General features: G+C 51.9%; 39 protein-coding genes, 3 tRNA genes, 1 pseudogene and 1 other annotated feature. Of the genes and pseudogenes, 39 read left to right on the forward strand and 4 right to left on the reverse strand.

Annotation, left to right across the window (positions count from 1 at the left end):
- A pseudogene (locus ACTRC3_RS05740) lies at positions 1-412 on the forward strand (hypothetical protein); the annotation flags it as partial.
- Here ACTRC3_RS05740 and ACTRC3_RS05745 read toward each other — a convergent pair.
- The gene (locus tag ACTRC3_RS05745) at positions 385-1,224 is read right to left on the reverse strand and encodes a PRD domain-containing protein (protein WP_440322187.1); all 840 of its coding nucleotides are present in this window, start codon (positions 1,222-1,224) and stop codon (positions 385-387) included. The pseudogene ACTRC3_RS05740 and the gene ACTRC3_RS05745 sit on opposite strands and share 28 nt — an antisense overlap.
- Positions 1,225-1,538: 314 nt before the next feature.
- On the opposite strand from ACTRC3_RS05745, the gene ACTRC3_RS05750 reads away from it, so the two are divergent.
- The 16 genes from ACTRC3_RS05750 (at position 1,539) to ACTRC3_RS05825 (ending at position 21,345) form a co-directional block, all read left to right on the forward strand.
- On the forward strand, positions 1,539-3,725 hold the full coding sequence (locus ACTRC3_RS05750; RefSeq protein WP_440322189.1) for a glucose PTS transporter subunit IIA: 2,187 nt from the start codon (positions 1,539-1,541) through the stop codon (positions 3,723-3,725).
- Between the two features lie 331 nt (positions 3,726-4,056).
- Positions 4,057-5,139, forward strand: a complete 1,083-nt coding sequence (leuB, locus tag ACTRC3_RS05755; protein ID WP_440322191.1) for a 3-isopropylmalate dehydrogenase — start codon at positions 4,057-4,059, stop codon at positions 5,137-5,139.
- Positions 5,140-5,171: 32 nt separating this feature from the next.
- Positions 5,172-6,833, forward strand: coding sequence for a dihydroxy-acid dehydratase (ilvD, locus tag ACTRC3_RS05760; RefSeq protein WP_440322193.1), 1,662 nt, complete (start codon positions 5,172-5,174; stop codon positions 6,831-6,833).
- Positions 6,834-6,895: 62 nt separating this feature from the next.
- Positions 6,896-8,575 (forward strand): biosynthetic-type acetolactate synthase large subunit, encoded by a 1,680-nt coding sequence (gene ilvB, locus ACTRC3_RS05765; RefSeq protein ID WP_440322196.1) that lies wholly within the window; start codon positions 6,896-6,898, stop codon positions 8,573-8,575.
- Between the two features lie 36 nt (positions 8,576-8,611).
- Positions 8,612-9,979: a L,D-transpeptidase family protein gene (locus tag ACTRC3_RS05770; RefSeq protein WP_440322198.1), complete on the forward strand. Its 1,368-nt coding sequence runs from the start codon at positions 8,612-8,614 to the stop codon at positions 9,977-9,979.
- A 130-nt stretch (positions 9,980-10,109) separates the two neighbouring features.
- On the forward strand, positions 10,110-11,189 hold the full coding sequence (gene serC, locus ACTRC3_RS05775; protein ID WP_178040043.1) for a 3-phosphoserine/phosphohydroxythreonine transaminase: 1,080 nt from the start codon (positions 10,110-10,112) through the stop codon (positions 11,187-11,189).
- A 3-nt stretch (positions 11,190-11,192) separates the two neighbouring features.
- A complete protein-coding gene (locus ACTRC3_RS05780; RefSeq protein WP_349163407.1) occupies positions 11,193-12,356 on the forward strand; it encodes a phosphoglycerate dehydrogenase in 1,164 nt (387 codons plus the stop codon).
- Positions 12,356-13,591: a DUF1015 domain-containing protein gene (locus ACTRC3_RS05785; RefSeq protein ID WP_440322201.1), complete on the forward strand. Its 1,236-nt coding sequence runs from the start codon at positions 12,356-12,358 to the stop codon at positions 13,589-13,591. Before ACTRC3_RS05780 ends, ACTRC3_RS05785 begins: the two co-directional genes overlap by 1 nt.
- A 109-nt stretch (positions 13,592-13,700) precedes the next feature.
- Positions 13,701-14,171, forward strand: coding sequence for a DUF6465 family protein (locus tag ACTRC3_RS05790; RefSeq protein ID WP_440322203.1), 471 nt, complete (start codon positions 13,701-13,703; stop codon positions 14,169-14,171).
- A gap of 264 nt (positions 14,172-14,435) precedes the next feature.
- On the forward strand, positions 14,436-15,647 hold the full coding sequence (locus tag ACTRC3_RS05795; RefSeq protein WP_440322205.1) for an ABC transporter substrate-binding protein: 1,212 nt from the start codon (positions 14,436-14,438) through the stop codon (positions 15,645-15,647).
- A gap of 96 nt (positions 15,648-15,743) precedes the next feature.
- Complete coding sequence (locus ACTRC3_RS05800; RefSeq protein WP_178040038.1) at positions 15,744-16,628, forward strand: branched-chain amino acid ABC transporter permease; 885 nt, start codon at positions 15,744-15,746, stop codon at positions 16,626-16,628.
- Between the two features lie 14 nt (positions 16,629-16,642).
- Positions 16,643-17,728, forward strand: a complete 1,086-nt coding sequence (locus ACTRC3_RS05805; protein ID WP_440322207.1) for a branched-chain amino acid ABC transporter permease — start codon at positions 16,643-16,645, stop codon at positions 17,726-17,728.
- Positions 17,725-18,576, forward strand: coding sequence for an ABC transporter ATP-binding protein (locus tag ACTRC3_RS05810; protein ID WP_440322209.1), 852 nt, complete (start codon positions 17,725-17,727; stop codon positions 18,574-18,576). Before ACTRC3_RS05805 ends, ACTRC3_RS05810 begins: the two co-directional genes overlap by 4 nt.
- Before the next feature lies 1 nt (position 18,577).
- Positions 18,578-19,285 (forward strand): ABC transporter ATP-binding protein, encoded by a 708-nt coding sequence (locus tag ACTRC3_RS05815; protein ID WP_440322243.1) that lies wholly within the window; start codon positions 18,578-18,580, stop codon positions 19,283-19,285.
- A 168-nt stretch (positions 19,286-19,453) separates the two neighbouring features.
- Entirely contained in the window at positions 19,454-20,737 is a 1,284-nt protein-coding gene (locus tag ACTRC3_RS05820; RefSeq protein WP_440322212.1) for an adenylosuccinate synthase, read from the forward strand.
- Between the two features lie 8 nt (positions 20,738-20,745).
- Positions 20,746-21,345, forward strand: coding sequence for an HAD family hydrolase (locus ACTRC3_RS05825; RefSeq protein WP_440322213.1), 600 nt, complete (start codon positions 20,746-20,748; stop codon positions 21,343-21,345).
- A gap of 46 nt (positions 21,346-21,391) precedes the next feature.
- Here the strand turns inward: ACTRC3_RS05825 and ACTRC3_RS05830 are convergent, their stop codons facing one another.
- Positions 21,392-21,592 (reverse strand): hypothetical protein, encoded by a 201-nt coding sequence (locus tag ACTRC3_RS05830; protein WP_440322215.1) that lies wholly within the window; start codon positions 21,590-21,592, stop codon positions 21,392-21,394.
- Between the two features lie 358 nt (positions 21,593-21,950).
- On the opposite strand from ACTRC3_RS05830, the gene ACTRC3_RS05835 reads away from it, so the two are divergent.
- From ACTRC3_RS05835 to ACTRC3_RS05905, 15 genes are all read left to right on the forward strand, one after another.
- The gene (locus tag ACTRC3_RS05835) at positions 21,951-22,457 is read left to right on the forward strand and encodes an SEC-C metal-binding domain-containing protein (protein ID WP_440322216.1); all 507 of its coding nucleotides are present in this window, start codon (positions 21,951-21,953) and stop codon (positions 22,455-22,457) included.
- 19 nt (positions 22,458-22,476) lie between these two features.
- Entirely contained in the window at positions 22,477-24,390 is a 1,914-nt protein-coding gene (thrS, locus tag ACTRC3_RS05840; protein WP_440322218.1) for a threonine--tRNA ligase, read from the forward strand.
- A gap of 75 nt (positions 24,391-24,465) precedes the next feature.
- Positions 24,466-25,308: an NAD(+) diphosphatase gene (nudC, locus tag ACTRC3_RS05845; protein WP_178040031.1), complete on the forward strand. Its 843-nt coding sequence runs from the start codon at positions 24,466-24,468 to the stop codon at positions 25,306-25,308.
- A 173-nt stretch (positions 25,309-25,481) separates the two neighbouring features.
- Positions 25,482-25,554, forward strand: a tRNA-Val gene (locus ACTRC3_RS05850).
- A 5-nt stretch (positions 25,555-25,559) separates the two neighbouring features.
- Positions 25,560-25,633 (forward strand) — tRNA-Met (locus tag ACTRC3_RS05855).
- A gap of 104 nt (positions 25,634-25,737) precedes the next feature.
- Positions 25,738-26,232: a DNA-deoxyinosine glycosylase gene (locus tag ACTRC3_RS05860; protein ID WP_178040030.1), complete on the forward strand. Its 495-nt coding sequence runs from the start codon at positions 25,738-25,740 to the stop codon at positions 26,230-26,232.
- Between the two features lie 208 nt (positions 26,233-26,440).
- Entirely contained in the window at positions 26,441-26,989 is a 549-nt protein-coding gene (ispF, locus tag ACTRC3_RS05865; RefSeq protein ID WP_178040029.1) for a 2-C-methyl-D-erythritol 2,4-cyclodiphosphate synthase, read from the forward strand.
- A 74-nt stretch (positions 26,990-27,063) separates the two neighbouring features.
- Positions 27,064-27,747: a GNAT family N-acetyltransferase gene (locus ACTRC3_RS05870; RefSeq protein WP_440322221.1), complete on the forward strand. Its 684-nt coding sequence runs from the start codon at positions 27,064-27,066 to the stop codon at positions 27,745-27,747.
- Positions 27,748-27,852: 105 nt separating this feature from the next.
- Positions 27,853-28,093, forward strand: a binding site (T-box leader).
- A 60-nt stretch (positions 28,094-28,153) separates the two neighbouring features.
- Positions 28,154-28,876 (forward strand): serine O-acetyltransferase EpsC, encoded by a 723-nt coding sequence (gene epsC / locus ACTRC3_RS05875; RefSeq protein WP_440322223.1) that lies wholly within the window; start codon positions 28,154-28,156, stop codon positions 28,874-28,876.
- Positions 28,863-30,269, forward strand: a complete 1,407-nt coding sequence (gene cysS / locus ACTRC3_RS05880) for a cysteine--tRNA ligase (protein ID WP_440322225.1) — start codon at positions 28,863-28,865, stop codon at positions 30,267-30,269. The genes epsC and cysS overlap by 14 nt, the downstream gene beginning before the upstream one ends.
- Positions 30,254-30,685 (forward strand): Mini-ribonuclease 3, encoded by a 432-nt coding sequence (locus tag ACTRC3_RS05885; RefSeq protein ID WP_440322227.1) that lies wholly within the window; start codon positions 30,254-30,256, stop codon positions 30,683-30,685. The genes cysS and ACTRC3_RS05885 overlap by 16 nt, the downstream gene beginning before the upstream one ends.
- 4 nt (positions 30,686-30,689) lie before the next feature.
- Entirely contained in the window at positions 30,690-31,433 is a 744-nt protein-coding gene (gene rlmB / locus ACTRC3_RS05890) for a 23S rRNA (guanosine(2251)-2'-O)-methyltransferase RlmB (protein ID WP_178040024.1), read from the forward strand.
- 3 nt (positions 31,434-31,436) lie between these two features.
- Positions 31,437-32,018 carry a sigma-70 family RNA polymerase sigma factor gene (locus ACTRC3_RS05895; RefSeq protein WP_349163424.1) on the forward strand — a complete coding sequence of 194 codons (582 nt, stop codon included), beginning with the start codon at positions 31,437-31,439 and terminating at the stop codon, positions 32,016-32,018.
- Between the two features lie 67 nt (positions 32,019-32,085).
- Positions 32,086-33,690, forward strand: coding sequence for a VanZ family protein (locus ACTRC3_RS05900; protein WP_440322229.1), 1,605 nt, complete (start codon positions 32,086-32,088; stop codon positions 33,688-33,690).
- 302 nt (positions 33,691-33,992) lie between these two features.
- Complete coding sequence (locus ACTRC3_RS05905; protein ID WP_440322231.1) at positions 33,993-35,189, forward strand: S1C family serine protease; 1,197 nt, start codon at positions 33,993-33,995, stop codon at positions 35,187-35,189.
- Between the two features lie 185 nt (positions 35,190-35,374).
- Here the strand turns inward: ACTRC3_RS05905 and ACTRC3_RS05910 are convergent, their stop codons facing one another.
- Positions 35,375-36,466 (reverse strand): PucR family transcriptional regulator, encoded by a 1,092-nt coding sequence (locus ACTRC3_RS05910; RefSeq protein ID WP_440322233.1) that lies wholly within the window; start codon positions 36,464-36,466, stop codon positions 35,375-35,377.
- A 200-nt stretch (positions 36,467-36,666) separates the two neighbouring features.
- Between ACTRC3_RS05910 and ACTRC3_RS05915 the strand changes: the two genes are divergently transcribed.
- Positions 36,667-36,739: transfer RNA gene (locus tag ACTRC3_RS05915), tRNA-Thr, on the forward strand.
- A gap of 148 nt (positions 36,740-36,887) precedes the next feature.
- Here ACTRC3_RS05915 and ACTRC3_RS05920 read toward each other — a convergent pair.
- Entirely contained in the window at positions 36,888-37,514 is a 627-nt protein-coding gene (locus tag ACTRC3_RS05920) for a DUF1836 domain-containing protein (protein ID WP_349163428.1), read from the reverse strand.
- Positions 37,515-37,683: 169 nt separating this feature from the next.
- On the opposite strand from ACTRC3_RS05920, the gene ACTRC3_RS05925 reads away from it, so the two are divergent.
- The 6 genes from ACTRC3_RS05925 to ACTRC3_RS05950 all read left to right on the forward strand — a co-directional run.
- On the forward strand, positions 37,684-38,358 hold the full coding sequence (locus tag ACTRC3_RS05925) for a PspA/IM30 family protein (RefSeq protein ID WP_440322235.1): 675 nt from the start codon (positions 37,684-37,686) through the stop codon (positions 38,356-38,358).
- A 13-nt stretch (positions 38,359-38,371) separates the two neighbouring features.
- Positions 38,372-39,577, forward strand: coding sequence for a hypothetical protein (locus ACTRC3_RS05930; protein WP_349163430.1), 1,206 nt, complete (start codon positions 38,372-38,374; stop codon positions 39,575-39,577).
- Complete coding sequence (locus ACTRC3_RS05935) at positions 39,544-40,524, forward strand: SPFH domain-containing protein (protein ID WP_440322237.1); 981 nt, start codon at positions 39,544-39,546, stop codon at positions 40,522-40,524. The genes ACTRC3_RS05930 and ACTRC3_RS05935 overlap by 34 nt, the downstream gene beginning before the upstream one ends.
- 39 nt (positions 40,525-40,563) lie before the next feature.
- Positions 40,564-42,795 (forward strand): DNA helicase PcrA, encoded by a 2,232-nt coding sequence (gene pcrA, locus ACTRC3_RS05940; protein ID WP_440322239.1) that lies wholly within the window; start codon positions 40,564-40,566, stop codon positions 42,793-42,795.
- A 99-nt stretch (positions 42,796-42,894) separates the two neighbouring features.
- Positions 42,895-43,143 carry a DUF4366 domain-containing protein gene (locus ACTRC3_RS05945; protein WP_349163432.1) on the forward strand — a complete coding sequence of 83 codons (249 nt, stop codon included), beginning with the start codon at positions 42,895-42,897 and terminating at the stop codon, positions 43,141-43,143.
- A gap of 107 nt (positions 43,144-43,250) precedes the next feature.
- Positions 43,251-43,849: class I SAM-dependent RNA methyltransferase (locus ACTRC3_RS05950; protein WP_440322241.1), on the forward strand; the 599-nt coding region annotated here is incomplete at its 3' end.

Below are 43,849 nucleotides of genomic sequence, written 5' to 3' on the forward strand. Positions count from 1 at the left end.
CATTTACCAGCTTGAATACCACATTTTTCAGGGTACTATTTCCCTGAAAAATGTGGTATTCAAGCTGGTAAATGAGGTGTTTTTAAGAATAGAGGGAAATTCCTCTGAGAGAGGCTGGGGACAGGAAGGCTCCAATGGTGGGGACGTGGTTCTGAACGCGGCGGATCAGGAGATAGACGGTCAGATTCTGGTGGATGAAATTTCCACTCTGAAGATGAATCTGACAGAGGGCAGCAGCTTTACGGGAGTTGTCAATCCGGATGGCGCAGAGGGCGATGTAGACGTGACCTTAAGTAAGGACTCCACATGGACACTGACCGGCGACAGCTACGTGAGCAGCTTCACCGGCAGTACGGATAACGTGATAGCAAACGGCTATCATCTTTACGTGGATGGCGAACAGGTGCTGTAAACCCGCTCGATGTGCATGGCCAGATAGCCGATCTCCATCTCGTCGAAGGTAAGACCGGTAGAAGCGGCCAGATGATCGCAGACAGAGGTGGCCAAGGCGTAGGATTTGGGAAATCTAACTGACATATAGTCGTTCATATTCACCTTCAGATCTTCGCCGGTGACACCCCGGGCGACCATGTATTTGATATGATTCATGAGACGATTGTAGGCAAGGGAGAGTACGTCGATGTGCTCTCCTGTTTCCTGCTCCAGCATGTTGACGCACTCCCGGACGGCCTGTGCGGTCTGCATGGCCATGGAAATTTTTTCATCCTCGATGGCGGAGTGGACGTGGAGAGCCACGTAGCCCACCTCGTGATCGTCGAGGGAGAGACCCAGACGATCGCGGAACAGATCCTTGATAAGGAGAGCCGTTTTAAATTCACTGTGGAACAGGGTGCGGATGTCGTCGGTCAGAGGATTGCTGATCTGTTCGCCGTTCCGTACCCGGGAGGCTGCGAAGGACAGATGATCGGCCAGGGGCAGCATGACCCGGCGATCCACGGTGCCGAAGCGGCTTTCGGCTTCCCGCATAACCGCGTCGGCCATCTCGATAAATTCCGGAGCCACATTCTGGGCCAGAGACTTCGCGGAACCCCGTTCCGTATCATCTGCCAGCCGGTACATGGACGCCCCTTCCGGCTTCTCAAACCGCTCCGAGACCTTCTTCCCGAAGCCAAGCCCCTTTCCCAGCAGGACATATTCCTGATTATCTTCCATATCAATGGCGATGACGCCGTTATTATTCAGAACTCTGCTCACCCGATACATAATTGAATCTCCCCCATAAGCCATATTAAAATTATGGTATCAAATGTGGGGGAAAATGTAAAGGGGAGAGAAAAAATACTTGACTTTCCCATAAATCATGTTGTATACTCATTTTGCATTAAGTGTGTAACTGTTCGGCAGGCATTAACTTGGCATAGATATCACAAATATTTTTGTATGTTTATGTAGGGTTATTGTCTTTTTTTGTGCCCAAAATCCGGTTATCCGGAGAATCGGGATTTTGCCGCACAGATGAATAAGCTCTTGCATAAACGTCAAAAATAAGATTGCATTTCAAGGAGAGAGAAAAAACAATGAAAGACAAAATTTTTGGCGTATTGCAGCGGGTGGGACGCTCCTTCATGCTTCCCATCGCCATTCTTCCGGTAGCGGGTCTGCTGCTGGGTATTGGTAGTTCTTTTACCAATGAGACCACCATTGCCACCTATGGTCTGACCGCCATCTTGGGCAAAGGTACCATATTAAATTCCCTGTTAATTATCATGAATCAGGTGGGCAGCGCCGTGTTCAATAACCTGCCGCTGATCTTCGCCGTGGGTGTAGCCATCGGTATGGCCCACAAGGAGAAAGAAGTATCCGCCCTTTCCGCGCTGATTGCCTTCTTCGTTATGAATACTGCCATCAACGCCATGCTGCAGGTCAACGGTGAGATTCTGGCCGATGGAACCATTTCTGCGGATGTGCTGGAAGGAACCATCACCTCCGTGTGCGGCATCCAGTCCTTGCAGATGGGCGTCTTCGGCGGTATCATCGTAGGCCTTGGAGTAGCGGCTTTGCACAACCGCTTCCATATGATTGAGCTGCCGAACGCTTTATCCTTCTTTGGCGGCTCTCGTTTCGTCCCGATTATCTCTACGGTAGTATACATGTTCGTCGGCATCCTGATGTACTTCGCATGGCCGGTGGTACAGAACGGCATCTATGCTCTGGGCGGTCTGGTAACCGGCAGCGGCTACATCGGAACCCTGATCTTCGGTATCATCAAGCGTGCGCTGATTCCCTTCGGTCTGCATCACGTATTCTACATGCCCTTCTGGCAGACTGCAGTGGGAGGCACCATGGAAGTGGCAGGCCAGCTGGTACAGGGCGGCCAGAACATCTTCTTCGCCCAGCTTGCTGATTCCGCCAACGTGGCGCACTTCAGCGCAGACGCAACCCGTTACTTCTCCGGCGAGTTTATTTTCATGATCTTCGGTCTGCCGGGCGCAGCCCTGGCCATGTATCAGTGCGCGAAGCCGGAAAAGAAAAAACAGGCAGGCGGCCTTCTGTTGTCCGCAGCTCTGGCCTGCATGTTCACCGGAATCACAGAGCCCCTGGAGTTTTCCTTCCTGTTCGTAGCGCCGGCCCTGTTTGCCGTACAGGTAATCCTGGCCGGTTCCGCCTACATGATTGCCCATATGCTGAACGTGGCCGTAGGTCTGACCTTCTCCGGCGGCTTCCTGGATCTGTTTCTGTTCGGAATCCTGCAGGGAAATGAGAAGACAAGCTGGCTTCGCATCATCCCGGTGGGCATTATTTACTTCATCCTGTACTATGTGATCTTCACCTTCCTGATCAAGAAATTCGACTTCAAGACCCCGGGCCGTGAGGACGACGATGAGGAAACCAAACTGTATACAAAAGCAGATGTAAACGCGAAAAACGCGGCAAATAATACAATTTCCGGCACAACTTCCGCCGACCCGGTCAGCGAGACCATCACCAGAGGCCTGGGCGGCAAAGCCAACATCACCGGCGTAGACTGCTGCGCCACCAGACTGCGCCTTACCGTAGCAGATTCATCTAAAGTAAATGAGGCCCTGATTAAAACCACCGGATCCCGCGGCATCATCATCAAGGGCCAGGGCGTCCAGATCATCTACGGACCCCAGGTAACGGTTATCAAGGCAAAGCTGGAGACTTATCTGGAGACTGCGCCGGATACCTTCGAAGAGGAAACCGCGGCGGAGAGTACAGACACAGCATTCACCACAGAAGCTACAGAGGAAGCAGCAGCGCCCGCAGAAGAAAGTATCGTTTCCACCACCATCATTTTCAGCCCCATCACCGGATTGGCTACCGCTCTGGAGAACGTGCCGGATGAAGGCTTCGCAGGCAAAATGATGGGCGACGGCGCAGCCGTAACCCCCGAAGATGCCATCATCTGCGCACCGGAAGACGGCGAGGTAGTCTTCGTGTTCGACACAAAGCATGCCATCGGCTTCCAGACCGACAGCGGAGTAGCCCTGCTTCTCCACATCGGCATCGACACCGTAAACCTGAACGGCGAGGGCTTCCAGGTCTTCGTAGAGAACGGCCAGAAGGTTAAGAAGGGCGAGCCCCTCATGAAGATCGACATCGATTTCCTGAAGAGCCACGCACCCTCCCTCTGCTCCCCGGTGCTCTGCACCGAACTTACTCCGAACCAGCGTATCCGCCAGATCGGAGACGGCGAGATCAAAGCAGGCGAGCCTCTGTTCGCAGTGGAGACCCTGGCGTAATGAAAATTTAGGCAGTGAACTGCCAGAACGAAAATATCCCCTGTCGGGAACACGCACATTTTCCTACTCCTCGCAGGCGGCTTATACGCATCTGACCGGCAAACTCGGCCCTAAAGGGCCTCAAACAGTGCCTCATTCAGATGCTGCCAGCCTGCTCGTCCCTACGGAAAATGAGCTAACGTTCCCGACAGGGGATATTTTTTCTGTCCCGGCAGTACACAACATGAAAAAAAATGCATCTCCCAGTTGAAAAAACACGATTTATGTTCTATAGTAATAATAATACGGAATTTTCTACACTAAAGTAACGCATCAAAGGGGAGATGAAAAAATGAACTTAAACTTAGCAGTCATATCCGGCGACGGCATCGGGCCGGAGGTCGTGCGGGAGGCAAGAAAAGTCCTTGACCGCATCGCAGAAAAATACGGACACGAAATTCATTACACCGATCTCTTGATGGGTGGCGCATCCATCGACGTTCACGGCGTACCGCTCACCGATGAAACCATCGAAAGCGCCAAAAAGAGCGACGCAGTTCTCATGGGCTCCATCGGCGGCAACGCAGCCACCTCGCCCTGGTACAAGCTGCCGGCAGACCGTCGCCCCGAGGCAGGGCTTTTAAAGCTTCGTAAATCCTTAGGCCTGTTCGCAAATCTGCGCCCGGCTATCCTGTATAAAGAGCTCCAGGACGCCTGCCCGCTCCGCAAGGACATCAGCGACAGGGGCTTCGATCTGATGATCATGCGCGAGCTGACCGGAGGTCTCTACTTTGGAGCCAGAGAGACAAAAGAGGTAGACGGCGTCATGACTGCCATCGACACCCTGACCTATAACGAGCATGAAATCCGCCGTATCGCAAAGCGCGCCTTCGACATCGCGGGCAAGCGCAGAAGGAAAGTATGTAGTGTAGATAAAGCCAACGTGCTGGATTCTTCCAGACTCTGGAGAAAAGTCGTGGAAGAAGTGGCAAAGGAATACCCGGATATCGAGCTGACTCATATGCTGGTAGACAACTGCGCCATGCAGCTGGTCAAAGACCCGGCCCAGTTTGACGTCATCCTGACCGAGAATATGTTTGGTGATATCCTCTCCGATGAAGCCAGCATGGTAACCGGTTCCATCGGAATGCTGGCCAGTGCCAGCCTGAACGACACCAAATTCGGTCTTTACGAGCCCAGTGGCGGATCCGCCCCGGACATCGCGGGACAGAATATTGCGAACCCCATCGCAACCATCCTGTCCGCATCTATGATGCTGCGTTACAGCTTCGATCTGGATAAAGAGGCAGACGCCATTGAGCAGGCCGTCCAGCAGGTACTGACAGAGGGGTACCGCACCGGAGACATTATGTCCGAAGGCTGCAAGAAGGTAGGAACCACAGAGATGGGCGATCTGATTGCAGAGAGAGTATAATACAGTATTTATTATAGAAGGAGAACGAAAAGATGAGAAGTGACGCAGTAAAAGAGGGTATGCAGCAGGCGCCCCACCGCAGTCTGTTTAACGCGCTGGGCCTGACAGAAGAAGAGATGAAGAAGCCGTTGGTCGGCATCGTGAGTTCCTATAATGAGATCGTACCGGGACATATGAACCTGGATAAAATCGTAGAAGCCGTAAAGCTTGGCGTTGCCATGGGCGGCGGTACTCCGATTGTATTTCCGGCTATCGCAGTCTGCGACGGCATCGCCATGGGGCATGTGGGCATGAAATACTCCCTGGTAACCCGTGACCTGATTGCCGATTCCACCGAGTGCATGGCTATGGCTCATCAGTTCGACGCCCTGGTTATGGTGCCGAACTGTGACAAGAATGTGCCGGGACTTCTGATGGCAGCAGCCCGTATCAATGTGCCGACCGTTTTCGTCAGCGGCGGCCCCATGCTGGCAGGTCATGTACACGGCCAGAAGCGCAGTCTTTCCAGCATGTTCGAGGCAGTGGGCTCCTACGCGGCAGGCACCATGACTGAGGAGGACGTAAAAGAGTTCGAGGCAAAGGTTTGTCCCACCTGCGGTTCCTGCTCCGGTATGTATACCGCCAACAGCATGAACTGTCTGACTGAGGCGCTGGGCATGGGCCTTCCGGGAAATGGAACCATTCCGGCTGTCTACTCCGAGCGAATCAAGCTTGCGAAGCACGCAGGCATGCAGGTCATGGAGCTGTGGAAAAAGAATATCCGTCCCCGTGACATTATGACAGAGGAAGCGTTCCTGAACGCCCTGACTGTGGATATGGCTCTGGGCTGCTCCACCAACAGTATGCTGCATCTTCCGGCCATCGCCCATGAGGCAGATGTGGATCTGAATATGGAGATTGCCAACGAGATGAGCGCCAAAACTCCGAACCTGTGCCACCTGGCGCCGGCAGGCCCCACTTACATGGAAGACCTGAACGAGGCAGGCGGCGTATACGCAGTTATGAACGAATTAAATAAGAAGAACCTGCTGAACACAGATCTGATTACCGTAACCGGCAAGACCGTCGGCGAAAACATTGCAGGCTGTATAAACCGTAACCCGGAGGTCATCCGACCCATTGACAATCCCTACAGCGAGATCGGCGGTATCGCCGTTCTGAAGGGCAACCTGGCGCCGGATACCGGCGTGGTAAAGCGTTCCGCAGTGGTGCCGGAAATGATGGTCCATGAGGGACCGGCCCGCGTCTTTGACTGTGAGGAGGACGCTATCGCAGCTATCAAGGGCGGCAAGATCGTGGCAGGCGACGTGGTTGTTATCCGCTACGAGGGCCCCAAGGGCGGCCCGGGCATGAGAGAGATGCTGAACCCGACTTCCGCCATCGCAGGTATGGGTCTGGGCTCCACGGTGGCACTGATTACCGATGGCCGTTTCAGCGGCGCATCCAGAGGCGCGTCTATCGGACACGTATCTCCGGAAGCAGCCGTAGGCGGACCGATTGCCCTGGTAGAAGAGGGCGATCGTATCCTTATTGATATTCCGAACAACAAGCTGGAGGTTCTGGTATCTGACGAGGAACTGGCAGCCAGAAAAGCGAAATGGCAGCCGCGTGAGCCGAGGGTCACTACAGGCTATCTGGCGCGCTACGCGAAAATGGTAACCTCCGGAAACAGAGGAGCAATACTGGAGAAATAGTTTAGTCATGCGTTTGTATGGGCTAAACGTACGAGTTAATATGAATAAAGGGGAGAGCAAATATGGAACTGACAGGTTCACAGATCTTAGTAGAATGTCTCAAAGAGCAGGGCGTAGACACGGTTTTCGGTTACCCGGGCGGAGCCATTCTGAATGTATACGATGAATTATATAAGCACAGCGATGAGATTCGTCATATTCTGACCTCTCACGAGCAGGGCGCGTCCCATGCGGCGGATGGCTATGCCAGAGCCACCGGCAAGGTAGGCGTATGTCTGGCCACATCCGGCCCGGGTGCCACCAATCTGGTTACCGGTATCGCTACCGCGTACATGGATTCCGTACCCATGGTAGCCATTACCTGCAACGTGGGAAAAGGACTGTTGGGAAGAGATTCCTTCCAGGAGGTAGATATTTCCGGTATTACCATGCCGATTACCAAGCATAACTTTATTATTAAGGATGCAGAAGCACTGGCCCCGGCTCTTCGCAAGGCCTTCGATATCGCCAGAAGCGGACGTCCCGGTCCGGTCCTGGTGGACATCACCAAGAATGCCACCGCGGATAAGACCGACTATGAATATAAGAAGCCGGAAGAGCCCAAGCGCGTAACGGATACTATCAAAGATGAGGATATCGAAAAAGCCCTGGAAATGATTCGGGAGGCAGAGCGTCCGTTCATCTTTGTGGGCGGAGGTTCTGTTATCTCCGGCGCATCCGAAATGGTAAATATCTTTGCCCATAAGGTCAACGCTCCGGTCTGTGATTCCCTGATGGGAAAGGGCGCGTTCAACGGCACCGACCCGCTGTACACCGGCATGCTGGGTATGCACGGAACCAAGGCGTCCAATTTCGGCGTAGCCCACTGCGATCTGCTGATTACCCTGGGCGCGCGTTTCAGCGACCGTGTCACCGGCGACACCAGCCGATTTGCCAAAAAGGCGAAGATTCTCCAGATCGACATCGACCCGGCAGAGATCAATAAAAATGTCCTGGTAAGCGGCAGCGTCATCGGCGATGTGAAATCCGTGCTGGAAATCCTGAACGCGAAGCTTCCGGATATGAAGCATGACGCATGGGTAGAAGAGGTAGAAGCCCTGAAGAATAAATATCCGCTGAAATTTGACGACGACCGTCTGACAGGTCCCTATGTGGTAGAAGAATTGTACCGCGTAACAAAGGGCGACGCCATTATCACCACCGAGGTTGGTCAGAACCAGATGTGGGCGGCACAGTATTATAAGTACAAGGGGCCGAGAACCTTCCTGACCTCGGGAGGACTGGGAACCATGGGCTATGGCCTGGGAGCCGGCATCGGAGCCAAGATTGGCTGCCCGGAAAAAACAGTAGTCAATGTGGCAGGCGACGGCTGCTTCCGCATGAATATGAATGAAATTGCGACGGCAGCCCGCTATCAGGTACCGATCATCGAGTTAGTACTGAATAACCATGTACTGGGTATGGTACGTCAGTGGCAGACCCTGTACTATGGACAGCGCTATTCCGCCACCGTCTTAAACGATCAGGTGGATTTCGTAAAGCTGGCAGAGGCCATGGGCGCAGTCGGTATGCGTGTGACAAAGAAGGAAGAAGTCGCTCCGGCGCTGGAGAAGGCCATTGCCATGGGCCGTCCGGTGGTGCTGGAGTGTGTCATCGACAGTGATGACAAGGTGTTCCCGATGATGTCTCCGGGAGCCCCGCTGGAGGATACCTTTGATGCGGACGATTTAAATCAGAAGTAAGACATCAAAAAAACGAGTGGAGTAAAAAGTGAAAAAATGATAGCGGTAATAAAACGGATACGCTGGTATCTCTGGGTGTTGATTGTTCTTGTGGTGGCATACGTGGGAGTTTCCATTTATTTTATGGAACATTTCTTTACGGGTACCGAGGTCAACGGAGTGAACGCGGATCTGTATACAGTGAAACAGGTGAACGAGCTGCTGCTTTCTCAGGCAAACGCTTACACATTAACCATTACGGAGCGGGGCGGCGACACCGTCACCCTGACCCCGGAAAAGCTTGGCATGAGCTTCTCTGAGGGCGATACCGTCCGGACGCTGAAGCGGAAGCAGAACGGTTTCCTATGGCCCAGAATGTTCTGGCAGAAGGATCTGTACCAGATTGGACCGGAGATCAGCTACGATGAGGATGCCTTTGATGCTGCAGTGAATTCCTGCATGAAAAAGGGCGCTTCTCCGGAAAATGCCTGGGTGGAAATGACGGAGGATGGCTACAAGATACATAAAGAGGAGCAGGGTGCCGAACTTGATTGGGAAGCCTTAAGCGGCCAGATCCGCATTGCTTCCGAAAGCCTGATAGAGACCCTTGATCTGGATGAGGCAGGCTGCTATGTGGAGCCTCAGATTACTACAGAATCAGAAGAAATCACATCGCTGACAGCGCAGCTTGATGAATGGCTGGGAGCGTCTGTCACTTATACCTTTGGAAAACAGAGTGATGTGGCGGACAAATCCGTTATCAGCGGTTTTATTACCATTGATGATGATTACAAGGCAGCGCTTTCGGAGCAGGCTGTGACCGATTGGGTGACGGAGCTTGCAAAGGAGCGCGACACCTACAAGCAGGCCCGCAGCTTCAACAGTACGCTGCGCGGTACCATTACGGTAAAGGGTGGCAATTACGGCTGGCAGATTGATAAAGCGACCGAGAGCGTAGCACTTCTCGCTTCTATTGAAAAGGGCGAGACTGTTACAAAGGAGCCGGCGTACAGCCATAAGGGAAATACCTGGGATGGACCCAACGGCGACATCGGAAGCACCTATATCGAGGTAGATATGGGAGCGCAGCATATGTGGTGCTATAAAAATGGCAGCCTGGTGGTTGACACCGATGTGGTAACCGGCAATATCAGCCGTGGTTACAATACGCCGGCTATCGTGTCCCAGATTCAGTATAAGACCCGTAACGCAGTGCTGAAGGGCGATAACTACCGTACGCCGGTAAATTACTGGATGCCCTTCTACGGCAATTACGGAATCCATGACGCGTACTGGCGTGCCGAGTTTGGCGGAGAGGTCTATCTGACCAATGGCTCCCATGGCTGTGTCAATACACCGCCGGCAGCTATGGCGCAGGTATATGCCAATATGGAAACAGGAACGCCGGTAGTACTGTATTACTAAAAAATATTGACAACAGTTTAACAGAGTAATAGAATAAAGGAAATTATAATACATACGTAAAGGCCCGGCGATAGTCAGGAAGTTCTGAATTATCTGCCGGGCCATGAGTGAAAATGGGAGGAATGAAAACATGAGTCGTGTGTACAATTTTTCAGCAGGACCGGCCGTAATGCCGGAAGAGGTTTTACGCGAGGCAGCAGATGAGATGCTGGACTACAAGGGAACAGGAATGTCTGTGATGGAGATGTCACACCGCTCTAAGGCTTTCGAGAATATCATCAATGAGGCAGAACAGGATCTGCGCGATTTGATGCAGATCCCGGACAATTACAAGGTGCTGTTCATGCAGGGCGGCGCGCATTTGCAGTTCGCGGCGATTCCCATGAACCTGATGAAAAATAAGGTGGCGGATTACATTATCACCGGACAGTGGGCAAAGAAAGCATTGAAAGAGGCGCAGATCTACGGACAGGCAAACGCTATCGCGTCATCCGAGGATAAAACCTTCTCTTATATTCCGGATTGCTCCGATCTGCCGATCAGCCCGGACGCAGATTATGTATATATCTGCGAGAACAACACCATCTACGGAACCAAGTTCCATACCCTGCCGGATACCAAGGGCAAGACTCTGGTATCTGATATTTCCTCCTGTTTCTTATCCGAGCCGGTAGACGTAAGCAAATATGGTCTGATCTACGGCGGCGTACAGAAAAATGTGGGTCCCGCAGGCATGGCCATCGTCATCATCCGGGAGGATTTGATTACCGAGGATGTGCTTCCGTACACGCCGACTTATATGAAGTACAAGATCCATGCGGATGCCAATTCTCTTTACAACACTCCGAACTGCTACTGCATCTACATGTGCGGCAAGGTTTTCAAATGGCTGAAGAAGCAGGGCGGTCTGGAAGTGATGAAGGCGAGAAATGAAGAAAAGGCAAAGGTTCTCTATGACTTCCTGGATTCCAGTAAGCTGTTCAAGGGCACGGTCCGCAAAGAAGACCGTTCTATTATGAATGTACCGTTTGTAACCGGTGACAAGGATCTGGACGCCAAATTTATCAAAGAGGCCACCGAGGCAGGCTTTGTGAACCTGAAGGGTCACAGAACCGTCGGCGGCATGCGCGCAAGCATCTACAATGCTATGCCGATCGAGGGCGTCAAGGCTCTGGTAGAGTTTATGAAGAAGTTTGAGGAGGAAAACTAAGCCATGTATCAGTACAAATGCATGAATCAGATCGCGCAGTTCGGTCTGAATCATTTCACAGAGGATTATAAGCAGACCGAGAATATGGAGGAGGCGGACGCACTGCTGGTCAGAAGCGCGGCGCTTCATGAGGTAGAATTCCCGGAAAATCTGAAGGCTATTGCCCGTGCAGGAGCCGGTGTAAATAACATTCCGCTTACCAAATGTGCGGATCAGGGTATCGTTGTATTCAATACACCGGGAGCCAATGCCAACGGCGTTAAGGAGCTGGTACTGGCAGGTATGCTGCTGGCAGCCAGAGATATCGTGGGCGGCGTCAACTGGGTGCAGTCCGAGCGTATGAACGAGGATATCAGTAAGCTTGCGGAAAAGCAGAAGAAGCAGTTTGCGGGCCATGAGATTCAGGGCAAGAAGCTGGGCATCATCGGTCTTGGCGCCATCGGCGTGCAGGTGGCAAACGCAGCCACACATCTTGGCATGGAAGTACTGGGCTATGACCCGTATATCTCCGTAGAGGCAGCCTGGAATCTGTCCCGCAATATCCGTCACATTACCAATGTGGACGATATCTATAAAGAGTGTGATTACATCACCATTCATGTGCCGCTTCTGGACAGCACAAAGGGTATGATCAATGCAGAGGCCATCGAGAAGATGAAGGACGGCGTAGTAGTTCTGAACTATGCCCGGGATCTTCTGGTAGACGAGAAGGCTATGGTGGATGCGCTGAAGAAGGGAAAAGTAGCCCGCTATATGACTGATTTCCCGAACACCACCACCGCAGGCGCGAAGGGTGTGATCGTAACCCCACATCTGGGCGCTTCCACGGAGGAAGCAGAGGAGAACTGTGCGCGTATGGCGGTGAAGGAAGTTCGCTGCTATCTGGAGCACGGCAACATTCAGCACTCCGTTAACTATCCGGACTGCGACATGGGTATCCCCAGTTATCCGGCGCGTGTGGCTATCTGCCATAAGAATGTTAAAAATATGCTGAGCCAGTTCACTACCATTCTCGGCGACGCCAACTACAATATCGGCAATATGACCAATAAGAGCCGCGGTGACTACGCGTACTCCATGTTCGATCTGGAAAGTCCGGCAAGCCCGGAGCTTATCGAGAAGCTTGAAGCCGTAGACGGCGTTCTGAAAGTGCGGGTGATCTGCTAATGGCAGAGATCAGAGCTTTTCGCGGCATCCGGCCCGCAGCCGGAAAAGAGGCAGATATCGCGGCGCTTCCCTATGATGTATACAATCGGGAAGAGGCAAGAAAGGCCGTAGAGGGAAAGCCCCTGACCTTCCTTCGTATCGACCGCGCGGAGACTCAGCTTTCCGAAGAGACAGATATCTATGCACCGGAGGTTTATCAGAAAGCAAAAGAGCTGCTCTGGGGCATGGTAGAGAACGGTGATTTCGTGCAGGACGACAAGCCCTGTTATTATCTTTATGAGCTGACCATGAACGGCCGCAGTCAGACCGGTATCGTGGCCTGCGCTTCCATTGACGATTATCTGAACGGTATGATCAAGAAGCATGAGAATACCCGTCGGGAGAAGGAAGAAGATCGTGTGCGTCACGTGGACATCTGCGACGCCCAGACCGGCCCGATTTTCCTGGCTTACCGGAATCAGGAGAGCCTGAAAAAAATTGTGGCGGACGTAAAGACGGGCGCGGCTCTGTTTGACTTCACCTCGGAGGACGGGATCCGTCATCGAGGCTGGAAAATAGCGGACACAGAGAAAATCAGCGCCATCTATGAGGCCTTTCATCAGATGAACGCCCTCTATATCGCTGACGGCCATCACCGGGCGGCTTCCGCTGTGCGTGTGGGCGTAAAGCGTCGGGAGGAGCATCCGGGCTATACCGGCGAGGAGGAGTTTAACTACTTTCTGTCCGTGATTTTCCCGGACGACGAGTTGATGATTATGGATTACAACCGTGTGGTCCGCGAACTGAACGGCCTGACGCCGGAGGAATTTTTAAGCGGGATCAAAAAGGTCTTTGATGTGGAGAAGCTGGACAAGGCAGAGCATCCGAAGAGGAAAGGACAGGTGACTCTGTTCCTGGAGGACAAATGGTATCTGCTGACCCTGAAGCCGGAATATGAGAACTGTGATCCGGTGGAGGGTCTGGATGTATCCATTCTGCAGAAGCAAATTCTGGAGCCGGTTCTGGGCATTCAGGATCCGAAGACAGACAAGCGCATTGACTTTGTCGGCGGAATTCGCGGACTTTCCGAGCTGGAGCGCCGGGTACATACAGATATGAAGGTGGCCTTTGCCATGTATCCGACTTCCATAGGAGAATTATTTGCAGTGGCGGACGCCGGACTGCTGATGCCGCCTAAATCTACCTGGTTTGAGCCAAAGCTCCGCAGCGGATTATTTATCCATGCATTAAAATAAAAGGCTCAGAGGGCTTCTGAATTTACAATAAGCACTTGCAATATATGGAAAAATGCTCTATAATAGGCGCTGTTAGAATTTTGGAAGTAAAAGTCAGAGGAGGATTATGATGGCTGCTAAGAAAACAACACAGACAACGAAAAAGGCAGAAGACGTAAAGATAAACGCTCCGGTAAAGACAGCAGAGACAGTAAAGACAGTAAAGACAGAGACAGCGGCTCCGGCAGTTAAGGCAGAAGTAAAAGAGACCGTAAAAGAAGCACCGAAGGCAGAGGTAAAAACAGAGGCTGTAAAGGCTGAGGCACCGAAGGCTGAGAAGAAGGCAGAAGTAAAGGCAGAGCCGAAGAAGCGCGGACCGAAGCCGAAGGCTGAGAAGAAGGAAGCCGTACAGAATGTATATGTGCAGTTTGCAGGTAAGGAGATCCTGACTGCAGATCTGGCAGCACAGGTAACCGAGAAGTGGGTAGCACTGGGACACCGTGCATCTTCCATCAAGGAGCTGAACCTGTATGTAAAGCCGGAAGACAGCGCAGCATACTATGTCATCAACGGCAAAGAGAGCGGAAAGATCGAACTGTAATTTACACCGGATAAAATATATGCGATACGAGGAAAGAGTCAGTCCAGCATGGACGGGCTCTTTTTTTACCATCGCACGTTCGCCCTGTAAAAGCATATGTCCGTCCTGGATACAACTTTTTTATAAAATCCTCTTGCTATTCGATTTTAAACGTGCTATACTAAAGCCCATATTAAAAACCACGCACAAATGTCTTCGCAGGACGAACAAAAGGGCATGAATTGTCGGTGACAGCCGAAGCGTGGAAAGAGGAGGAAGAAAGTTATGAAAAAGCGTGCATTATCAGTATTACTGGCTGCAGCCATGGTCAGCACCATGCTGGCAGGATGCTCCGGCGGAAGCTCTGACAGCAGTTCCGCAAGCGCAGACGCGTCTGCCACAGACGGAAATGTGGTAAAGATTGGTGTCTACGAGCCGGCATCCGGAGACAACGGAGCAGGCGGAAAGCAGGAGACTCTGGGTATCCAGTACGCCAACTACGTTACCCCGACCGTGGAGATCGGCGGTACCGAGTATACTGTACAGCTTGACATCGTAGACAATGAGTCCTCAAACGACAAGGGACCCTCTGCGGCAGCTACCCTGGTCAGCGATAAGGTATCTGTTGTGCTTGGTTCCTATGGATCTGGTGTTTCCATTGCAGCTTCCGATGTATTCAAGGAGGCAGGAATCCCGGCCATCGGCGTCACCTGTACAAACCCGCAGGTAACAGAGGGTAACACCCATTATTTCCGCATCTGTTTCCTGGATCCGTTCCAGGGTACCGTACACGCGAACTTCGCAAGCGAGAAATTTGGCGCGAAGAAAGCATACGTGCTGACAAAGCTTGGAGACGACTACTCCACCGGACTTGGATACTACTTCACACAGGCCTTTGAGGCACTGGGCGGAGAAGTTGTGGCAGAGACCTTCCAGGAAGGAAACAGCGACTTTACCTCTTACATTACATCTGCAAAGAAGGCAGGAGCCGACGTATTCTTTGCTCCCAGCTCTACCGAGGCAGCAGCCCTGATTATCGAGCAGGCAGCCGCACAGGGACTGGGAATGCCGATTCTTTCCACAGATACCTGGGATTCCAACGTCATTCTGAATGCCGCAAAGGGCAAGGATCTGGAGATTTACGTAACCACCTTCTATCAGGAGGGCGCAAATCCGGAGTTTGACGCAGGCATCAAGGAATGGATCAACAGCGACAACACAGCGAAGGCAAATAACGGCGGCGACGATACCGTATCCGGTCTGACCGTTATGGGATATGACGCGTACTACACCGCGCTGGAGGCTCTGAAGGCAGCGGGAAGCACAGACCCGGCAGCTGTAAACGAGGCGCTCTGGAATGTGGATTATACCGGTGTAACCGGACACATCACCTTCAATGAGACAGGTGACGCGAACCGTGACACCGCTTACATCAAGCAGGCCAACACCGAGACAGGCGCATGGGAGTTCGTGGCAGAACAGAGTGTAAGCAAGTAATTTAAAAGAAAAGGCTGAAAAGCTTTGGTGGCGGGAGCGCTGATGCGCGCTCCCGCCATACCCATGTTTTCAGCCTGGTTTTTTGGAGGTTATTGTATGGAATGGATTAACCAGAACCTGCCCTACCTGATGGCAGGCATTTCCGTAGGCGGACAGTATGCGCTGATTGCCATCGGCTATACCATGGTCTACGGAATTTTGAGACTGATTAACTTCGCTCACGGCGATATTTTCATGGTGGCAGGTCTGATTATGGTATATGCCATGACGGTCATGCCTATCTATGTGGCGATTCCACTGATGATTGTTCTGACGGTGCTTCTGGGCTTTACCGTGGAGCGTGTGGCTTATAAGCCGCTTCGAAGCGCTCCGAGAATGTCCATCATGATTTCCGCCATCGGTGTGTCCTATCTGCTGCAGAATCTGGCGCTTTATGTGACCGGAGGTCTGTCCCAGCAGTATCCGGCCATTCCCTGGCTCAGTGATACCATCAGCGTCTTCGGCGCAACCACCAAGCGCGTGACAGTCATCACTCCGGTTCTGACTATTGTGCTGGTGCTGGCTCTGGTAGCCCTGATCAAATACACCAAGATCGGTATGGCCATGCGCGCGGCTTCCCGTGATTTTGAAACTTCCCAGCTGATGGGAATTAAGATTAATTCCGTTATCAGCATGACCTTTATCATCGGAAGCTTTCTGGCGGCCATCGGAAGTATGCTGTTCTTCACCAACTACACCGGCGTCACTCCGACCGCAGGCGCAATGCCAGGTCTGAAGGCCTTTGTCGCAGCCGTATTCGGCGGCATCGGCTCCATTCCGGGCGCGGTCATCGGCGCATTTATTATCGGTATCTGTGAAAATATCATCAAGGGTCTGGGCTGGACTACCTTTTCTGACGCGTTCACCTTTGCCCTGTTGATTGTCATTCTCATTGCAAAGCCCACGGGTCTGTTCGGTGAGAAAGTCATTGATAAAGTATAAGGAGGCGTTCGGTCATGAAAAAAAAGACAAAGGTCATGTGGAACGTCGGCCTGATCGGAGGACTTCTCCTTCTGCTCTTTGTACTGGAGCAGATCCTGCCGTCTGGTTCCATGTTGTTTACAGTATTGAAAAAGGGCGCGATTTACGCGCTGGTGGCAGTGTCCATGAACCTGCTGAACGGCTTCACCGGCCTGTTTTCCTTAGGTCAGGCGGGCTTTATGCTGTTGGGCGCTTATACATACGGTATCTTGACGATTCCGGTGGAATCCAGAGCCAGTGTCTATCAGTATTTTAACGGCGGTATCGTACAGTTTGCCATCCCGGTTCCGCTGGCACTCATTGCAGGCGGTATTATAGCGGCGATTTGCGCGTATCTCATCGGTCTGCCGGTACTGCGTTTGAAGAGCGATTATCTGGCGATTGCGACCTTAGGTTTTGCGGAGATCATCCGTGCGGTATTTCAGTGGGATAAGCTGGGCCCGCTGACCAATGGATCAAATCTGCTGCGTAATTTCCCGGCTTTTAAGTCGGTATTATATCCGTTTATCGTATCTGGTATCTGCATTGCCATCATCGTGATGCTAATCAATTCCACATATGGCCGTGCGTTCAAGGCCATCCGTGATGATGAAATCGCTGCGGAGGCCATGGGTATCAATCTGGCCCATCATAAGAGACTGGCTTTCGTCATCAGCTCCTTCTTCGCGGGTATCTCCGGAGGACTGCTGGCCATGTATCAGACCACCATTCAGGCGTCCATGTTCAAGTCTGCCATGACCTATGAGATCCTGCTGATCGTCGTCATCGGCGGTATCGGATCTGTGACTGGAAGCTGCATCAGCTCCTTCCTGTTCATCGCCTGCTCCGAGTGGTGGCTGCGTTTCCTGGACAATGACAACTTGTATATCGGAAGCTTCCATGTGCCTTTCTTACGCGCCGGTTTCCGTAAGGTTGTGTTTGCGGTCATCATCATGTGCATCGTACTGTTTTACCGTAAGGGAATCATGGGCGACAAAGAATTTTCGATCGAAGGAATTGCGAATTTCTTCCGCAATCGATTTAAGAAAAAGAAGGTAACGGAAGGAGGCGCTTCCAAATGAGTGCGGAAAATGTATTGAAAGTAGAGAACATCACCATGCAGTTTGGCGGCGTCATTGCCGTGGACAATATGAATCTGGAGATCAACAAGGGCGAAATCGTGTCCCTCATCGGCCCCAACGGAGCCGGTAAGACCACGGCCTTCAATGTGATCACAGGCGTGTACGCGCCCAGCAACGGCGCCATTTACTATAAGGGCAATAAAATCGTCCAGAACCACCCCCAGGGCAAGATGAAGAAGCTGTACCGGGGCGAGAATCCGGCCATGTATACAGGTCAGCATGTACTGGCTCCCACGCCGGATAAAATTACAAGACTTGGTATCGCCAGAACCTTTCAGAATATCCGTCTGTTCAAGAGCCAGACCGTATTCGACAACATCCTGATTGCCAAGCATATGCTGCGCACCAGCAATATTTTTACGGCCACCTTCCACCTGAATGGAAAGGAAGAGGCGAAGATGCGAGAGGAGACGGAGCGTCTTCTGGAGATCGTGGGCCTGACTGATGTGAGAAATGAGCTGGCGACCTCTCTGCCCTATGGCAAGCAGCGTCATCTGGAGATCGCCCGTGCCCTGGCCACCAAGCCGGAGCTTCTGCTTCTGGACGAACCGGCGGCTGGTATGAACCCCCAGGAGACCCTGGAGCTGACGGAGTTCATTGATAAGATCCGCAGGCAGTTTGACCTGACGGTCTTTATGATTGAGCATCATATGGATCTGGTTATGGAGATTTCCGACCGCATCTACGTGCTGGATTTTGGAAAGCCCATCGCGGAGGGTACCCCGGAGGAGATCCGGAACAATCCGAAGGTTATCGAAGCTTATCTGGGAGGTGCGGACGATGAGTAATATTCTGGAAGTCAAAGATTTGAACGTATCCTACGGCGGCATCAAGGCCGTGAAGGATATCAGCTTCGCCGTGCCAAAGGGCGAGGTCGTGACCCTGATTGGAGCCAATGGTGCGGGAAAAAGCTCTACCCTTCGTTCTATCGTGGGACTGGTGAAGCCGGAGAGCGGCAGTATTCTCCTGAAGGGAGAGGAGCTGGCTGGCATGCCCACGGAGCAGATTGTAACCAAGGGAATTACCCTGGTACCTGAGGGACGCCGGGTGTTCCCGGATATGACCGTAGCGGAGAACCTGAAAATCGGTGCTTATATGCGAAAGGATTCTCTGGACAATGATATGAACTGGGTCTATGATCTGTTTCCCCGCTTGAAGGAACGTTCCTGGCAGCTGGCCGGAACCCTGTCCGGCGGCGAGCAGCAGATGCTGGCCATCGGCCGCGCGCTGATGTCGAGACCGGAGATTATCATGATGGATGAGCCGTCCCTGGGACTGGCCCCCATCATTGTAAAAGGCGTATTTGATATTATCCGGGAGATCAATAAGCAGGGCGTGACCATCCTCCTGGTAGAGCAGAATGCGAACATGGCCCTGAAGGCCGCAAACCTGGGCTATGTCATGGAGACCGGCCGCATTACCCTGAGCGGAACCGGAGCCGAGCTTCTGGAAAATGAAGCAGTGAAGGCGGCGTATCTGGGAAAAGCAAAGAAGTAAAAAGGACGTTAAAAGGGATCATAAGCGTAAATTATAAATAATCATAATTTATAGAAAGAAATCCATTTACTTTTTGAGAAAAACAAGGTATACTAAACGTCGGTGCAGTGCGTCTGCACTGACGTTATTTAATTTTCAGTATTTAAACCTAATGGAGGGATACAAGCTATGGTAAAAGCAATCGTAGGCGCCAACTGGGGTGACGAGGGAAAGGGCAAGATTACAGACATGCTTGCTCAGGAGTCTGACATCATCGTCCGTTTTCAGGGCGGTGCAAACGCAGGCCACACAATCGTAAACAATTACGGAAAGTTCGCGCTGCACAGCCTGCCGTCTGGTGTATTTTACAATCATACCACCAGCATCATCGGAAATGGAGTCGCACTGAATATTCCGGTTCTGTTCAACGAGATTCAGAGCATTGTGGAGAAGGGAGTTCCGACCCCGAAGATTCTCGTATCCGACCGTGCGCAGATTGTGATGTCTTATCATATCCTGTTTGATCAGTGTGAGGAGGAGCGTTTGGGAGGCAAGGCCTTCGGTTCCACCAAGTCCGGTATCGCGCCCTTCTATTCTGATAAATACGCGAAGATTGGTTTTCAGGTCAGCGAGCTGTTCGCGGACGAAAAGTATCTTCGCGATAAGATCGCCAATGTATGCGTGAAGAAGAATGTGGTTCTGGAGAACCTGTATCATAAGCCGGCTCTCGATGAGGACAAGCTCTATGAGGAACTGATGGAGTATAAGAAGATGGTAGAGCCCTACGTATGTGACGTATCCAAGTATCTGTGGGACGCGATCCACGAGGGCAAGAATATCCTGCTGGAGGGTCAGCTTGGTTCCATGAAGGATCCGGATCACGGCATTTACCCGATGGTTACCTCTTCCTCTACCCTGGCAGCTTACGGCGCCATCGGCGCAGGTATTCCGCCCTATGAGATCAAGGAAATCATCGTAGTCAGCAAGGCATACTCCAGTGCCGTAGGCGCAGGCGCGTTCGTCAGCGAGATTTTCGGCGACGAAGCGGACGAGCTGAGACGCAGAGGCGGCGACGGCGGAGAGTTCGGCGCAACCACAGGCCGACCCAGAAGAATGGGCTGGTATGACTGTGTGGCATCCAAGTACGGCTGCCGGATCCAGGGCGCTACCGGCGTAGCCTTCACAGTACTGGACGTACTGGGCTATCTGGATGAAATTCCGGTCTGCACAGGCTACGAGATCGACGGAAAGGTTACCACCGACTTCCCGACTACTCACCTGCTTGAGAAGGCAAAGCCTGTATACGAGGTGCTGCCGGGCTGGAAATGCGACATCCGCGGCATCAAGAAGTACGAGGATCTGCCGGAAAACTGCCGCAAGTACATCGAGTTTATCGAGAAGCACATCGAGTGCCCGATCACCATGGTATCCAACGGACCGGGACGTGACGATATCATTTTCCGCAATAAATAAGGTACATTATGATTGATACAGTTATTTTTGATATTGGTAAAGTCCTGATGGATTACAGCTGGGATCAGTATCTGCATGGAATCGTGCCGGATGAGATCCCATACAGAACGCTGGAGGAAGCAGTGTTTCTGAACCCCTGTTGGGAAGAGCATGACAAGGGTCTGATGACAGAGGAAGAGGAATTGTGGGATTTTATATCCAACGCGCCGGATTATGAGCCGGAGATTCGTGCTGTCTATGAGAATCTGGGACAGTGTACCTGGAGCTTTCCTTATGCGAACGCATGGATCGGGGAACTGAAGGCCCGGGGTCTGAAGGTATATGCCCTGTCGAACTGGCAGAAGCGGATCTTTGAGCAGAATGAGGAGACCATGATGGGATTTTTAGGACAGATGGATGGATATCATCTTTCCTATCGAACCCATAAGAATAAGCCGGATCCGGAGGCGTTTACAGGCCTTTTTGAGGCTTACGGCATCATTCCGGAGCAGACCGTGTTCATCGACGACAACGCGGCCAATATCGAAGCAGCGAGAAAGCTGGGGCTTCACGCTATCCGCTTCGTGTCTTATGAGCAGGCGAAAGAAGAACTGAATACATTTCTGTAAAAGTGAAGGCCCGCACGGAACAACGTGCGGGCCTTCTTTCGGCTTTTTACTTTTTCAGATACCGGGCCAGCATGATGCAGGCGTAGATGAAAACAGGTACAAAAATCGTGCATACAATCGAGGCCTTCAGCCAGTTCTTTCCCTCGGTGGGGTCCACGAACGCGAAGACCAGGGTCAGAAGATACATACCCACCAGCAGCACCACGCCGATGAGGGCCAGAATCCGTTTACATTTATTGTCTTTCATAGCAGTTTTTCTATAGAAGAATCCTTTCTGTCTTAGTTCCGGGATCCTGGTTTTCAGTTTCCCTCTCTTTTATTTATCACAAAAAAGAAAAAAGCGCAAATACTTTGTATAAAAGAATGGGACAGGGATATACTAACATCAGACAAAAGAGAAACGAATTACTTATATCCTCCCCTTTAGCAGATCACTCCGAAGCGCCAGGAACGCTTCGGGGTGATTTCGTCTGCGTACCGGAAAAGGAAAGGACAGATTTGGGCCGGAACATAGCCCGGAATACAAAATACAGCTTGATTTTTAATATCTGTCCTGCTATATTTAAAAGATAGAAATGTTTTAAGCAAAGGATGGAGATTAAATTATGGCATTACTGAAACAGTGGCGCGATATGGCCTACGATGAGAAAGCAAATAAGGGTGACATCCAGAGATTCTGGGCGAACTATTTCAATATTGAGAAGGGCATCTACGAGCAGCTTCTTACAGATCCGGATACTGAGGTAAAGGGTACCGTCAAGGAACTGGCAGAGAAGTACGGACAGGACGTGATGACTATGACAGGCTTCCTGGATGGCATCAACGACAGCCTGGTAGAGCCGAACCCCATCGAGGAGATGGAGGAGGATACGGTGGTATCCCTGAAGTTCGATAAAGAGAAGCTTTACAAGAACATGGTAGACGCAAAGGCAGACTGGCTCTATGAGCTGCCCCAGTGGAAAGAGATTTTCTCTGAGGAGAAGCTGCATGAGCTGTATCTGGAGCAGAAGAAATCAAACACTATCGTAAAGGGACCGAAGATTGGCCGTAACGACCCCTGCCCCTGCGGAAGCGGAAAGAAATACAAGAAGTGCTGCGGAAAGAACGCATAAGGCGCAGGAGGAGAAGATTATGAAAATCACACTGAAGGACGGCTCCGTAAAGGAGTACGCAGAAAGCAAATCCGTATATGAGATTGCCCAGGACTTAAGCGAAGGACTGGCGCGTATGACCGTGGCAGGAGAGCTGAACGGCGAGGTTGTAGACTTAAGAACAGTCATTGACAAGGACTGCCAGCTGAATATTCTGACCCTGAAGGACGAAAAGGCACTGTCGGTTCTCCGTCATACCGCAAGCCATGTGATGGCCCAGGCTGTAAAGCGTCTGTACCCGACTGTAAAGCTGGCTATCGGACCTTCCGTAGCAGATGGCTTTTACTACGATATGGATTTTGAGACTCCGCTGACCTCCGACGACTTTGAGAAGATCGAGGCCGAGATGAAGAAGATCATCAAGGAGAACCTGGAGATCGTACGCTTCACCAAGCCCCGCGAGGAGGCTATCGCATTTATGAAGGAGAAGGGTGAGCCCTACAAGGTAGAGCTGATCGAGGACCTTCCGGAGGATGCGGAAATCAGCTTCTACCAGCAGGGTGAGTTCGTGGACCTGTGCGCAGGACCGCACCTTAAGAGTACCAAAGACGTAGGTAAGGCTTTCAAGATCATGAGCCTGGCAGGCGCATACTGGAGAGGCGACGAGCACAACAAGATGCTGACCCGTCTTTACGCTACCGCATTTCCGAAAAAGGAAGAGCTGGAAGCATACATCACCATGATGGAGGAAGCAAAGAAGCGTGACCACAGAAAGCTTGGCAAGGAGCTGGGTCTCTTTATGATGCACGAAGCAGGACCGGGCTTCCCGTTCTTCCTGCCGAAGGGAATGACGCTTAAGAATACCCTGATTGACTACTGGAGAGAGATCCACAAGAAGGCAGGCTACGTAGAGGTATCTACCCCGATTATCCTGAACAGAAGCCTGTGGGAGACCTCCGGACACTGGGATCACTATAAGAATAACATGTATACTACCGTCATCGACGGCGAGGACTACGCGATCAAACCGATGAACTGCCCTGGCGGCGTTCTGGTTTATGCGGCAGAGCCCCGTTCCTACCGTGACCTGCCCCTGCGTGTGGGCGAGCTGGGTCTGGTACACCGTCATGAGAAATCCGGCCAGCTTCACGGTCTCATGCGTGTGCGCTGCTTTACACAGGACGACGCGCATATCTTCATGACGCCGGAGCAGATTAAGGACGAGATCAAGGGTGTAGTGGCTCTGATCAACGATACCTATTCCATGTTTGGATTCAAATATCATGTGGAGTTGTCCACACGTCCCGAGGATTCCATGGGAAGCGACGAGGACTGGGAGGTAGCTACCGCAGGTCTTCGCGACGCTCTGGACGAGCTGGGTATGCCTTATGTGGTAAATGAGGGCGATGGCGCGTTCTACGGTCCGAAGATTGACTTCCATCTGGTAGACTGCATTGGCCGTACCTGGCAGTGCGGAACCATTCAGCTGGACTTCCAGCTGCCCCAGCGTTTTGAGCTGGAGTACGTGGGAGCAGACGGCGAGAAGCACCGCCCGATCATGATCCACCGTGTAGTATTCGGTTCCATCGAGCGTTTCATCGGTATCCTGATCGAGCATTTTGCAGGCGCGTTCCCCACCTGGCTGGCTCCGGTTCAGGTACGTGTGCTGCCGATTTCCGACAAGTATATGGATTACGCAGAGCAGGTAAAGAAGTCTCTGGATGAGGTCGGTATCCGCACTGAGCTTGATAAGCGCGCGGAGAAGATTGGCTACAAGATCCGTGAGGCACAGACCGCGAAGATTCCGTATATGCTGGTTGTAGGCCAGAAGGAAGAGGAAGAGGGCACTGTTTCCGTCAGAAGCCGCGAGGCAGGCGATCAGGGAGCAAAGGCGCTGGACGCTTTCATTGCTGATGTGAAAAAAGAGATTGAAACCAAAGGCAGAGAAGCATAAAATTGTTTGAACGCAGATTCCCCCGCCCGGAGGCGTAAGCCTTCCGGCGGGGAATTTTCATAAAGGAGAATCGATATGATACAGGATATTGCGCCGCATATCTATCACAATGAATACTGCCCGGAGAAGCCGGACGCAGACAGCTATCTGATGTATTTTGAGAGACATAACGCGCTGGCCCGCTGGGATGGGGTGGAGATTGCATTTCCCAGATTCCGGGATTTTCCGGAGGTGAAGACGGAGCTTTCGGAGAACATCATCTATCTGTTCACAGTGGATGATAAGAGATTCTATCTGGTAAAGGAACTGGCCCTGCCGGAACGCAAGGGCTTTCGGCTGGAAAGTAACCGGAGATTTCGGGACGCACAGCCTCAGTGGTTATCCTTCGCCGGCATCACTGGTTATCAGCTCTGGCACTGGTACGACGTCCGCAAGTACTGCGGCCACTGCGGCAGCCCCATGGTGCATGACGCAAAGGAGCGCATGATGCGCTGCCCGGACTGCGGCCAGATGGAATACCCGAAGATTTCTCCGGCAGTCATCGTGGGTATTCTACATAAAGATAAGATTCTGATGTCCAAGTATGCGGGCCGGGATAATATCACCTACTACGCGCTGATTGCGGGATTTACCGAGATCGGCGAGAGCATCGAGGAGACCATCCGCCGGGAGGTCATGGAGGAAGTGGGTCTGAAGGTCAAAAATATCCGCTACTACAAGAGCCAGCCCTGGTCCTTCTCCGAGACAGTCCTGATGGGCTTCTTCGTGGATCTGGATGGTGATGACGAGACCGTCACCCTGGACACCGAGGAGCTGGCCACTGCCGAATGGTTCACGCGGGAGGACGCGCCGCCCCAGCCCCTGAATATCAGTCTGACCAGTGAGATGATCTGGCAGTTCAAGAATGGGAAGGTGTAAAAAAACACCTTTCCCGTAAAAAAATAAGGTCAAAAAATCCAGTATTTATGCGGCTTTTGGAGATTTTGAAAAGAAAATGAAAAAAAGTTGAAAAAAGTGCTTGACTTTTCTTCGGTTATAAGGTTATAATAACCAAGTCGGTTGGGACGGCAAGTCAAAACCGAGAACGAAATGGGATCTTAGCTCAGCTGGGAGAGCATCTGCCTTACAAGCAGAGGGTCATAGGTTCGAGCCCTATAGGTCCCATTTATGGCGAGGTAGCTCAGTTGGCTAGAGCATGCGGTTCATACCCGCAGTGTCGGGGGTTCAAATCCCTTCCTCGCTACTAAGATTCAGACCCAAGAACGAAATCGTTCTTGGGTCTTTTGTTTACGCGAGCAACGAGTCAAATTCGCGAAGCGTATTTTATCTCGTTTACAGGAGGATGACATGGAACAGGTGCAGCATGAGATACCGCCGCTCTACGACGGACATTCAAAAATTTTGATTCTGGGCAGCTTTCCGTCGGTGAAATCGCGGGAAGGGCATTTCTTCTACAATCACCCGCAGAATCGATTCTGGCGCGTTCTGGCGGCCGTGACGGGGCAGGAGACGCCGGGGACAATTCTTGAGAAGAAGGAGTTCCTGCTTAGGAGCGGCATTGCCCTGTGGGATGTGATCGCAAGCTGCGAGATCGAGGGCTCCAGTGACAGCAGTATCCGGAACGTGGTGCCCAATGATATCCGCCCCATATTGGAGACAGCGGATATCCGTCAGATCTATGTAAACGGCGGTACGGCGGAGAAGCTGTATAAAAAATACATTTTCCCGGAGACGGGACGGGCAGCGGTGCGGCTGCCATCCACCAGTCCGGCCAACGCGGCGTGTTCATTGGACAATCTAATCGGGCAGTGGAAGGTCATAGGGGAGAGCTTAAACCAGTAGCGAGCCTGCGGGCACAGTGGAAAGCGGTTATTGCAAAAATCGTATCAAGTTGTCATGGATTGGCTATACTTATGCAAACATTTGAGATATAATAACGGCAGACAGGCTGTTTTGCCGGAGACTATTGGACAGGCATGGAGGCGCGACAGCATTTTCCAAAAAATAAGAACGAAAACCGGGCGGAATTTCCCGGAGAAAGAGGTATAGAATGCGGGTAGGAATGGGATATGACGTACACAGACTGGTGGAGGACCGAAAGCTGATCCTGGGCGGCGTGGAAATTCCCTATGAGAAAGGACTTCTGGGACACTCCGACGCAGATGTGCTGCTTCACGCGATTATGGACGCTCTTCTGGGCGCAGCGGCCCTCGGCGACATCGGAAAGCATTTCCCGGACACGGATCCGGCATATAAAGGTATCTCCAGTATCAGGCTTCTGGAGCATGTGGGAAAGCTTCTGGAGGAGCAGAATTACGTGGTGGGCAATATCGACGCCACCATCATCGCCCAGCGCCCGAAAATGGCGCCCCATATTCCTCAGATGCGGGCAAATGTGGCGAAGGCTTTACAGATTGAAGAAAGCCAGATTAACATCAAGGCTACTACAGAAGAGGGCCTCGGTTTTACCGGCACCGGCGAGGGCATTTCTTCTCAGGCCATCTGCGCTCTGATTCCGGTGGCGAATTACGCCTATGAAGATGTGATGCAGCTTCCGAACGGCTGCCCGGGCTGTGGCGGCTGCCAGAAGGCAGAATAGAGCAGCCTATGCCGGTGATTTGGGCGGCGGACATGGCAGATTGGAAAAACAGATATACAGACGAGGTGTAAGCTATGGAGAAGCAGGAACTAAAAACCCAAAAACTGGAAGTGAGATATCTGAAAGATGACGAGCGGATACGTTCCCGGGAACTCTACGAGGAAGTCTTTGTGGAGGATGCGGACGGGTTTTCAGAGCTCTATTACAAAATCAAGGCCCGGGACAACCGGATCCTTGTGGCGGAAAACGACGGCGCCATTGTCTCCATGCTGCACCGGAATCCCTATACCTTCCGGTTCCGCGGCGCGTCCGTTCCGGCGGATTATATCGTAGCGGTGGCTACCAAAGTGACTTGCCGCCATCAGGGACTGATGCGTGCATTGCTCACAAAGGCCCTGCAGGATATGTACGCCGACGGTCGCCCCTTCACCTTTCTGATGCCGGCGGACGAAGCCATTTACACGCCCTTTGATTTCCGTCTCATGGGAAATGATGACGAGGAGGGCCTGGCGGCCCAGGGCAGCGAAGAACTGGCGGAGGACTACGAACTGTTCGTGGAAAAGGATGAAGCATATCAGAAGCGCCATATCGACTGGCCGGAATGGGAGACCACGCCCATGATGCTGCGTCTGGTGGATGCCGCAAAATTTGTGGGAAAAATTGGCGCGGAGGAACTTCCGGGCATTACTAAGACGGCATTTCAGAAGCTGGAGCAGGTGCGCGTGGTAGACGGCGTCTACATCAATGAGCTGGTGTAAGCATGTGCACAAATAAAAACAGGAATATTTCCTGAAATTAGCCGCAAAGGCTTGACAAAAACGGCATTTTTGCATATCCTATAAAGAGTAAATAAGAAAATAAGTGAAAAGGCGAAGAACGGAAAAGTAATCCGCATCCAAAGCGTCAGAGAGAAGCTGTCATCGGCTGTAAGCAGCTTTCGCGGGAGGGACGGACGAAGTGCATCCGGGAGCTGATCCGGTGAACAGGCAGACGGGAGAAACGAAAAGCCTGCAGCCGGGTACGTAAGAACGCACGTTACGCGGAAAAGGGAAAAGGCGAGAGCCTTTTAAAAAGAGTGGAACCGCGGATTCTTTCGTCTCTTATGGAGAAGAAAGGATCCTTTTTTATTCCATTTTTATCCCGAGGCATAAAAAGGGGAGCAGCATGGGAATTATCAAGTATATCAACGAAGAAATTCAGGTTATCCGGGAGCGGGATCCGGCTATCAAGACCTCGGCCGAGGTGCTTCTTTATCCCTGCTTCTGGGCCATCCTGAATTACCGGGTGGCGCATAAGCTGTACAAAAGCGGACATTATTTCTGGGCCAGATGGATTTCCCAGAGATCCAGAAGGAAGACGGGCATCGAGATTCATCCCGGAGCCACCATTGGCAAGGGCCTGTTTATCGACCATGGTTCCGGTGTTATCATCGGCGAGACCACCATCATCGGCGACAATGTGACCCTCTACCAGGGCGTGACCTTAGGCGGAACCGGTAAGGAGCAGGGCAAGCGTCATCCCACCCTGGAGGACAACGTCATGGTCAGTGCCGGAGCAAAGATTCTGGGTTCCTTTACCATAGGGGAGAATTCCAAGATCGGCGCAGGCTCCGTGGTCCTGAAAGAGGTGCCGCCCAATTGTACCGTGGTAGGCGTACCGGGACGCATCGTCAAGCAGGATAATGTAAAAGTACCGCGAAGCGATATGGATCAGGTAAATCTGCCCGACCCGGTTATGGAGGAGCTGTTGGCGCTCCGAATGGAAAACGCCGATCTGAACCGGCAGCTTGAGGTGCTGGAGGAAAAAGAGCGACAGAAAGCAGCAAGAAAGGCTGAAAAGAAAAAAGATAAAGCAGAGAAAAAGGAGAAAAGACATGAAGCTGTATAATACGCTGACAAAAAGTAAAGAAGAATTTGTCCCCCTGGAGGAGGGCAAGGTAAAAATGTACGTATGCGGCCCCACCGTATACAATTTCATCCACATTGGTAACGCCCGTCCCATGATCGTATTTGACACCGTGCGCCGCTATCTGGAGTACAAGGGATATGAAGTGAATTATGTATCCAACTTTACGGACGTAGACGACAAGATTATTAAGAAATCAATCGAGGAGGGCGTGCCCGCAAGCGAGGTATCTGAGCGTTACATCGCCGAGTGCAAGAAGGATATGGCCGACATGAATGTAAAACCGGCTACGACCCATCCGCTGGCGACCCAGGAGATTCCGGGCATGATCGAGATGATCGAGACCCTGATCGACAAGGAATACGCTTATGAGGTAAACGGAACCGTATACTTCCGTACCCGTAAATTCGGCCCTTACGGCAAGCTGTCCCACAAGAACCTGGACGATCTTCGGAGCGGTAACCGTTCCCTTCTGGTGTCCGGTGAAAATGAGAAGGAGGATCCCCTGGATTTTGTGCTCTGGAAGCCGAAGAAAGAGGGTGAGCCTGCCTGGGAGTCACCCTGGGGCGAAGGCCGTCCGGGCTGGCATATCGAGTGCTCCGTTATGTCCAAAAAGTATCTGGGCGAGCAGATTGATATCCATGCAGGCGGCGAAGATCTGATTTTCCCGCACCATGAAAATGAGATAGCCCAGAGCGAGGCCTGCAACGGCAAAGAGTTCGCCCACTACTGGCTGCACAACGCTTTCCTGAACATCGACAACCGTAAGATGTCCAAGTCTCTGGGAAACTTCTTTACCGTAAGAGAGATTACCGAGAAATATGACCCGCAGGTGCTCCGTTTTTTCATGCTGAGCGCACACTACAGAAGCCCGTTGAACTTCAGCGCCGATCTGATGCAGTCCTCCAAAACCAGCCTGGAGCGTATCCTGACGGCGGCTGACAATCTGAAGCATCTGATTGCCAACGCAAAGGATGACAGCATGACCGAGAGCGAGACCGCTCACTACGACGCGACAGAAGAGTATGTGAAGAAGTTTGAAGAGGCCATGGACGATGATTTCAACACCGCAGACGCCATCGCAGCCATCTTTGAACTGGTGAAATATCTGAACACCCATACAAGCGCGGAGAACAGCAAATCCTATCTGCAGAAATGCCTGGATCGCCTGAAGACCCTGTGCGATATTCTGGGATTGGTGGCAGATAAGAAGGAAGAGCTTCTGGACGCGGATATCGAGACGCTGATTGCGGAGCGCCAGCAGGCAAGAAAAGAAAAGAACTTCGCGCGGGCAGACGAAATCCGTGCCGAGCTTCTGGAGAAGGGTATCGTTCTGGAGGATACCCGCGAGGGCGTAAAATGGAAAAGAGCATAATCGATCTGATGGCAGGCATTAAGGAGACCTGGGAGCTTCCGGATGTGGACGTGCGGACCTATTCTCCGCTGGTGCTGGCCTATATTGGTGACGCGGTCTATGAGGTAGTGGTTCGTTCCCTTCTGGTGGGGCGGGGCAACGCCCAGGCTAACCGGCTTCATAAGGAGGCCAGCACCCTGGTGAACGCAGGGGCCCAGTCGGCCTCTCTTGAGCGCATCAGGGAGGAACTGACGGAAGAGGAAATGCAGGTCTTTAAGCGGGGTCGCAACGCCAATTCCGCCACCATGGCCAAGCATGCCACCATGTCCGATTACCGACGGGCTACAGGCTTTGAGGCGCTGATGGGCTATCTGTATCTGACAGGCCGCACGGAGCGTATTCTGGAGCTGGCAAAAAAGGGATTAGAAGAGGATTGAACGTATGAATTACGAAGAACTGACCATAGAGGGAAGAAATGCGGTGCTGGAGGCCTTTCGCTCCGGTAAGACCATCGATAAGCTGTTTGTTCAGGACGGCTGTCAGGACGGAAGCATCAACACCATTAAGAGAGAAGCGAGAAAGCACGATACCATCATCAATTTTGTAACAAAAGAGCGCCTGGATCAGATGTCTGCCACAGGACATCATCAGGGCGTCATTGCCCAGGCGGCAGCCTATGATTACGGCACAGTCGAGGAGATGCTGGCAAATGCCAGAGAGAAGGGCGAGGATCCCTTCCTGATTCTGCTGGACGATATTGAGGATCCCCATAATCTGGGAGCCATTATCCGTACAGCAAACCTGGCAGGTGCCCACGGCGTCATCATTCCGAAGCGTCGGGCGGCAGGCCTGACCGCGGTGGTGGCCCGGGCTTCAGCCGGAGCTATCAATTACACACCTGTGGCGAAAGTCACCAACCTGACCAACACCATTAAGGAACTGAAGGAGCAGGGGCTTTGGTTCGTCTGCGCAGATATGGGCGGCGAGACTATGTACGACCTGAATCTGACAGGCCCCATCGGCCTGGTCATTGGAAACGAGGGTGAGGGCGTCAGCCGCCTGGTGCGGGAGTCCTGCGACTTTATCGCTTCCGTTCCCATGAAAGGAAATATTGATTCCCTGAACGCTTCCGTGGCGACAGGCGTGCTGGCCTACGAAATTGTACGGCAGAGGATGAAAAAATAATTCATGACAAAGCTTGAAGAACGTTCAGACGAAGAACTGATGGAAGGGATCCGCGGCGGCGAGCAGGAATGCATGGATGTACTGATTGAACGCTACAAGGGGCAGGTGCGCAAAGAAGCCCGTACCCTGTACCTGATTGGCGGTGACAGCGACGATTTGATTCAGGAGGGCATGCTGGGACTTTTTAAGGCCATTCGGGATTACAGGCCGGAAAAAGAGGCTTCCTTCGGCTCTTTTGTGAAGCTGTGTATCTCAAGACAGCTTTATACTGCCATCCAGGCTGCGTCCCGGCAGAAGCACAGCCCTTTAAATACCTATGTGGAGCTGACAGAAGGCCTGGACGATGTGTCAGACAGTTCCCGGGGAAAAAGCCCGGAGGAGCTGCTCATCGACCAGGAATCGGCGGAGAGCCTGCAGGATCGGATTGAGGCGCTTTTAAGTCCCATGGAGTACGGAATTTTGCAGCGCTATTTGAACGGAGAGAACTATGTACAGATCGCGGAAGGCCTGGAGAGGAGCCCGAAGTCCATCGATAACGCGCTGCAGCGGATCCGAAGAAAAATTAAGAAATTTATTCTGAAATAAAAGTCCGCTTTTGAGACAGAACATGTTATACTTATCTCAGGTTACAAAAGAAAAAGGAGGGGATTTTATGGCAGGATATTTCGGAAGTATCAAACCCTATTTTCTGATAGGAATTATCGTATATATCATTTACCGGGTGCTGCTCCGGCTATTATACCGGAATGGACGGATGCGGGTGCCGGTGGCCCATGAAGTGGGCATGGCGCTGCTTGCCTGGTGGCTGCTGACCTTATTTTCCGCGTCGGTGAGCCCGGCGCTTGGTTTTTCTCTGAAGCCTGCATTTCCGGGAACGAATCTGATTCCCGTCTATGGCACAGTACGGATGGTCAGGGAGAGCGGCGTAGGAGCCCTGTTTGGGGCCTTTTTGAAATATATCCCCATCGGTTTCCTGGTGCCGTTTCTGTTCCGCAGAAGCCGTAATCCGGGCAAGGTGTTGTCCCTGTGCGGAAGCGCGGCGCTTTTTATTGAGGTATTTCAGCTTTTCATGCCGTCCATGATTGTGCGGCTGGATGATATTTTATGGGCGCTCTTTGGAGGCTTTGTGGGCTATTTCCTGTTCGGTCTTTTATGCATGAATATCACAGGCATTGAGCGGATGGCAACCGTGAAGCGTTCCCGTGGACGTCAGGTACCGGCTCCGGTGCGTCTGGAGCTGGAGCTGGTCTTTCTTCTGATGCTGCTGCCGGTGATGGTGCAGGGCACACGCCTGGAAATAGCCCGGGTGCAGGAGGTACGCGCTCAGGAGGAGCAGCAGGCGAAAGCAGCTGCGGAGGCGAAGAAAGCAGCGGAAGAGGCAGAGGCCAAGCGTCTGGCCGAGGCAGAGGCGAAAAAGCTCAAGGAGGCGGACAGCATGCCGGAGCTTTCCCTGGAAGCGGGAGCAGCTGTGCTGTTTTCCGTGGACGATGATCTGATTCTATATGAAAAGGCAGGAGCCGATCAGGAGATTCCGGCCAGCACCACGAAGCTGATGACGGCCCTGACAGTCTTGAATTACTGCGATCCGACGGAGAAGCTGACGGCAGGGGAGGAAATTACCCGTATCAGCGGCCAGGCGTCCAACGCGAGCCTGAAAGAGGGCACCACCGGAACTGTGGAGACTTTTCTGGGTGCTATGCTGATTCCTTCCGGCAATGATGCGGCTTACGCGCTGGCGACCTACACCGGACGGAAGATTCTGGGCAATGACAGCGCGTCGGTGGACGAGGCATTGCAGGCCTTTCTGGATGCGGAAAAGGATCTGGGAACAGAGCTCAATCTGGAGAATTCCAATTTTCTGACGCCGGACGGCGACCAGGCGGACGGTCAGTACAGCTGCGCCCGGGATATGGTTCGGATTGCGCGGGAATGTCTGAAAAATGATACCATTAAGAAGCTCTGCGGCGCGAAATCCTACCGCGGCCTGTTTGACAACCTGGATTTGACTTATAAGAATACCAACGAGCTGATTCAGCCATCCGGCGAGTATTATTACGAGGGAGCTATCGGGATGAAGACCGGCAGCTTCAATGATGTAAAATGCCTGGTAGCAGCGGCTGAGATTGCCGGTAAGACTTATATTGCGGTACTGATGCAGGACGGGGATCCGGGCCGGTATAAGGACGCAAAGATCTTATTTGACTATGTGGCGGGTGATTCCGGGGATACCGGAGAAGACACGCCTTCGGAAGAATAGTAGCATAAAAAGAGCGGATAGCCCGGAGGCGTGAGAATGTCCCCGGGTTATATTTTTATGTAATAGGAAATTCCGATAGAATCCCCTATTACATAAAAAACATTATCGCACTGCGGCGGAGAATCCTGCAAAGCAGGATTCTCTCTTACTGCCGGTCAAATAATGGAGAATAAAACACAGAAAAGACACAGGAATACCACATTTTCTACATAAAAACACCACAATTGCATCACAGATGTTTTTTATAATGACCTCATCAAATGAAACAAAGCAGACAAACCTGATTTGAGGAGGTCTTAAATATGGGAAACATAAAAAAGGGAAGTAAATTTGCAGCAATGGCTCTGGCATTCGGCGTGCTGGCAAGCACAGCCTTCCAGGGCAGCAATTATCTGTATAACAAAGCAAATGGTGGAACAGTGACAGCCACCGATAAAGCGGAGCTGAATATCGCAAGCGCGGTCAGCAGCAGCTCCACAGATGCTGCAGGTACCGATACGGACAGTAGCGCAAGCGTATCCGCTATCGCGGAGGCGGCTATGCCGTCCCTGGTAGCCATTACGAATAAGAGCGTCCAGGAAATGCAGAGCATGTTCGGCCAGACACAGGCTTATGAAAGCGAGAGCAGCGGCTCTGGCATCATCATCGGTAAGACCGATACGGAGCTTCTGATGGTCACCAATAACCATGTAGTCAGTGGCGCGCAGGATTTGAGCGTGGGCTTTGTGGATGAGAGTGTGGCGGAGGCTTCTGTGAAGGGAACGGACGCGGATCATGATATTGCAGTGATTGCAGTGAAGTTAAGTGATTTATCCGAGGATACCCTTTCCGCTATCAAGGTTATTGAAATCGGCAGTTCCTCCAACCTGGAGGTGGGCGAGCAGGTGGTAGCCATCGGCAATGCGCTGGGCTATGGACAGTCGGTAACGACGGGCATCGTCAGTGCCCTGAACCGAGAGGTTACCATTGATAATACCGCCAACACCCTGATTCAGACGGATGCAGCCATCAACCCGGGCAACAGCGGCGGCGCACTTCTGAATATGTCCGGCCAGTTAGTTGGAATTAACTCTGCAAAGTATTCCGATACATCGGTAGAGGGTATGGGTTACGCCATTCCGGTGGACGACGTGGTGGATATCATTGAGAACCTGATGAACCGTCAGGTGAGAACCGAGAAGGCGGCTGAAGGAGAGAGGGGCTTCCTTGGCATCAGCGGCCAGGATGTGACCAGCGAGGTGTCACAGGCTTATGATATGCCGAAGGGCGTCTATATCACATCGGTGGAGACAGGCAGTGCTGCAGAGCAGGTCGGTCTGCAGAAGGGCGATATCATCACCAAATTCGACGGAACCAGCGTATCTGCTCTGGCTGATCTGAAAGAGCAGCTTGCTTACTATAAGACTGGGGAGCAGGTGGAAATTACCTATAGCACCCGGGAGAATGGGCAGTATGCTGAGAAAACTGCGACAGTGACGCTGGGACAGAATCAGAAATAAATAGACGGACGAAAAACGGCTCCACAGCCGTACAGAAATTTTCCACGCTCGGGGACAGATAGCCCCTCCTTAGGAAAGTTTCTGTACGGCTGTGGAGCCGTTTTTCTGTACATCGAGTACGTGTAGAGTGCATATCGAATGTGTATTAAATGCGTATCGAATACGCATAGAGTTAGAACTATGGCTTAGAGCTGTTCGCGTTCCAGGTACTTCATGTAGCTGGCGACCATCAGGGCGATTTTGAAGGTCAGGGCGTCTTCGAAGACGCGGATATCCAGGCCGGTGGTTTTCTGGAGTTTTTCGAGACGGTATACCAGGGTGTTGCGATGGACGAAAAGCTGGCGGGCGGTCTCGGAGACGTTCAGGTTGTTTTCAAAAAATTTTTCGATGGTGGACAGGGTTTCTTCATCGAAGGTGTCCGGTGTATTCTCATGGAATACTTCCTGCATGAACATTTCGCACAGGGGCTGGGGAAGCTGATAGATCAGGCGGCCGATGCCCAGGGTGTGGTAGGCGTTTACCGTGGCTTCCGGGTAGAAAATTTTACCCACCTCCAGAGCCATTTTCGCTTCTTTGTAGGATTTGGACAGGTCGCGGATCTGACTGACCATGGTTCCGTAGGCGACGCGGATGCGGGAACTGTCTTCATCGGTATTCAGCATACCGGCCAGCATTACGGCTATTTCATCCAGTGTGTCATAAGTGTCCTCTTCGCCGACGGATTTTACAACAACGATATTTTTCTGATCTACGGCAGTTATAATATCCTGGGACTTGGGTGCGAAGACGCTTCGCACAGCTTCCAGTGCCATGACGTCCTTTTCGTCGCGGGTCTCGATCAGATAAACTACACGCATGGCTTCGGTCTGGATGTGCAGCTTTTTGGCCTGGCTGTAGATATCTACCAGCAATAGGTTGTCCAGCAGCAGGTTCTGGATAAAGTTATTGCGATCGTAGCGTTCCTTATAGGCTACAATCAGGTTCTGAAGCTCACTGACTGCCACTTTGCCTATCATGTATGCGTCGTCGCCGCTGCCTTTTGCAAGCAGGATGTACGCGAGAATGCCTTCATCATATACTTTAAAGAAATGACATCCCTGAAGATTCTGCCCTTCTGCCGGAGACTGAGCGAAGCTCCGGGTCATTTCCAGGGTTATGCCTGATGCGTCGAAGGTGGATGCAACCTGGCTTCCGTCTGTCTCCAGTATGCAGAGATCAATTCTTGTTATACCGCGCAGCTCTTCCAGACTTGACTGTATCACCTGATGGGAAATCATATTAATACACCTCCATGGTTTCATTGGTTCGATTATAACATGCCTCTTTGATATCTGGAAAGATCTTTTTCGTCAAAATGACCAAAAACTGCCCGGAAAATAGCTAAATAAAATTTTTTGAAAAAATTTCATTTTAACGCTTGACATTACCTGAAAGTGATGGTACTATAATCTAGCGCGTTGCGCAAGACATTAAAAACGCTGCTGTGGCTCAGTCGGTAGAGCGTCGCATTGGTAGTGCGGAGGTCACGGGTCCGATTCCCGTCAGCAGCTTGTCGAAAAATTGCGGAAAACCTTTAAGATGAAGGTTTTCCGTTTTTTTGTTTTTGAAAAGCGGTACGGTTTGGTACGCGACGGACGAAAAAAGAGAACTCCGGAATCACCAATGCGATTGGAAGTTCTCTTTTGTTTTCTGCTTTTATCAGGTCGTTTCTTTTTTCTTTTTGTCATGCTTCGGATCCGGCTTCGGCAACTGATCTACCAGCCGTTCGATCACGGCCTTTTTCATATAGACGTCGAAGCTCAGCAGACAGATGAAGGAGAAGAGCTGCAGGAACTGCTTATCCTCGTCGGACGCGTCGGGAAAGGTCTGCTCGGAAACCTGATATTTCTGAACCAGATCCTTTTTGAGATCCTCAAGCTGTTCTTTTTCCAGGCAGAAGACCTCGTCATAGATGCGGTCCAGCTGAAACGCATGGTCTGTATGGAAGTACTTGTCCGTCAGCGGCGTCAGCAGGTTCTGAATATCACTGATAGAGAGAATATTTTTAAAATAATAGATAAAAATCAGGAGCAGCATGTGCTCTTTGGAATATTTCTTCTTCTCGGGCGGGGGAAGCAGACGGTTCTTGGCGTAGTTGTTAATCATGGTCTTCGTCAGAATCTTGTCATCTTCATACCGTTTGGAGCTCTTTAACTGGCTGTCCATAAAGGTCGTCACCTGATCCATGTAAAGATCGATGCCCGGGATGTCTTCCGGATGGATATAGTCGATCCGATCCAGACTTTCCAGAATGCTCTCCAGGAGATTTTGACTGTCTATTGTCATAGGTATCACCTCGGAACCTATTATATAGTATTCAAAACTATATGACAAGAGGTAAATATTTAAAGTTTTTTTAAGATGCAGAAAAGGAATGACAGGAGACGAAAATTGTAATATAATAGAAACCACTAAGAGGCAGACAAACTTTCAGTTTCTGCAGAAGGAGGATAAAATGGCTAACATTTTAAAAAGATTTGGGGACATCATGTCAGCGAACATCAATGCGCTGCTGGACAAGGCAGAGGATCCGGAGAAAATGATCGATCAGTATCTGCGTGAGGTTGAAAGTGATCTGGGAAAAGTGAAAGCTGAGACAGCGGCTGTGATGGCGGCTGAGACCAAGGCCAAGAGAGAACTGGACGAGTGCGGCGCAGAAGTGGAGAAGATGCAGAAGTACGCGGAGAAAGCCATTCTGGCAGGCAATGAGGGCGACGCGCGCCAGTTCCTGGAGAAAAAAGCGGATCTGACGAAGAAGCAGGAGAGCCTTCAGAAGTCCTATGAGGCAGCGGCAGCCAACGCGGTTCAGATGAAGGAGATGCATGATAAGCTGGTGAAGGATATGGAGACCCTGGAGTCCAAGCGCGACGCGATTAAGACCAAGGTGGCAGTAGCGAAGACCCAGGAGAAGCTGAACAAGATCGGTTCCAGCGTAGCGGGCGCAGGCGACGCCATCGCAGCATTTGAGAAGATGGAAGCCAAGGCGGACAAGATGCTGGATGAGGCCAACGCCATGTCTGAGCTCAATAAGAAAGAGGGAAGCATCGACGATCTGACCAAGAAATATGACAGCACAGCATCCGATGTGGATGACGAGCTGGCAGCGCTGAAGGCAAAGATGGGATTATAAGCTGGGAACATCGATGGATAACAAAATTTACTACTGTGAAAACTGTGGCGGCGTTATGGAATTTGACGCCGCCTCTCAGAGTCTCAAATGCCCCAACTGCGGCACAGAGACAAAGATAAAAAATGATAAGAAAAAGATTGTAGAGCACAGTCTTACCCGTCACGCCATGCAGACTATCACAGCGTCGGAGAAAAAGAGCCAGACCATGATCTGTAAGGGCTGCGGCGCGAAAATTGAGGTGGCGGCCAACAGTACGGCTACCAGCTGTCCCTATTGCGGTTCCAAGTATGTGTTGGCCGACAAGCAGGAGGACGCCATCATTCCCGACGGTGTACTGCCCTTCCAGATAGACCGAAACCGGGTGGGCGAGCTGTTCCGAAAATGGCTGAAGGGCCGCTGGATGGCTCCGGGCGAGCTGAAGCACCTGTATCAACAGGAGAAGCTTCAGGGCATCTATCTGCCCTACTGGACCTTTGATGCGAAGGCAGACGCCCGCTATACGGCTCAGGGCGGGCGCAGACGTACCGTGACACGGAAGGGGCCGGATGGCAAGACCGTGCAGGAGACGGTAGTGGACTGGTATCCCACTTCCGGCAGTATCCGGCACTTTTTTGACGACGTACTGATTCCGGCGTCAAAGAGCCTGAAAAGAAATCTGTTGGACCGGGTCGGAAGCTTCGGTCTGACGCAGGTGGCCTCGTATTCCCCGGAGTATTTCTCGGGTTACAACGCGGAGGTCTATACCGTGGATCTGGATGACGCCCACAGCGACGCCAGACAGTACATGGAGTTTAATCTGGAAGAAATGGCCCGGCAGGATGTGCTGCGCCGTTACGATGAAGTGCGGGGCGTGAGCGTGCGCGCCAGCTACAGCGACGAGACCTACAAGCATGTGATGCTTCCGGTTTACGCTACGGCATATACCTATAAGGGTAAGAAATATCACGTTCTGATCAACGGTCAGAGCGGCAGGGTAGAGGGCGATTATCCGAAGAGCCCGGCGAAAATCATAGCGATTATTCTGGGTATTCTGGCGGTGATATTCCTGATTTACCTGTTCAGCACCGGTAGTGACGACAGCTATTACGGCATGCGCGCAGTTCCGACTGAGAGCGTGCTTCTGACGGCGGACAGCCAGGCAGAGGGGCCGATAACCCTGCAGGAAGAAAATGAGGAGGCAGTGACATGGGATTATTTAGCGGACAGTTTGCCAATGTAGTAGAATGGCAGGAATTCCGGGATGATATGCTCTTCTGGAAATGGAGCAACAAGGAGATTAAGAAAGGAAGCCGGCTGATTATCCGTCCGGGCCAGGACGCGATTTTCCTCTACAACGGCAAGGTAGAGGGTATCTTCCGGGATGAGGGAAGCTACGACATTGAATCGGCGATCATTCCGTTCCTGTCTACCTTAAAGGGATTCAAGTTCGGTTTTAACAGCGGCCTGCGGGCGGAAGTGCTGTTTATCAATACCAAAGAGGTGCTGGTAAAATGGGGAACCAAGAGTCCGGTACTGATTCCGACACCGGGACTTCCGGGCGGTATGCCCATCCGGGCTTTCGGTACTTTCGCGTGCAAGGTATCCGATTACGACGCTCTGATTGAAAAGGTGGCGGGCATCAAGCAGCAGTATTCTGTGGAGAATGTGCGGGAGCGCATCATCGGTATGCTGGATCAGCTTCTGATGAAATGGATTTCAAAGGAAGGCAAAGATATGTTCAATCTTCAGGCCAACGCGGACGCCATTGGCCGCGGTATCCGGGAGGATTTGGACATGGAGATGAGTAAGATTGGTATCAGCATTGCCAGCTTCGCGATTTCCAGCTTCAACTATCCGGAGGAAGTCCAGAAGATGGCTGAGAAGGCGGCGGCCCAGAGCATGATTGGTGATGTGGGACGCTTCCAGCAGGTAGCCATGGGCGAGGCGATGGCTAAAGGTCAGGGCGGCGGAACCGCTTCCGATATGGCCGGTATGGCCATGGGAATGGCCATGGGCCAGCAGATGGCGTCTCAGATGGCACAGGCCATGAACGGCGGCGCACAGCAGACCGCGGTTCCGAATCAGGGCGCGGCAGCAGGCGGCACAGCTCCGAATTTCTGTCCCAACTGTGGTACGAAGACCAATGGAGCGAATTTCTGCCCCAATTGTGGACAGAAGCTGGTATAAAAGGGCGGAATGTAACGAGACAGGGAGATAAAGAGAGTTATGAGTAGTTATGATCTTTTGAACCCGGAACAAAAAGAAGCGGTGCTTCATACCGAAGGACCGCTTCTGATTTTGGCGGGAGCCGGTTCCGGCAAGACCCGTGTGCTGACGCACAGGGTGGCATATCTGATAGAGCAGGGTGTTGCGCCCTGGAATATTCTGGCTATTACCTTTACCAATAAGGCGGCAGGGGAGATGCGGGAACGCGTAGACAAGCTGGTGGGCCTTGGCAGCGACAGTATCTGGGTCAGTACCTTCCATTCCACCTGTGTGCGGATTCTGCGGCGCTATATCGATCGGCTAGGCTATGACACCTCATTTTCCATCTACGATACAGATGACCAGAAGTCGGTGATGAAGGAGGTCTGCAAAAAGCTGCAGATCGACACGAAGATCTATAAAGAAAGGATGCTTCTCGGCGCTATTTCCCATGCAAAGGATGAGCTGATGAATCCGGTGCAGATGCAGCTGGATGCGGGCAGCGACTGGAATCAGCAGAAGATCGCCGGGGTCTATGCGGAATACCAGGCTCAGCTTCATAAGAATAACGCGCTGGATTTCGACGATCTGATTATGAAGACTGTGGAGCTGTTCCAGAACTGTCCGGATGTGCTGGATTTTTATCAGGAGCGGTTCCGCTATATCATGGTGGACGAGTATCAGGATACCAATACAGCCCAGTTTAAGCTGGTAAGCCTGTTGGCAGCAAAGTATCGGAATCTCTGTGTGGTGGGTGACGACGATCAGTCTATTTACCGGTTTCGTGGCGCGAATATCATGAATATCCTGAACTTTGAGCAGGTATTTCCGGACGCGAAGGTCATCAAGCTGGAGCAGAACTACCGTTCCACCAGCAATATTCTGAACGCGGCCAACGAGGTCATTCACCATAACCAGGGTCGGAAGGACAAGCGGCTGTGGACGGATAATGACGCAGGTGTGCCGGTGCGCTTCCGGCAGTTCCAGAATGCTTTTGAGGAGGCGGAGCATGTCATTGGCAATATTACCAGCCATATCCAGAAGGAGGAGGCAGAGTATAAAGATCATGCGATCCTCTACCGCACCAATGCTCAGTCCCGCCTCTTTGAGGAAAAGCTGATTTATGCAAATATCCCCTATAAGATCATCGGCGGCGTCAATTTCTATGCCCGCAAGGAGATCAAGGATCTGCTGGCTTACTTAAAGACCGTGGACAATGGCCGTGACGAGGTGGCCGTGCGCCGCATCATCAACGTGCCCAAACGGGGCATCGGCGCGACAACTTTAAGCCGTGTGGGTGAATATGCCGTGGCCAACGATATGGGCTTTTATGAGGCCCTTCTGAACGCGGAGCAGATTCCGGGCATTGGCCGTGGCGCGTCCAAGGTGCTGCCTTTTACAGTGCTGATTCAGACCCTCAGGGCCAAGCAGGAGCATGCGAAGGTCAGTGAGCTTCTGGAGACTATTCTGGAGGAGACCGGTTACCGCAGAGAGCTGATCCTGGAGGGCACCGATGAGTCGGAGGCCCGTCTGGAGAATATCGACGAGCTCATGAGCAAGGTCAAGGATTATGATGAAAATGCGGAGAATCCGTCCCTCAGCGGCTTCCTGGAGGAAGTGGCTCTGGTGGCTGATATCGATAACCTGGAGGAGGAGAGCAATCATGTGGTGCTGATGACGCTTCACAGCGCCAAGGGTCTGGAGTTTCCCTACGTCTATATGGTCGGCATGGAGGAGGGACTGTTTCCCAGTTACATGTCCATTGTGGCCGATAATCCCCAGGAGGAGATAGAAGAGGAGCGTCGTCTCTGCTATGTGGGTATCACCCGCGCCAAGAAGGAACTGACCATGACGGCAGCCAGACAGCGTATGCTGCGGGGGGAAGTCCAGTACAATATGATTTCCCGCTTCGTCAAGGAGATTCCGGACGAGTATCTGGAAAATAAGACCGAAAGCCCGGGACAGAGGGCAAAAGAGGCTAAGGAGCAGCGCATCAACCAGCGCAGACAGGCTATGCTGGAGGCCAGAAAAAGTCTTCGGACCAAGCCCATTCAGTCCAAAATGGTAGCGGCTACCAAGGCGTCCCATCTGGACTACAGCGTGGGAGACCGGGTGAAGCATATCCGTTTCGGCGAGGGTACGGTGCTTGAGATTATCGAAGGCGCCAAGGACTATGAGGTGCGCGTGAACTTCGATGTGGCGGGTGTGAAGAAGCTGTTCGCCTCCTTTGCAAAGCTTCAGAAGGTGTATTGACCGGAATCGCATTTTTTTGACGGAACCCATAGTATTTTAAAAGGGAATATGATATAATATCTAAAACAAGCGGCAGTCTGCGGAAAGGATGTAGGAACGATGAATAATAAGATGGAAGATTTTCTGACAGCAACCAAATTAAATGAACTGATTCACAAGAAAGAAATCGAGGAGAAGAACAAGAACACGGTTCTCTGGATTCTGGCAGTGATCGGAGCGGTAGCGGCAGTGGCAGGAATCGCCTATGCAGTATATCGTTTCTTTGCACCGTCCTACCTGGATGAGTTCGAAGATGACTTCGATGACGATGAGTTTGACGATGATTTCTTCGATGACGAGGAAGAATAAGAAAAAGAAACAGAAGTGAGCGAAGAGTGTCTCAGGACGGAACAGATGTTTTGAGACACTCTTTTTCGGTTCTCTGTTTTGGATTTTGTGACAGAAAGAGGAAGTTTATGAAAAAAGGTGAAATTTACGAGGGAATCGTCGAAAAGACGGAGTTTCCGAATAAAGGAATTGTGACAGTGGAAGATCGCCGCGTGGCGGTGAAGAACACATTGCCGGGAGAGAAAGTGCAGTTTCGGCTTAAAAAGGTGCGGAAAGGTGTGGGCGAAGGGCAGCTTCTTCAGATTCTGGAGCCTGCGGCCAATGAGATTACGCCTGTCTGTCCCCATTCTGCAAACTGCGGCGGATGTACCTGGCAGAATTTGTCCTACGAAGATCAGAGGCTCTTAAAAGAAGGGCAGCTTAAGGAACTTCTGGACGGCGCGATTACAGCCCCCTATGTATTTGAAGGCGTGAAGGGCAGCCCGAGACAGCTGGAGTACCGCAATAAGATGGAGTTCTCCTTCGGCGATGAGGAAAAGGACGGCCCGTTGGCCCTCGGTATGCACAAAAGAGGCAGCTTCTACGATATCGTGACAGCGGATCAGTGTCAGATCGTGGACGGGGATTTCCGGAAGATTCTCTGCTGTGTGCTGGAGCATTTTGAAAAGAAGGGGCTGCCCTTTTACCACAGACTGCGTCATACCGGGTATCTCCGTCATCTGCTGGT

This window comes from Laedolimicola sp., assembly GCF_051972735.1.
GTDB classification, from domain to species: Bacteria; Bacillota; Clostridia; order Lachnospirales; family Lachnospiraceae; genus Laedolimicola; species Laedolimicola intestinihominis.

Bases quoted from the DNA above. Each gene is read 5' to 3' on its own strand.
- ACTRC3_RS05745 (WP_440322187.1), bottom strand. From the start codon at position 1,224: ATGTATCGGGTGAGCAGAGTTCTGAATAATAACGGCGTCATCGCCATT.
- ACTRC3_RS05750 (WP_440322189.1), top strand. From the start codon at position 1,539: ATGAAAGACAAAATTTTTGGCGTATTGCAGCGGGTGGGACGCTCCTTC.
- leuB (WP_440322191.1), top strand. From the start codon at position 4,057: ATGAACTTAAACTTAGCAGTCATATCCGGCGACGGCATCGGGCCGGAG.
- ilvD (WP_440322193.1), top strand. From the start codon at position 5,172: ATGAGAAGTGACGCAGTAAAAGAGGGTATGCAGCAGGCGCCCCACCGC.
- ilvB (WP_440322196.1), top strand. From the start codon at position 6,896: ATGGAACTGACAGGTTCACAGATCTTAGTAGAATGTCTCAAAGAGCAG.
- ACTRC3_RS05770 (WP_440322198.1), top strand. From the start codon at position 8,612: ATGATAGCGGTAATAAAACGGATACGCTGGTATCTCTGGGTGTTGATT.
- serC (WP_178040043.1), top strand. From the start codon at position 10,110: ATGAGTCGTGTGTACAATTTTTCAGCAGGACCGGCCGTAATGCCGGAA.
- ACTRC3_RS05780 (WP_349163407.1), top strand. From the start codon at position 11,193: ATGTATCAGTACAAATGCATGAATCAGATCGCGCAGTTCGGTCTGAAT.
- ACTRC3_RS05785 (WP_440322201.1), top strand. From the start codon at position 12,356: ATGGCAGAGATCAGAGCTTTTCGCGGCATCCGGCCCGCAGCCGGAAAA.
- ACTRC3_RS05790 (WP_440322203.1), top strand. From the start codon at position 13,701: ATGGCTGCTAAGAAAACAACACAGACAACGAAAAAGGCAGAAGACGTA.
- ACTRC3_RS05795 (WP_440322205.1), top strand. From the start codon at position 14,436: ATGAAAAAGCGTGCATTATCAGTATTACTGGCTGCAGCCATGGTCAGC.
- ACTRC3_RS05800 (WP_178040038.1), top strand. From the start codon at position 15,744: ATGGAATGGATTAACCAGAACCTGCCCTACCTGATGGCAGGCATTTCC.
- ACTRC3_RS05805 (WP_440322207.1), top strand. From the start codon at position 16,643: ATGAAAAAAAAGACAAAGGTCATGTGGAACGTCGGCCTGATCGGAGGA.
- ACTRC3_RS05810 (WP_440322209.1), top strand. From the start codon at position 17,725: ATGAGTGCGGAAAATGTATTGAAAGTAGAGAACATCACCATGCAGTTT.
- ACTRC3_RS05820 (WP_440322212.1), top strand. From the start codon at position 19,454: ATGGTAAAAGCAATCGTAGGCGCCAACTGGGGTGACGAGGGAAAGGGC.
- ACTRC3_RS05825 (WP_440322213.1), top strand. From the start codon at position 20,746: ATGATTGATACAGTTATTTTTGATATTGGTAAAGTCCTGATGGATTAC.
- ACTRC3_RS05830 (WP_440322215.1), bottom strand. From the start codon at position 21,592: ATGAAAGACAATAAATGTAAACGGATTCTGGCCCTCATCGGCGTGGTG.
- ACTRC3_RS05835 (WP_440322216.1), top strand. From the start codon at position 21,951: ATGGCATTACTGAAACAGTGGCGCGATATGGCCTACGATGAGAAAGCA.
- thrS (WP_440322218.1), top strand. From the start codon at position 22,477: ATGAAAATCACACTGAAGGACGGCTCCGTAAAGGAGTACGCAGAAAGC.
- nudC (WP_178040031.1), top strand. From the start codon at position 24,466: ATGATACAGGATATTGCGCCGCATATCTATCACAATGAATACTGCCCG.
- ACTRC3_RS05860 (WP_178040030.1), top strand. From the start codon at position 25,738: ATGGAACAGGTGCAGCATGAGATACCGCCGCTCTACGACGGACATTCA.
- ispF (WP_178040029.1), top strand. From the start codon at position 26,441: ATGCGGGTAGGAATGGGATATGACGTACACAGACTGGTGGAGGACCGA.
- ACTRC3_RS05870 (WP_440322221.1), top strand. From the start codon at position 27,064: ATGGAGAAGCAGGAACTAAAAACCCAAAAACTGGAAGTGAGATATCTG.
- epsC (WP_440322223.1), top strand. From the start codon at position 28,154: ATGGGAATTATCAAGTATATCAACGAAGAAATTCAGGTTATCCGGGAG.
- cysS (WP_440322225.1), top strand. From the start codon at position 28,863: ATGAAGCTGTATAATACGCTGACAAAAAGTAAAGAAGAATTTGTCCCC.
- ACTRC3_RS05885 (WP_440322227.1), top strand. From the start codon at position 30,254: ATGGAAAAGAGCATAATCGATCTGATGGCAGGCATTAAGGAGACCTGG.
- rlmB (WP_178040024.1), top strand. From the start codon at position 30,690: ATGAATTACGAAGAACTGACCATAGAGGGAAGAAATGCGGTGCTGGAG.
- ACTRC3_RS05895 (WP_349163424.1), top strand. From the start codon at position 31,437: ATGACAAAGCTTGAAGAACGTTCAGACGAAGAACTGATGGAAGGGATC.
- ACTRC3_RS05900 (WP_440322229.1), top strand. From the start codon at position 32,086: ATGGCAGGATATTTCGGAAGTATCAAACCCTATTTTCTGATAGGAATT.
- ACTRC3_RS05905 (WP_440322231.1), top strand. From the start codon at position 33,993: ATGGGAAACATAAAAAAGGGAAGTAAATTTGCAGCAATGGCTCTGGCA.
- ACTRC3_RS05910 (WP_440322233.1), bottom strand. From the start codon at position 36,466: ATGATTTCCCATCAGGTGATACAGTCAAGTCTGGAAGAGCTGCGCGGT.
- ACTRC3_RS05920 (WP_349163428.1), bottom strand. From the start codon at position 37,514: ATGACAATAGACAGTCAAAATCTCCTGGAGAGCATTCTGGAAAGTCTG.
- ACTRC3_RS05925 (WP_440322235.1), top strand. From the start codon at position 37,684: ATGGCTAACATTTTAAAAAGATTTGGGGACATCATGTCAGCGAACATC.
- ACTRC3_RS05930 (WP_349163430.1), top strand. From the start codon at position 38,372: ATGGATAACAAAATTTACTACTGTGAAAACTGTGGCGGCGTTATGGAA.
- ACTRC3_RS05935 (WP_440322237.1), top strand. From the start codon at position 39,544: ATGGGATTATTTAGCGGACAGTTTGCCAATGTAGTAGAATGGCAGGAA.
- pcrA (WP_440322239.1), top strand. From the start codon at position 40,564: ATGAGTAGTTATGATCTTTTGAACCCGGAACAAAAAGAAGCGGTGCTT.
- ACTRC3_RS05945 (WP_349163432.1), top strand. From the start codon at position 42,895: ATGAATAATAAGATGGAAGATTTTCTGACAGCAACCAAATTAAATGAA.